General features: G+C 70.5%; 54 protein-coding genes, 4 tRNA genes and 1 pseudogene. 43 read left to right on the top strand and 16 right to left on the bottom strand.

Annotation, left to right across the window (positions count from 1 at the left end; all coding sequences use genetic code 11):
* The first annotated feature begins 937 nt into the window (after positions 1-937).
* Entirely contained in the window at positions 938-2,935 is a 1,998-nt protein-coding gene (locus tag ACLQ25_RS02445; protein ID WP_425728643.1) for a hypothetical protein, read from the top strand.
* A gap of 70 nt (positions 2,936-3,005) precedes the next feature.
* Positions 3,006-3,980 (top strand): alpha/beta fold hydrolase, encoded by a 975-nt coding sequence (locus tag ACLQ25_RS02440; protein ID WP_425728614.1) that lies wholly within the window; start codon positions 3,006-3,008, stop codon positions 3,978-3,980.
* 19 nt (positions 3,981-3,999) lie between these two features.
* Here the strand turns inward: ACLQ25_RS02440 and ACLQ25_RS02435 are convergent, their stop codons facing one another.
* Positions 4,000-4,188, bottom strand: a complete 189-nt coding sequence (locus tag ACLQ25_RS02435; RefSeq protein WP_425728612.1) for a hypothetical protein — start codon at positions 4,186-4,188, stop codon at positions 4,000-4,002.
* On the opposite strand from ACLQ25_RS02435, the pseudogene ACLQ25_RS02430 reads away from it, so the two are divergent.
* The 5 genes and pseudogenes from ACLQ25_RS02430 to ACLQ25_RS02410 all read left to right on the top strand — a co-directional run.
* Positions 4,142-4,459, top strand: a pseudogene (locus ACLQ25_RS02430) (DUF3152 domain-containing protein); the annotation flags it as partial. The gene ACLQ25_RS02435 and the pseudogene ACLQ25_RS02430 sit on opposite strands and share 47 nt — an antisense overlap.
* Before the next feature lie 55 nt (positions 4,460-4,514).
* On the top strand, positions 4,515-4,745 hold the full coding sequence (locus ACLQ25_RS02425) for a DUF3152 domain-containing protein (RefSeq protein ID WP_425728611.1): 231 nt from the start codon (positions 4,515-4,517) through the stop codon (positions 4,743-4,745).
* 147 nt (positions 4,746-4,892) lie between these two features.
* On the top strand, positions 4,893-5,726 hold the full coding sequence (locus ACLQ25_RS02420; protein ID WP_425728609.1) for a DUF3152 domain-containing protein: 834 nt from the start codon (positions 4,893-4,895) through the stop codon (positions 5,724-5,726).
* A 108-nt stretch (positions 5,727-5,834) separates the two neighbouring features.
* Positions 5,835-7,016, top strand: coding sequence for an adenylyltransferase/sulfurtransferase MoeZ (gene moeZ / locus ACLQ25_RS02415; RefSeq protein ID WP_425728607.1), 1,182 nt, complete (start codon positions 5,835-5,837; stop codon positions 7,014-7,016).
* A 106-nt stretch (positions 7,017-7,122) separates the two neighbouring features.
* Positions 7,123-8,013, top strand: a complete 891-nt coding sequence (locus ACLQ25_RS02410) for a prenyltransferase/squalene oxidase repeat-containing protein (RefSeq protein WP_425728641.1) — start codon at positions 7,123-7,125, stop codon at positions 8,011-8,013.
* Here ACLQ25_RS02410 and ACLQ25_RS02405 read toward each other — a convergent pair.
* Positions 8,001-9,242, bottom strand: a complete 1,242-nt coding sequence (locus ACLQ25_RS02405; RefSeq protein ID WP_425728639.1) for a glutamate-5-semialdehyde dehydrogenase — start codon at positions 9,240-9,242, stop codon at positions 8,001-8,003. The two genes, ACLQ25_RS02410 and ACLQ25_RS02405, sit on opposite strands and share 13 nt — an antisense overlap.
* A 34-nt stretch (positions 9,243-9,276) precedes the next feature.
* Positions 9,277-10,434: a glutamate 5-kinase gene (proB, locus tag ACLQ25_RS02400; protein ID WP_425728605.1), complete on the bottom strand. Its 1,158-nt coding sequence runs from the start codon at positions 10,432-10,434 to the stop codon at positions 9,277-9,279.
* 13 nt (positions 10,435-10,447) lie between these two features.
* Between proB and ACLQ25_RS02395 the strand changes: the two genes are divergently transcribed.
* The 3 genes from ACLQ25_RS02395 to ACLQ25_RS02385 are packed head-to-tail and all read left to right on the top strand — an operon-like array spanning position 10,448 to position 13,734.
* Positions 10,448-10,762, top strand: a complete 315-nt coding sequence (locus tag ACLQ25_RS02395) for an MGMT family protein (RefSeq protein WP_425728603.1) — start codon at positions 10,448-10,450, stop codon at positions 10,760-10,762.
* Between the two features lie 32 nt (positions 10,763-10,794).
* Positions 10,795-12,198 carry an MFS transporter gene (locus tag ACLQ25_RS02390; RefSeq protein WP_425728601.1) on the top strand — a complete coding sequence of 468 codons (1,404 nt, stop codon included), beginning with the start codon at positions 10,795-10,797 and terminating at the stop codon, positions 12,196-12,198.
* A gap of 27 nt (positions 12,199-12,225) precedes the next feature.
* Complete coding sequence (locus ACLQ25_RS02385; protein ID WP_425728599.1) at positions 12,226-13,734, top strand: pyridoxal phosphate-dependent decarboxylase family protein; 1,509 nt, start codon at positions 12,226-12,228, stop codon at positions 13,732-13,734.
* A 48-nt stretch (positions 13,735-13,782) separates the two neighbouring features.
* On the opposite strand, the gene ACLQ25_RS02380 is transcribed toward ACLQ25_RS02385, so the two are convergent.
* Together ACLQ25_RS02380 and ACLQ25_RS02375 are read right to left on the bottom strand one after the other, a co-directional pair.
* A complete protein-coding gene (locus ACLQ25_RS02380; protein WP_425728598.1) occupies positions 13,783-14,988 on the bottom strand; it encodes a hypothetical protein in 1,206 nt (401 codons plus the stop codon).
* The gene (locus ACLQ25_RS02375) at positions 14,981-15,544 is read right to left on the bottom strand and encodes a SigE family RNA polymerase sigma factor (RefSeq protein WP_425728596.1); all 564 of its coding nucleotides are present in this window, start codon (positions 15,542-15,544) and stop codon (positions 14,981-14,983) included. The genes ACLQ25_RS02380 and ACLQ25_RS02375 overlap by 8 nt, the downstream gene beginning before the upstream one ends.
* A gap of 253 nt (positions 15,545-15,797) precedes the next feature.
* On the opposite strand from ACLQ25_RS02375, the gene ACLQ25_RS02370 reads away from it, so the two are divergent.
* Positions 15,798-16,040, top strand: a complete 243-nt coding sequence (locus tag ACLQ25_RS02370; RefSeq protein ID WP_425728594.1) for a hypothetical protein — start codon at positions 15,798-15,800, stop codon at positions 16,038-16,040.
* A gap of 67 nt (positions 16,041-16,107) precedes the next feature.
* Here ACLQ25_RS02370 and ACLQ25_RS02365 read toward each other — a convergent pair whose 3' ends face one another.
* Together ACLQ25_RS02365 and ACLQ25_RS02360 are read right to left on the bottom strand one after the other, a co-directional pair.
* Positions 16,108-17,325 carry a hypothetical protein gene (locus tag ACLQ25_RS02365; RefSeq protein ID WP_425728592.1) on the bottom strand — a complete coding sequence of 406 codons (1,218 nt, stop codon included), beginning with the start codon at positions 17,323-17,325 and terminating at the stop codon, positions 16,108-16,110.
* Positions 17,318-17,878 carry an RNA polymerase sigma factor gene (locus ACLQ25_RS02360; RefSeq protein WP_425728590.1) on the bottom strand — a complete coding sequence of 187 codons (561 nt, stop codon included), beginning with the start codon at positions 17,876-17,878 and terminating at the stop codon, positions 17,318-17,320. The genes ACLQ25_RS02365 and ACLQ25_RS02360 overlap by 8 nt, the downstream gene beginning before the upstream one ends.
* Before the next feature lie 154 nt (positions 17,879-18,032).
* On the opposite strand from ACLQ25_RS02360, the gene ACLQ25_RS02355 reads away from it, so the two are divergent.
* On the top strand, positions 18,033-18,614 hold the full coding sequence (locus ACLQ25_RS02355; protein ID WP_393050990.1) for an NADH-quinone oxidoreductase subunit B: 582 nt from the start codon (positions 18,033-18,035) through the stop codon (positions 18,612-18,614).
* Positions 18,615-18,666: 52 nt separating this feature from the next.
* Here ACLQ25_RS02355 and ACLQ25_RS02350 read toward each other — a convergent pair whose 3' ends face one another.
* Entirely contained in the window at positions 18,667-19,599 is a 933-nt protein-coding gene (locus ACLQ25_RS02350; protein ID WP_425728588.1) for a hypothetical protein, read from the bottom strand.
* 188 nt (positions 19,600-19,787) lie between these two features.
* On the opposite strand from ACLQ25_RS02350, the gene ACLQ25_RS02345 reads away from it, so the two are divergent.
* On the top strand, positions 19,788-21,104 hold the full coding sequence (locus ACLQ25_RS02345) for a DUF2252 domain-containing protein (protein ID WP_425728586.1): 1,317 nt from the start codon (positions 19,788-19,790) through the stop codon (positions 21,102-21,104).
* Positions 21,105-21,109: 5 nt separating this feature from the next.
* On the opposite strand, the gene ACLQ25_RS02340 is transcribed toward ACLQ25_RS02345, so the two are convergent.
* Positions 21,110-22,156, bottom strand: a complete 1,047-nt coding sequence (locus ACLQ25_RS02340; protein WP_425728584.1) for a glucose 1-dehydrogenase — start codon at positions 22,154-22,156, stop codon at positions 21,110-21,112.
* A gap of 103 nt (positions 22,157-22,259) precedes the next feature.
* Here ACLQ25_RS02340 and ACLQ25_RS02335 point away from each other — a divergent pair, with 103 nt between their 5' ends.
* Together ACLQ25_RS02335 and ACLQ25_RS02330 are read left to right on the top strand one after the other, a co-directional pair.
* The gene (locus tag ACLQ25_RS02335) at positions 22,260-23,054 is read left to right on the top strand and encodes an NADH-quinone oxidoreductase subunit C (RefSeq protein ID WP_425728582.1); all 795 of its coding nucleotides are present in this window, start codon (positions 22,260-22,262) and stop codon (positions 23,052-23,054) included.
* Positions 23,054-24,016, top strand: coding sequence for a complex I subunit 1/NuoH family protein (locus tag ACLQ25_RS02330; RefSeq protein ID WP_425728580.1), 963 nt, complete (start codon positions 23,054-23,056; stop codon positions 24,014-24,016). The genes ACLQ25_RS02335 and ACLQ25_RS02330 overlap by 1 nt, the downstream gene beginning before the upstream one ends.
* Positions 24,017-24,347: 331 nt before the next feature.
* On the opposite strand, the gene ACLQ25_RS02325 is transcribed toward ACLQ25_RS02330, so the two are convergent.
* Positions 24,348-25,364 (bottom strand): glutathione S-transferase family protein, encoded by a 1,017-nt coding sequence (locus ACLQ25_RS02325; protein WP_425728578.1) that lies wholly within the window; start codon positions 25,362-25,364, stop codon positions 24,348-24,350.
* Between the two features lie 129 nt (positions 25,365-25,493).
* Here ACLQ25_RS02325 and ACLQ25_RS02320 point away from each other — a divergent pair, with 129 nt between their 5' ends.
* Positions 25,494-25,925, top strand: coding sequence for an ester cyclase (locus ACLQ25_RS02320; protein ID WP_425728576.1), 432 nt, complete (start codon positions 25,494-25,496; stop codon positions 25,923-25,925).
* On the opposite strand, the gene ACLQ25_RS02315 is transcribed toward ACLQ25_RS02320, so the two are convergent.
* Positions 25,906-26,481 (bottom strand): Uma2 family endonuclease, encoded by a 576-nt coding sequence (locus tag ACLQ25_RS02315; RefSeq protein WP_425728574.1) that lies wholly within the window; start codon positions 26,479-26,481, stop codon positions 25,906-25,908. The genes ACLQ25_RS02320 and ACLQ25_RS02315 overlap by 20 nt on opposite strands.
* 96 nt (positions 26,482-26,577) lie before the next feature.
* Between ACLQ25_RS02315 and ACLQ25_RS02310 the strand changes: the two genes are divergently transcribed.
* The 7 genes from ACLQ25_RS02310 to htpX all read left to right on the top strand — a co-directional run bounded on the left by ACLQ25_RS02310 (position 26,578) and on the right by htpX (position 34,035).
* A complete protein-coding gene (locus tag ACLQ25_RS02310) occupies positions 26,578-27,186 on the top strand; it encodes a NuoI/complex I 23 kDa subunit family protein (protein WP_425728572.1) in 609 nt (202 codons plus the stop codon).
* A 25-nt stretch (positions 27,187-27,211) separates the two neighbouring features.
* Positions 27,212-27,763: an NADH-quinone oxidoreductase subunit J family protein gene (locus tag ACLQ25_RS02305; protein ID WP_425728570.1), complete on the top strand. Its 552-nt coding sequence runs from the start codon at positions 27,212-27,214 to the stop codon at positions 27,761-27,763.
* Positions 27,760-28,104 (top strand): NADH-quinone oxidoreductase subunit NuoK, encoded by a 345-nt coding sequence (nuoK, locus tag ACLQ25_RS02300; RefSeq protein ID WP_425728568.1) that lies wholly within the window; start codon positions 27,760-27,762, stop codon positions 28,102-28,104. Before ACLQ25_RS02305 ends, nuoK begins: the two co-directional genes overlap by 4 nt.
* On the top strand, positions 28,101-30,035 hold the full coding sequence (locus ACLQ25_RS02295) for an NADH-quinone oxidoreductase subunit L (RefSeq protein WP_425728566.1): 1,935 nt from the start codon (positions 28,101-28,103) through the stop codon (positions 30,033-30,035). Before nuoK ends, ACLQ25_RS02295 begins: the two co-directional genes overlap by 4 nt.
* Positions 30,032-31,540 carry a complex I subunit 4 family protein gene (locus ACLQ25_RS02290; protein WP_425728564.1) on the top strand — a complete coding sequence of 503 codons (1,509 nt, stop codon included), beginning with the start codon at positions 30,032-30,034 and terminating at the stop codon, positions 31,538-31,540. The genes ACLQ25_RS02295 and ACLQ25_RS02290 overlap by 4 nt, the downstream gene beginning before the upstream one ends.
* A gap of 34 nt (positions 31,541-31,574) precedes the next feature.
* Positions 31,575-33,056, top strand: a complete 1,482-nt coding sequence (locus tag ACLQ25_RS02285) for an NADH-quinone oxidoreductase subunit N (RefSeq protein ID WP_425728562.1) — start codon at positions 31,575-31,577, stop codon at positions 33,054-33,056.
* Between the two features lie 103 nt (positions 33,057-33,159).
* Entirely contained in the window at positions 33,160-34,035 is an 876-nt protein-coding gene (htpX, locus tag ACLQ25_RS02280; RefSeq protein WP_396804591.1) for a zinc metalloprotease HtpX, read from the top strand.
* A 61-nt stretch (positions 34,036-34,096) separates the two neighbouring features.
* Here the strand turns inward: htpX and ACLQ25_RS02275 are convergent, their stop codons facing one another.
* Together ACLQ25_RS02275 and ACLQ25_RS02270 are read right to left on the bottom strand one after the other, a co-directional pair.
* Positions 34,097-35,290: an MFS transporter gene (locus ACLQ25_RS02275; protein ID WP_425728560.1), complete on the bottom strand. Its 1,194-nt coding sequence runs from the start codon at positions 35,288-35,290 to the stop codon at positions 34,097-34,099.
* Positions 35,290-36,132: a DUF6065 family protein gene (locus ACLQ25_RS02270; protein WP_425728558.1), complete on the bottom strand. Its 843-nt coding sequence runs from the start codon at positions 36,130-36,132 to the stop codon at positions 35,290-35,292. Before ACLQ25_RS02270 ends, ACLQ25_RS02275 begins: the two co-directional genes overlap by 1 nt.
* 191 nt (positions 36,133-36,323) lie before the next feature.
* On the opposite strand from ACLQ25_RS02270, the gene ACLQ25_RS02265 reads away from it, so the two are divergent.
* Positions 36,324-37,583 (top strand): MFS transporter, encoded by a 1,260-nt coding sequence (locus tag ACLQ25_RS02265; RefSeq protein ID WP_425728556.1) that lies wholly within the window; start codon positions 36,324-36,326, stop codon positions 37,581-37,583.
* Between the two features lie 67 nt (positions 37,584-37,650).
* The gene (locus tag ACLQ25_RS02260) at positions 37,651-38,178 is read left to right on the top strand and encodes a dihydrofolate reductase family protein (protein ID WP_425728554.1); all 528 of its coding nucleotides are present in this window, start codon (positions 37,651-37,653) and stop codon (positions 38,176-38,178) included.
* A gap of 63 nt (positions 38,179-38,241) precedes the next feature.
* On the opposite strand, the gene ACLQ25_RS02255 is transcribed toward ACLQ25_RS02260, so the two are convergent.
* On the bottom strand, positions 38,242-38,436 hold the full coding sequence (locus ACLQ25_RS02255) for a hypothetical protein (protein WP_425728552.1): 195 nt from the start codon (positions 38,434-38,436) through the stop codon (positions 38,242-38,244).
* 129 nt (positions 38,437-38,565) lie between these two features.
* On the bottom strand, positions 38,566-39,285 hold the full coding sequence (locus ACLQ25_RS02250; protein ID WP_425728550.1) for a VOC family protein: 720 nt from the start codon (positions 39,283-39,285) through the stop codon (positions 38,566-38,568).
* A 638-nt stretch (positions 39,286-39,923) separates the two neighbouring features.
* On the opposite strand from ACLQ25_RS02250, the gene ACLQ25_RS02245 reads away from it, so the two are divergent.
* On the top strand, positions 39,924-40,331 hold the full coding sequence (locus tag ACLQ25_RS02245; protein WP_425728548.1) for a hypothetical protein: 408 nt from the start codon (positions 39,924-39,926) through the stop codon (positions 40,329-40,331).
* Between the two features lie 157 nt (positions 40,332-40,488).
* Here the strand turns inward: ACLQ25_RS02245 and ACLQ25_RS02240 are convergent, their stop codons facing one another.
* Entirely contained in the window at positions 40,489-40,983 is a 495-nt protein-coding gene (locus tag ACLQ25_RS02240) for a YajQ family cyclic di-GMP-binding protein (RefSeq protein WP_355053333.1), read from the bottom strand.
* Positions 40,984-41,131: 148 nt separating this feature from the next.
* Between ACLQ25_RS02240 and ACLQ25_RS02235 the strand changes: the two genes are divergently transcribed.
* The 17 genes from ACLQ25_RS02235 to rplA all read left to right on the top strand — a co-directional run bounded on the left by ACLQ25_RS02235 (position 41,132) and on the right by rplA (position 55,614).
* A tRNA-Tyr gene (locus tag ACLQ25_RS02235) sits at positions 41,132-41,215 on the top strand.
* A 900-nt stretch (positions 41,216-42,115) separates the two neighbouring features.
* Entirely contained in the window at positions 42,116-42,646 is a 531-nt protein-coding gene (locus ACLQ25_RS02230) for a hypothetical protein (protein WP_425728546.1), read from the top strand.
* A 4-nt stretch (positions 42,647-42,650) separates the two neighbouring features.
* Complete coding sequence (locus ACLQ25_RS02225; RefSeq protein ID WP_425728544.1) at positions 42,651-45,053, top strand: hypothetical protein; 2,403 nt, start codon at positions 42,651-42,653, stop codon at positions 45,051-45,053.
* Between the two features lie 5 nt (positions 45,054-45,058).
* On the top strand, positions 45,059-45,772 hold the full coding sequence (locus ACLQ25_RS02220) for a hypothetical protein (RefSeq protein ID WP_425728542.1): 714 nt from the start codon (positions 45,059-45,061) through the stop codon (positions 45,770-45,772).
* A 65-nt stretch (positions 45,773-45,837) separates the two neighbouring features.
* Complete coding sequence (locus tag ACLQ25_RS02215; protein WP_425728540.1) at positions 45,838-46,242, top strand: S1 RNA-binding domain-containing protein; 405 nt, start codon at positions 45,838-45,840, stop codon at positions 46,240-46,242.
* 137 nt (positions 46,243-46,379) lie between these two features.
* On the top strand, positions 46,380-47,003 hold the full coding sequence (locus ACLQ25_RS02210; RefSeq protein WP_425728538.1) for a hypothetical protein: 624 nt from the start codon (positions 46,380-46,382) through the stop codon (positions 47,001-47,003).
* Positions 47,004-48,503: 1,500 nt separating this feature from the next.
* A complete protein-coding gene (locus tag ACLQ25_RS02205) occupies positions 48,504-51,032 on the top strand; it encodes a putative bifunctional diguanylate cyclase/phosphodiesterase (RefSeq protein WP_425728536.1) in 2,529 nt (842 codons plus the stop codon).
* A gap of 92 nt (positions 51,033-51,124) precedes the next feature.
* Positions 51,125-51,197 (top strand) — tRNA-Thr (locus tag ACLQ25_RS02200).
* 24 nt (positions 51,198-51,221) lie between these two features.
* Positions 51,222-51,294 (top strand) — tRNA-Met (locus ACLQ25_RS02195).
* A gap of 132 nt (positions 51,295-51,426) precedes the next feature.
* The gene (rpmG, locus tag ACLQ25_RS02190; RefSeq protein ID WP_007073056.1) at positions 51,427-51,594 is read left to right on the top strand and encodes a 50S ribosomal protein L33; all 168 of its coding nucleotides are present in this window, start codon (positions 51,427-51,429) and stop codon (positions 51,592-51,594) included.
* Positions 51,595-51,718: 124 nt separating this feature from the next.
* The gene (locus tag ACLQ25_RS02185) at positions 51,719-52,165 is read left to right on the top strand and encodes an FAS1-like dehydratase domain-containing protein (protein ID WP_357134045.1); all 447 of its coding nucleotides are present in this window, start codon (positions 51,719-51,721) and stop codon (positions 52,163-52,165) included.
* A gap of 1 nt (position 52,166) precedes the next feature.
* Positions 52,167-52,559: a MaoC family dehydratase gene (locus ACLQ25_RS02180; RefSeq protein ID WP_425728533.1), complete on the top strand. Its 393-nt coding sequence runs from the start codon at positions 52,167-52,169 to the stop codon at positions 52,557-52,559.
* Positions 52,560-52,757: 198 nt separating this feature from the next.
* Positions 52,758-52,830 (top strand) — tRNA-Trp (locus tag ACLQ25_RS02175).
* 212 nt (positions 52,831-53,042) lie between these two features.
* Positions 53,043-53,435 carry a preprotein translocase subunit SecE gene (gene secE / locus ACLQ25_RS02170; RefSeq protein WP_421473228.1) on the top strand — a complete coding sequence of 131 codons (393 nt, stop codon included), beginning with the start codon at positions 53,043-53,045 and terminating at the stop codon, positions 53,433-53,435.
* 39 nt (positions 53,436-53,474) lie between these two features.
* A complete protein-coding gene (gene nusG, locus ACLQ25_RS02165) occupies positions 53,475-54,197 on the top strand; it encodes a transcription termination/antitermination protein NusG (protein ID WP_355053308.1) in 723 nt (240 codons plus the stop codon).
* Positions 54,198-54,387: 190 nt separating this feature from the next.
* Positions 54,388-54,819, top strand: a complete 432-nt coding sequence (rplK, locus tag ACLQ25_RS02160; protein ID WP_355053307.1) for a 50S ribosomal protein L11 — start codon at positions 54,388-54,390, stop codon at positions 54,817-54,819.
* Between the two features lie 78 nt (positions 54,820-54,897).
* On the top strand, positions 54,898-55,614 hold the full coding sequence (rplA, locus tag ACLQ25_RS02155) for a 50S ribosomal protein L1 (RefSeq protein WP_425728530.1): 717 nt from the start codon (positions 54,898-54,900) through the stop codon (positions 55,612-55,614).
* Positions 55,615-55,705: the final 91 nt, after the last annotated feature.

Here is a 55,705-nt window from a genome sequence, read left to right as displayed (position 1 = left end):
ATCGGGGGAGGCCGGCAGCGGTAGTGCCCGGCACCTGACCGCCGACCCCACCACGCCGCGTGACGCCCGCTGGGCCGAACCCGGTGTTCCCGGCACCGCGCCCATCCAGGTGCCGCCCGTCGGCACGGCGGCCTCGGGCTTCGAGGTGCCACCCGGACTCCACGCGCCGACCGGCGACCGCTCGACCGTCGACGACCGGGAGGCCGGGTCGCGCGCCCGCCGGGAAGCGCTCGCGTCGGAGCCGTCGGCCGGGTCGGGACGCGGCGACGAGTCCGAGCCGGAACGCCCCGCCGCCGACACCCGGCGCGTGGGCGAGCCCTCCTCCGTCGAGCCGGACTGGTCCGGGCCCAGCTGGAACCGCCCGAGCTGGGGCAGCGGGTGGGCGCCACCCTGGTCCCGTCAGGACGGCGAACCGTCCGACCAACCGACGCGGGACGAGTCCGCGCCGGGTTGGGTCGCCGAGCCCAGCGTGCCGTACGAGCCGGTGCGGGCCGAGCCGACGCGTCCGTACGAGCCACTGGCCGCCGAGCCCCCCCGCGCCTACGACATCGCCACCGAGGCGGAGGCGGCCTCCGATCGCGGCCGGCCCTCGCGCCCGTCCTGGGCCGGCGAACGTCCGGCCACGACCCCAACCAGCGTGCCGCCGGAGGCCCCCCGCTCCGAGGCGACCGAGCGCCCGTCCTGGGCCGGCGGGCCGACGTCCGAGCCGGCCGGTACGCCCGCCGCGCCTCGTCCGTCCTGGGCCGCGCCGATATCGAGCAGCGTGCCGACCGACCCGCCATCCCGTGCGAATGCCTCGGACCTCACCCCGACCAGCGGGCCCGGTGCGCCTGCGCCCGCCGCGTCGGCGGCTGCCGAGCGTCCGTCGTGGGCCGGGGGTCCCGCGCCGACCAGCGGCCCGCCGGCTGCCGAGCGTCCGTCCTGGGGTGGCGGTCCCGTGCCGACCAGCGCCGCTCACGTGGAGCCGACCAGCGGCCCGCCGGCTACCGAGCGTCCGTCCTGGGGCGGCGGTCCGGTGCCGACCAGCGCCGCTCACGTGGAGCCGACCAGCGGCCCGCCGGCTACTGACCGTCCGTCCTGGGCCGGTCCGGCATCGGCCCTCCCGCCGCCGCGCCCCTCCTGGTCCGGCGAGTCGGACCCGGCCCCGACCAGCTTCGGGGCGTCCCGCCCGTCCTGGGCCGGTGCTCAGGCCTCCGACGGCACGCCCGCGCGCCCGACGTGGGCCGGCCCCGCGCCGGTGGACCCGTCGGCGCCGGTCGACCCGCCACCGGCGCCCGCCGGCCCACCGGCGACGGTGGTGGATGCGCCGTCGCAGAGCACGCCGCCACCGGCGACGCCCGTCCGTCCGGCGGCCGGGCGTCCGTCCTGGGCGGGAAACTCGCCGACACCCGTGGCGAACGCGGCCGCCGAACGACCGGACTGGTCCGAGGGACGCATCCCGGCGGCCTCGCCGGGCGATCGTCCGTCCTGGCCGGCCAGCCGGCCGGCGAGCACTGCTCGTGGGAGCGACGCGGGCGAGGCGCCCAAGCCGGTCCGACCGACCGGGCCGTTCCGGCTCCGGCCGGCGAGCCCCGAGCCACCCGACCCATCGACCGTCGGGCCGGTCCCCAGCGCCCCGACGGCAACCGGTCCGGCCTCGGCCACCGCCGGGTCGGGACGACACGACCGGCCATCCGCGTCCGCCCCTTCCTACGCGGCCCGCCGATCCGCCCCGGAACCGGCGTCGCCGGCCGACGCCGCGGCCAGCGGTCGACGGCCCGACACGCCGGCGGTACTGCCGCAGCGCGTCCCCGCGCAACCGGACGTGCCCGTTGTGCCGGAGCCGCCAGCCGTGGAACCACCCGCCGAAACCCCCGAACTCGCGCGCATCGCCACCCACCTGCGCCGTGACGACGAGCCCGCTCCGTTGCGGGAACGTCCCGAGGGATTCGATGTCAACGCCATCCTGGACGCCGTCCGGGAGGTGGCCGGTGTCCGGGACGCGGCGCTGCGTCGTACCCCGGCGGGTGCGCACAGCCTTCGGCTGGACCTGGCCGACGGCGCGGATCCGGCCGAGGTGAGCCGGCAGGTCGCCCGGCTGCTCCAGGAACGGATGGGCCTCGCCGCCGCACCGCAGAACGTGCCCGGCCTGCCCACGACGCCGTCCCCACCGGTACGCCGCCGGGCCACCGAGCCGCGATCTGCCGAGTCCCGGTCGGGTGGCGCGAAGCCCGCCAACGCGCGACCCGCCGAGGCCCGTCCCGCCGAACCACGCAACAACGGCGCGGAAGCGCGTATCGCCGAGGGCGGCGGTCCGGCGGCGGCCGCCTCGACGAGCCCCGAGCAGCGGACCGGCCCGGACAGCGCGCTCCGGCGGCGGACGGGCGCCCCGCACCGGGGCCGCGCCACGGTCGAGGAGCCCGGCTCGGTCTCGGGTGTGCCCGCCGGCGGAGCCACCGGCAGCCCGGCGACGCTCGGAACGTCGTACTCCGGTGGTCAGGTGACCACGACGGAGTCGGCGCCGTCGCGCCCGCTGGACACCGGCGGCGCGCCGGGGCCGCGCGTGGTCATCGACCACGTGCAGGTCAGCACCTTCGGCCTGGACGCCAACGTGGAGGTACGGCTGCTCGCCGGCGACGGCACCGCAGCCGGGTACGCGACCGGGCCGGCGGTGGACGGTTACGTGCTGCGGCTCTGCGCGGTGGCCGCCGCCGCGGCCGTCGACGAGCTGCTGCGCGGCACCGAGAATGCCGAGCGTGGCCGCTGCTTCGTCGAGCACGCGGCGGTGGTGCCGTTCGGCAACTGCGAGGTGGCGACCGTGGTGGTGCTGCTGGTCTGCGACGGCTGGGTCGAGCAGCTCGCCGGCTCGGCTCTGGTGGCCGGCGATCCGCGGCAGGCGGTGGTCCGAGCCACGCTGGCGGCGGTCAACCGCCGGCTGGAGGCACTGCTGTCCTAAGGGGCCTGTTCCAAAGAACTGGACCGTCCTTATGAAACAGGCCCTGGATGGTGCGAGGCAGACTGGAGGGATGAAGCGTGCCACCCTCTGGCCGGACCACCTCCTTCCCGACGCAGGTGTGCCGCCACCGTGGCCGGGCCGGGAGGTGCGCCTCGACGGTCAGGTCACGTACGTGCGGGACACCCCCGCGACGAGGGCGGACGCGGAGCCGGCGCTGTTCGTGCACGGGCTCGGCGGCTCGTCGCAGAATTGGACCGACCTGGCCGGGCTGCTCACCGACCGGTTGGACGGCCAGGCCATCGACCTGCCCGGGTTCGGCCGCAGCGAGCCGGGACGGCGCTACACGATCCCGGCCTTCGCCGACCTGGTCATCAGGTGGATCGAGCACTCCGGTCGGGGGCCGGTCCACCTGTTGGGCAACTCGCTGGGCGGCGCGGTCTCGGTCCAGGTGGCGGGGCTGCGGCCGGACCTGGTCCGCACCCTCACCCTGATCTCTCCGGCGCTGCCGTTCCTGGACTTCCGACGGTCGTTGCAGGGCCGGATGCTGCCGGTGCTGGCGATTCCGGGGGGTGAGCGGCTGGTCGCCCGGCGGTTGACCCAGCTCGCCCCGGAGGTCATGGCCGAGCAGGTGCTCGAGGCGTGTGTGGCCGACCTGAGCCGCATCTGTCTGCAGCGGCGGGAGGAGGCGCTGGAGGAGATCCGGGTGCGGTACGAGGCGGCGCACTACGCGGCCGCGTACGTCCGGACGTTCCGGGGCCTGGTCTCCAGCTTCCTGCGGGCGTACCTGCCGGGGTCGGGCTCGCTGTGGCGGCTCGCCGGGGCGGTCCGCGCGCCGACGCTCGTGGTGGCGGGCCGGCAGGACAGGTTGGTAGACGTCCGGGTCGCGCCGCAGACCGCCCGGGTCATCCCGGACAGCCGCCTGTTGATGCTCGACGGGGTCGGCCACGTGGCGCAGCTGGAGGTGCCCCGGCTCGTCGCCCGCGCGGTGGTGGGTCTGCTCACCGAAAAGGGGGAGACCGTCCGGCCGTCCGATCTGGCAGGCTGACCGGGATGTTCAGGTCCGCTCACCGCCACCGACGCTTCGCACTGATCGCCCAGTTGGTGGCGGTGGTGCTGGCGATCGGAGCGGCGGTGACCGTGGTCGCCGAGGAGCGGGGCGAGCCGTCCGACCGGCTGACCGCCGGTGAGGCCGCCGCGCCGCCACTAATGACAAAACCGCTGCCGGCGTCGGTGAGCCCGTCGCCGAGCGCCACGGTGGCGGCGTCGCCGAGCGCGTCGCCGGTGCTGCGGATGCCCGGAGCGGTCCCGAGCGCCGGGACCGGCCGCTTCGACCACGACGACCGCTCCGGCCCGGTCCTGGGCCGCGCGGGTGAGCTGCGTCGTTACCGGGTGGCGGTCGAGTCGGGCAGCGGCGAGGACGTGGCCGCGTTCGCGCAGGCCGTCCAGGTGGCGCTCACCGGCCCGGGTAGCTGGGTCGACAGCGGTCGGCTGCGGTTGCAGCAGGTGCCGGGGGACGCTCCCCGGGACTTCACCGTCTACCTGGCGACGGCCCGTACGGCGGGCCGGATGTGCGCCGCGGGTGGGGTGGACATCCGGAATCGACGGGCGGCCGTGCACCTCCTGCCGTGCGCCCGGTCAGGTGATCGTCGACCTGGACCGGTGGCGGTTGTCGGTGCCGCACTACGTCTCGGCGCGCGTGCCGCTGTCGGTCTACCGGACGTACGTGGTCAATCACGAGGTCGGTCACCAGCTCGGGCACCATCACGAGCGCTGCCCGGGTTCGGGGCGTCCGGCGCCGGTGATGATGTAGCAGACCCTCTTCCTCAACGGGTGCCGGGCCAATCCGTGGGCCGTACGTCGACGGTCGGCGCTACGCCGGGCCAGCACTCTGATACGTATTGCGGCAATAGCTGCCAAAAGCGGAGAATTGCCCGAATAATCTGGCAGGCTTGGCGTCATGACGCCGTCGTTCCCTTACGGCCCGCCCGACCCGCCCGACCCGTCGGCAGGGTCGGCGTACGAGGGCGCGCGTCCCAGTCTCGTGCGGATGCGCCGCCGCCGACGGCGCAGTCTGCTGCTCGGTGTGCTCGGCCTCGCCACCGCCACCGCCATCGGCGTGACCGTGGCGCGCGGCGGTGAACCACCGGTCGACACGCCGCCCATCCCGACACCGGGCGGCATGGGCGTGGGCGGCGGGGAGGCCCATCCGGCACCCAGCGACTACCCGTCGGTCGGCGCGGGACGGTTCAGCGCCGCAGACGGGGAAACCGCGGTGCGCGGCGGGGACGGACCGCTGCGCCGGTACCGCGTCGTGGTCGAGCGCGACAGCGGCCAGGACGCCGCCACGTTCGCGGCACGGGTCGACGAGGTGCTGGCCGACCCGCGCAGCTGGATCGCCTCCGGCGAGCTGCGCGTGCAGCGGGTGGCCGACGCCCGAGCCGCCGACTTCACCGTCTACCTCGCCACCCCGGTCACGTCGGAGCGGATGTGCGCCGAGGGCGGCCTGTCCACCGAGCGCTACACGTCCTGCCGGCTACCCGGCCGGGTCATCATCAACCTGGCCCGCTGGCAGGAGGCGGTGCCCGACTACGGCGCACCGCTGGAGACGTACCGCACCTACGTGATCAACCACGAGGTCGGCCACGAGCTCGGCGCCGAGCACGAGGCGTGCCCCGGTCCGGGCGAGCCCGCCCCGGTGATGCAGCAGCAGACGTACGGGCTGGAGGGCTGCGTGGCCAACGCCTGGCCCTACCTCGACGGCCGTCGCTACGCCGGCGACGCCGTCCCCTGAGTTATTCCCGCTCCCGCATCGCGGACCACGTGTCCTCCCTCATGGCCGAGCGGGGCCCCGGCGAGCAACAATGGCGCGGTTCACACCGCCGATCCCGGGGAGTCCACCGTGTCGTTGCCCCCGCTCGTCGAGCCCGCCGGCGAGCTGACCGTTGACGAGATCCGCCGCTACTCGCGCCACCTGATCATCCCGGACGTCGGGGTGGCCGGGCAGAAGCGGCTGAAGAACGCCCGGGTGCTCTGTGTCGGCGCCGGTGGCCTCGGCTCGCCGGCTTTGCTGTACCTGGCCGCAGCCGGGGTCGGCACGCTCGGCATCATCGACTTCGACACCGTCGACGAGTCCAACCTCCAGCGCCAGGTCATCCACGGCGTGTCCGATATCGGCCGCTCGAAGGCCGAGTCCGCCGCCGCGTCGATCCGCGAGATCAACCCGCTGGTCAACGTCGAGATCCACAACACCGCGTTGGACCGGGAGAACGTCCGGGAGATCTTCGCCCAGTACGACCTGATCGTCGACGGCACCGACAACTTCGCCACCCGCTATATGGTCAACGACGCCGCGGTGCTGCTCGGCAAGCCGTACGTCTGGGGTTCCATCTACCGGTTCGACGGGCAGGCGTCGGTGTTCTGGGCCGAGCACGGCCCCTGCTACCGCTGCCTCTACCCGGAGCCGCCGCCGCCCGGCATGGTCCCCTCCTGCGCCGAGGGTGGCGTGCTCGGCGTGCTCTGCGCGTCGATCGGGTCGATCCAGGTGAACGAGGCGATCAAGCTGCTCACCGGCATCGGCGAGCCGTTGGTGGGCCGGCTCATGGTCTACGACGCCCTGGAGATGGAGTACCGCAAGATCAAGGTTCGGAAGGACCCGAACTGCGTGCTCTGCGGCGAGAACCCGACCGTCACCGACCTGCTGGAAGACTACGAGGACTTCTGCGGCGCGGTCTCGGTCGAGGCGCAGGAGGCGACGCTCGACTCGACCATCACCGCGCTGGAGCTCAAGGAGTGGCAGGACGCCGGCAAGGACATCTTCCTCGTCGACGTGCGGGAGCCCGCCGAGTACGAGATCGTGCGGATTCCCGGCGCCACCCTGATCCCCAAGGGCGACATCATCTCCGGTGAGGCCCTCGCGAAGCTCCCGCAGGACAAGCAGATCGTGCTGCACTGCAAGTCCGGCGTCCGCTCCGCCGAGGCGCTCGCCGCGCTGAAGTCGGCCGGGTTCCGTGACGCCGTCCACGTGCAGGGCGGCGTGCTCTCCTGGATCAAGCAGATCGACCCGTCGCTGCCCGCGTACTGACCGGTGGAGCCGGGGCGGCCCTGTCGTCCCGGCTCCGACCCGTCGGGTCAATCGACGCAGATAGCTCCGACCAGACCCGCGCACCGAGCGACGCAGCCATTTCCGGCTGGCCGATTCCCCGAGGCGAGATCGCGTCTGCGCAGGTAGCGTGTCCGCCGTGGTCGACTTGGAAGCCGCGATCGGGTTCGTCGTGGCGCACGGGGACGCGGTGGAACGCGCCCGCCTCTCCTGGCTGCGCAACGGCACCCCGGTGCCGGCGGAGCTCTTGGAGGTGGCCGAGGCCGGCCAGTCGCCCGACGGTGGCTGGCCGGCGACGTGGGGCGGCGAGGTCGCCTCGGTCGACGCCACCTGTTTCCGGCTCAGTGAGCTGGACGACCTCGGCGCGCTGGGCCGTCCCGCCGCCCGGCGGGCGCTGGACTGGCTGGCGTCCCGGCAGCAGCCCGACGGTGGTTGGGACGAGGACCTCTCCCTGGCCGGCTCGGCGCCCGAGTGGGCCCGACCCGGTGACCCCGAGGCCAAACTCTTCCTCACCGCCAACGCCGGCTTCTGGCTCACCGTCGCCGGCCTGGACGCCCGCGCCTCGGGTCCGCTCGATCACCGGGTCGGTGGGGCGTACGCCGGTGTGGTGCAGGCCGCGGCCCAGTCGATCGTCGCGCGGCTGCGCCCGGACGGCACCTGGCCGTCTTTCCTCGCGGCCGGCTGGCTGAGCGCGGCAGTACTGCACCGCCAGGACATGTTCCAGGAGTCGGCGCGGATCCAGGTGGTGCTCGCCGAACGGATGGCCACGATGTCGGCGGGCGACGTGGCCTGGCTGGCGGCCACGCTGCGCCGCGTCGGCATCGACTCCCACGACTGGGTCATGGTGCGCGCCCTGCGGCGGCTCGCCGAGACCCAGCGCAGCGACGGTGGGTGGGAGAGCGACGACGGTCACCAGTTCGACGTGCACTCCACGCTGTCCGCCATCCGCGCCTGCCGGCCGGCCGATCAGCGCACGTGACCGTCGCCGGTGACGACGTACTTGGTGCTGGTCAGCTCGGGCAGGCCCATCGGGCCGCGGGCGTGCAGCTTCTGCGTCGAAATGCCGATCTCCGCGCCGAAGCCGAACTCGCCCCCGTCGGTGAACCGGGTCGACGCGTTCACCATCACCGCGGCGGCGTCCACCCGGGCGACGAACTCGCGGGCGGCGGTCGTCGAGTCGGTGATGATCGCCTCGGTGTGTCCAGTGCCGAAGCGGCGGATGTGCGCGACCGCCGCGTCCAGCGAGTCGACCACCGCCACCGAGATGTCGGCCGACAGGTACTCCGTGGCGTGGTCCTCCTCGGTGGCCGGGACGACGGCGGCCGAGTGGGCGGCCACCTCGGGGGAGCCGTGCACGGTCACGCCAGCCTCGGCGAACGCGGCCAGCACCAGCGGCAGGAACGCGTCGGCGACGTCCACGTGCACCAGCAGCGACTCGGCGGTGTTGCAGGTGGACAGGCGCTGCGTCTTGGCGTTCAACGTCACCGCGACGGCCTTCGCCAGGTCGGCGGCGGCGTCGACGTAGACGTGGCAGTTGCCCACGCCAGTCTCGATCACCGGCACTGTCGACTCCTCGACCACGGTGCGGATCAGCGACGCGCCACCGCGCGGGATGAGCACGTCGACCAGCCCGCGAGCCCGCATCAGCTCCTTGACTGAGTCGCGCGAACTGGCGTCGAGCAACTGCACCGCGTCGGCCGGCAGACCGGCCCCGGCGACCGCGTCACGCAGCACCGCGACCAGCGCGGCGTTCGAGTGCGCGGCCGACGACGACCCGCGCAGCAGCGCCGCGTTGCCGGACTTGAGGCAGATGCCGGCCGCGTCCACCGTCACGTTGGGCCGCGCCTCGTAGATGATGCCGACCACCCCGAACGGCACCCGGATCTGGCGCAGTTCCAGCCCGTTGGGCAGGGTCGACCCGCGGACCACCTCGCCGACCGGGTCGGGCAGCGCGGCCATCTCACGCAGCGCTCCGGCGATGCCGGCCACCCGGCCCTCGTCGAGGGCGAGCCGGTCCAGCACGGCCGCGCTCAGCCCGGCTTCGCGCCCGGCCGCCAGGTCCGCTTCGTTGGCGGCGAGGATCTCCGGGGTACGCGTCACCAGCGCGTCGGCCATCGCGACCAGCGCGGCGTCCTTGACGGTACGGGTGGCCACGGCCAGGTCGGCGGCGGCGTCCCGCGCCCGCTTCGCCTGCTCCACGACACTCATGCCAGCACTCAGACGCTCGCTCACTGTTGACTCCTCAGAGCAGCACGAGGTCGTCGCGGTGGACGACCTCCCGTTCGTACGCCGGGCCGAGCGCCGCGGCGAGTTCGGTGGTGGAACGGCCGAGTAGGCCGGGCAGCTCCACCGCGTCGTAGTTGACCAGGCCACGGGCTACCGGCGCACCGGCGTTGTCGACCAGGTCCACGGGGTCGCCAGCGGTGAAGGTGCCGTCCACGGCGGTGATGCCGGCCGGCAGCAGCGACTTGCGCCGCTCTACGACGGCGGCCACCGCGCCCGGGTCCAGGTGCAGGCGTCCCCGGGGCGAGGTGGCGTGGGCCAGCCAGAACAGCCGGGCCGTCGGCCGTTTCCGCTGCGGGTGGAACAGCGTGCCGACCGGCTCGCCGGCCAGCGCCGGCGCGGCCAGGTCGGCGGAGGTCAGCACGACGGGGATACCGAAGCCGGTGGCGATGCGGGCCGCCTCGACCTTTGTCACCATGCCGCCGGTGCCGACGCCGGACCGGCCGGCGCCGCCGATGGTGATCCCGGCGAGGTCCTCCTCGCCGCGTACCTCGGCGATCCGCACCGACTGTGGACGGGTCGGGTCGCCGGTCCAGAGCGCGTCCACGTCGGAGAGGAGCACCAGCAGGTCGGCGTGCACCAGGGCCGCCACCAGGGCGGCCAGCCGGTCGTTGTCGCCGAACCGGATCTCCTCGGTGGCGACCGTGTCGTTCTCGTTGACGATCGGCACGGCCCGCAGGTCGAGCAGTTTGCGCAGGGTTCGGTACGCGTTGCGGTAGTGCGCCCGCCGGGTCACATCGTCGACGGTGAGCAGTACCTGCCCGACGGTGCGGTCGTGCCGGGCGAAGCTGGCCGCGTATCTGCCGATCAGCAGGCCCTGGCCGACGCTGGCGGCGGCCTGCTGGGTGGCCAGGTCGCGCGGACGTCGGGTCAGGCCGAGCGGGGCGAGGCCGGCGGCGATCGCGCCGGAGGAGACCAGCACGACCTCGCGTCCCTCGGCGCCGAGCCGGCCCAGGGTGTCGACGAGCGCGTCGACCCGCTCGTCGGCGAGACCGCCGGTGGCGGTGGTCAACGAGGAGGACCCGATCTTGACGACGATCCGCCGAGCGGCCGTGACTGCGTCGCGCACCCGCCCATTCTGCGTGCTTAAGCCCGCGTGGCCCGGTGGCGTTCCCATATGGTGGCCGATTGTGACTCCTGACGAGTACGTCGAGGCCGTGCTGGACCTCGTGGAGCGGATTCCGGAGGGCCGGGTGATGTCGTACGGGGCGGTCGCCGACGCGCTGGCCGAGCGCTCGGGACGTTCCTCCGCGCGACTGGTCGGCGCCATCATGGCCCGGCACGGTGGCTCGGTGCCCTGGCACCGGGTGGTGACCGCGGGCGGCCGGTTGCCGCCGGGGCACGAGCGCGAGGCGCGGGCCCGGCTGCGGGCCGAAGGGACGCCGTTGCGCGGTGCGGGGGTGGACATCGGGGCGGCCGGTTGGTCGCCCGGGGAGGGGATGTGACCCCCGCCATAACGTGAGTAACATTCGGCCCCATGAACCAGCCGCCGGGTGCCGCCGGCCTGCCCGCCCCCGGACGGCTGCCCCGCCCGGTGCACGTCGGATACGCGCTCGGCTCGCTCGCCACCGGCGCGTTCGGCACCGTGCCCGGTCTGCTGCTGCTGCCGTACCTGACCGACACGCTCGGCGTCGCCGCCGGGCTGGCCGCCCTGCTGGTGCTGCTGCCCAAGGCGTGGGACGTGCTGGTCAACCCGGTCGCCGGGCGGATCTCCGACCGCACCCGGTCGCGCTGGGGCGCCCGCCGTCCGTACCTGCTCGTCGCCGGCCTCGGGCTTGCCGTGCTCTTCGCGGCCATCTTCGCCGCGCCGTTCGGCAACGGGCCGGGTGCCGCGGCGTACGTGGCGCTAGCCTTCCTCGCCACGGCCACCGCGTTCGCCTTCTTCCAGGTTCCGTACGTGGCGATGCCCGCCGAGATGACCGACGACTACGCCGAGCGCACCCGGCTGATGACCTGGCGGATCGCTGTGCTGGCGCTGACCATCCTGGTCGCCGGCGCGGTCGCCCCGCTGGTCGTGACGTCCGGCGGCGACGGCGTCCCCGGTCACCGCTGGATGGGCCTGTTCGTGGCGGCGCTCATCGCCATCGGTGCCGTCGGCGCGTTCCTCGGCACCCGGTCCGCCCCCGGTGGCGCGGTCGGCGCCAGCGAGCCGACACTGCGCGCCCAGCTCGCGGTGGCCGCCGCCAACCGGCCGTTCCGGGCACTGCTGGTCTGCTTCGTGGTGCAGTCCGCAGGGGTGGCGACCATCCTCGCCGGGGTCAACTACTTCGCCGGGCAGATCCTGCGCGACGAGCAGAGCGGGCCGACACTGCTCTTCGCCTGCTTCGTCGGGCCGGCGCTGCTGGTGATGCCGCTCTGGTCCCGCGTCGGCGCCCGGCTGGGCAAGCGGGCCGCCCTGGTCGCCGCCGGGCTGATCCTCGCCGTCGGGGCGCTCGCCCTGGCCGCCGCCCCGGCACTGCCCCCGGTCGTCGTCTACCTGGTGGTCGCGGTCCTCGGCGTCGGGTACGCCGGGCAGCAGGTGTTCGCGCTGGCGATGCTGCCCGACTGCATCGCGTACGAGACGGCGCGTACCGGCCGTCGGCAGGCGGGTGTCTTCACCGGCCTGTGGACCGCCGGGGAGACCCTCGGCCTGGCGCTCGGTCCCGGCATCTACGGCCTCGTGCTGCAGATCTCCGGCTACGTCTCCTCCGACACCGGAACCGCCGCCGCCCAGTCCGACACGGCGAGGCTCGGCGTCCTGCTCGGCTTCACCCTGATCCCAGCCCTCCTGATAGCGCCCCCCATCCTCCTGCTCCGCCACTACACCCTCCCCACCCTCCCCACCCCCACCCCCACCCTCGGGGTCGATCATGGAGTTGTGGTGGGGGACGAAAGCCGTTAACCGTTACGAGAAGGGCACCAGAACTCCATGATCGACGAGAACACGGTTGAGGCGGGCGCGCTGTCCCGCGAGGGGGTCAGCGCTGAAGAGGTGCTGGATGAAATCCGGCGGCTGCGGGCGGGCGACCGGCCCACCCACGGCGGGCGGCTGTTCGCCTATGTCTACGACCCGGCGGTGCCGGGGCTCGACGACCTTGCCGCCGCCGCGCACTCCGAGAGCGCCCACGTCAACGGGCTCGATCCGACCGCGTTCCCGTCCCTGCTGGCCATGGAGAACGCGCTCGTCGGCGCGGCCGGCCGGGTGCTCGGCGGCGGCCCGGGCACGACCGCGCCGGACGTGGTCGGCAGCGTCACCAGCGGCGGCACCGAATCGCTGATCCTCGCCGTCAAGGCGGCCCGGGACGCGCACCCGGAGATCGCCGCGCCCCGGATTGTCGTGCCGTCGACCGCGCATGCCGCGTTCGCGAAGGCAGCGCACTACCTGCGGGTGGCGCTGGACGTGGTGCCGGTGTCGCCGGAGACGCTGCGTCCCGAACCCACCGCGATGGCCGCCGCGATCGGGCCGGACACGGTCCTTGTCGCCTGCTCCGCGCCCTCGTACGCGCACGGGGTGGTGGACCCGGTCGCCGAGATCGCCGCCGTCGCCGCCGAGGCCGGAGTGCGCTGCCACGTCGACGCCTGCTTCGGCGGCTGGGTCCTGCCGTACCTGCGTCGCCTCGGCGAGCCGGTGCCGGCGTTCGACTTCACCGTTGCCGGCGTCACGTCCATCTCGGTCGACCTGCACAAGTACGCGTACGCGCCGAAGGGCGTGTCGGTGCTGCTGCACCGGGACGCCGCCGGGCGTGCGCCGCAGTACTTCGCGTACGCCGACTGGCCCGGGTACACGATGATCAACCCGGTGATCGCCTCGACCCGGTCGGGCGGGCCGATCGCCGCCGCGTACGCCACCCTGCGACACCTCGGCGACGCCGGCTACCTGCGGTTGGCCGCCACCACCCGGGACGCGGTCGCTGCCCTGGCCGACGCGGTCCGCGCCGTCGACGGGCTGCGGCTGATGGCCGAGCCGGAGTCCACGGTGGTCTGCTTCACCGCCACCGAGGGCGGCCCCGACCTGTTCGTCCTGGTCGACGAGTTGACCGCCCGTGGCTGGCACACCCAGCCCCAACTGTCGTACGCCGATCTGCCGGCCAGTGTGCACCTCACGGTGACCGCCTCGGTCGCGCCCCGGGTGGCCGAGTTCGGCCCGGACCTGGCCGCCGGGGTGGCGGCGACCCACGCGAGCGGCCCGGTGCGGCTGCCCGCCGAGGTGGCGTCCCTGGTCGGCGTCCTCACCCCCGAGGCGCTGACCCCGGAGGTGGTGGCCGGGCTGGCGGCCGGGCTGGGCCTCGGCGGTGGCGGCGACAGTGCCGGTCCGCTGCCGGATCGGATGGCGGTCGTGAACACGCTGCTCAACGCCGCCCCGTCGGCGCTGCGCGAGAGGTTGCTGGTCGAGTTCGTCGGCCTCCTGCAACGCCCCGACTGGGGTTCGGGCGCGTGAACCCCGGTGTGCCCCACCTGGGTCGAGGTGAGGCACCGAACGTCCGGCTCAGAGCACGCCGGGCAGTTGCACGTGGTTGTCCTTGTCGTTGAGGTCGCGCCAGTAGCGGTCCTTGGCGTCGATGTGCACGATGTAGAAGTCGCGCTTCGTCGCGGCGGCACCCGAGCGGTCGGGCACCAGGTCGACGAAGGTGTAGCGCCGTGACTCGCCGGCCGGCACCCCCGGCAGGACGCAGACCCGGTTGACCTCCTGACTCGCGCCCTCCGGGTCGCACCTGGGCCAGTCGCCGCCCGCCGGCTCACCGACGTCGAAGCCCCGGAACTCGAGCTGCGCCGCGTCGACCGACCCGGCGTTGGTCACCGTGAAGACGGTGGTCAGCTTGCGGCCGCCCGGGGCGTCGACGAGCGTGTGCGTCATGGTCACCCGCAGGTCGGTGAGCCGGGGATCCTTGCCGAACTTCGTGGGGCCATCGGTCTGGATGAACCGGCCACCCTGGAAGCGGTAGGTGCGCCGCTGCTCCTGCGGCCAGTACGCCGGGGTGTCGCAGCAGGGCTGTAGGTCGGCCACCCGTACCTGGACGGCACCGGCGGTGCTGACCGTGAACCCGAGGATGTCCTCGATCTCGTCGGTGGTGCGGACGACCCGGCCGAGCGTCACGATCCGTCCGTTGTCGTCCCGGTCGAAGGCAACGACCTGCTTTGCCAGCGCCTCGCCAAAGCGGCACGCGATCAGGGCGACCGTCTCCTGCGCACCGTCCCCGTCCAGGTCGGCGTGGCTCACGGGCCCATCCGGAAGCAGCGGAACCCAGGTCTCGATCGCCCTGGTCACCAGGCGTACGTCCGACGTGGTGCAGGTCGACGGCACGTACTGCGGCCAGTCCGGCAGGTCGAGCCGGGCGGCGAGCAGCTGGGTCCGGCTGATCCGGCCGTCCGGGGCGTCGGACTCGGCCGACGGCGTGGAGTCCGGCGACGGCGTGGCGGACGGCGTGGGCGGCGGTGCGCTGGTGGGCGGGGGTGTCGGGTCGGCGGACTCCGCCGGTACCGGTGGCGTCCGGTCGCCCTTCAGCGCGGCGTTGGCGACGACCGGCGCCAACACCAGCACGACCGCGGCCGCCGCGACCGCCACGATCCTCGTCCGCCGCCGGCGGTGCAGGGTACGCCGGGCCTGGTCGGGGCCGGGGCCGACGGCCCGGGCGGTGACGTCCGCGCGGTACGCGGTCAACCGTTCGCGCAGCCGCGGGTCGAGATCAGACATCGGGCACCCCCTCGGTGTTCTCGTCCAGCAGTCCGGCCAGGGCGGTCCGGCCTCGGTGCAGCCAGGACTTCACGGTGCCCTCGGCCACTCCTTCCTGCAGGGCGATCTGACTGACCGACAGGTCGGCCAGGTAGTGCAGGATGACGGCCCGTCGATGGTTGGGCGGCAGTTGCGTGAGCGCCGCGTCGATGGCCACCCGGTCCGGTGTCGGGCCGTCCACCTCGGCCTCGACGCGTCGCTGCCGCAGGAGGTGGTTGCGTGCCGTGCGGAGCCGGCGCCAACGGCTGCGGGCCAGGTTCCAGGCGACCCGGCGAACCCAGGCCACCGGATCGTCGTACCGGACCAGGCGGTCCCAGCGCGCCAGCGCCCGGCAGAACGCCTCCTGGGCGAGGTCCTGCGCGTGGCCCAGATCCCCGGTGTACGCGCACAGTTGGGCCGCGACGCTCCGGAAGTGCGCGTGGTAAAAGTCGTCGAAGGCGATCGCCGCCGCCTTCGACCCTCCGGACGTCAGCACCGCCGGCGGTTCGTTGGCGCGGGCTCCCATCGTTGCTGTCACTGCCCCTCCCCGTTTGCCCGCCGGGCGGGTGCCCCTGGGCGCCGGTAACACTCCCCGACGGCGGGCGTGGTTGCGCCCTCTTCTGCCGCGAACCTGACTGTCCCGGGACAACGCTGAAGCGTCCGGGAACGCCGCACACGATCCGTAACGAATCAACGGCCTTATGTATAGACAAGTATCACTAAACGGGGGTTTTGTGGTATTCGCCGCTTCCGTACGGTCAATTCATCAACCAACGACACGGGAGAAGGCAATGACGATGCGGAAGATCCTGATGACCGGACTGACTGCGGCGGCCGGACTGGCCCTCGGCGTGAGCGGAGTGGCGACGGCAGCCCCGGCGATCGGCCCTGGCCCGGGTGCGCCGGGTGAGATCGGCCCCGGCCCGGGCGTCGTTCTGGCGATCGGCCCCGGCCCGGGCGTCGTTCTGGCGATCGGCCCCGGCCCGGGTGCGCCGGGTGAGATCGGTCCCGGCCCGGGCGTCGTCCTGGCCTGACCCTTCGATGGGCGAGACGGTCTGTGTTGGGGGCGGCCGGTCGGTGACCGGCCGCCCCCGCGCGCCTTCAGCGATAGTCGAACGTCGACTCGTTGTCGCTGTCGTCGTTGTCCAGCCAGGGGTCCCAGTCCGGGTCCGCTGGCCAGATCCGCAACGCGACCTGTCCCGAGGAGAGGCTGGCCCCGCTGGCCACCTCCAGTTCCAGGGTCCGCCGCACCTCGCTGTGCCCCCGTACGGCGCTCAGGCGGCACGACACCCGCACGGTGCTCCCCGTCTCGATGTCGCAGCCCGTCCAGCCGTCCCCGACGGGTCGCAGGGCCTTCGGCAGTTCCATGGTCAGGGTCGCCTCGGGTGCCGTCCGATCCGCTTCGTTGCGGATCCGTACGGTGACCGCACCGGACCGGGAACCGTCCGCCGCAGTGGTCAACACCAGGTCGGTGGCGGTGACGGACAGGTCCGTCGAGCGCGGGTTGGGACCGAACGTGCTCGGGCCGGACACCTGCTTGAACGCGTCACCGGTCCAGCGGTAGCCGCGCCACTGTCGTTGGGAGTTCTTCTCCGGCCAGCCGCCGCCGGGCGCGATGTCGAGCACCTCGACCCGGACCTCGCCGTCGTCGCGTACGTCCAGGGCGGTCACCCAACCTGGAGTGGGGCGAGCGGTCCCGGTCACGCGGCCGAGGGTGACGATCCGCCCCGCCGCGTCCCGGTCGAACGCGACCACCTGGAACGGCCCACGGGTGCCGAACACGCAGCGGACCAGGGCGACCGTCTCGGTCGCGCCATCACCGTCCAGGTCGCCGTGGTCGAGTGTCACCAGCTCGTTGACGTCGTCCCGGGCTGGTTCGGCGCCCAGCCGCACCCGGCCGGTCGGGCAGTCCGCCGCTGTTGTCCAGGCGGGCAGCGACACGGTCGCGGCGAGCAGTTGGCCTCGGCTGATCCGGCCGTCCGGGGCCGCAACGGTCGGGCTGGCGGCGCCGCTCGAGGCCGTGGTCGACGGGCTGGCCGTCGCACTGGCGGTCGCGGTCGCCGACGGGTTGGCGGACGGCGTGGGCGTGGGATCCACGGGCCCCGGCTCGCGATCCGGGCCGTTCATCGTCGCGTACCCGACGGCGGCCCCGCCGAACAGCGCGAGCACCGTCGCGGTGGTGGTGGCGAACCGGCGACGGCCGCGGCCTCGCGCCGTCCGCCGCACGGCGGCCGGCCCGGGCACCTCGACCTCCTCCAGCACGGTACGGCGGTAGTGGGCGAACTCTTCGGCGAGGTCGAGGATCTCCTGCTCAGACATCTCGCACCTCCTCGGTGGTGTCGCGCAGGTGCGTCGCGAGGGCCGCCCGTCCCCGGTGCAGCCAGGACTTGACGGTCCCCTCGGCGACCCGTTCCTGGGCGGCGATCTCGGCGACCGTCAGGTCGGCGAGGTAATGCAGTACGACGGCCCGGCGCTGCTTCGGCGGCAACTTGGCCAACGCGGTGTCGAGGGCGACCCGGTCCGGGCTCGGCTCGGCGACGTGTGTCTCCCGTTGCCGCAGCAGCCAGGCCTGCGCGGTCCGCAGCCGCCGCCAGCGGTTGTGGCCGAGGTTCCAGGCGACCCGGCGTACCCAGGCCAGCGGGTCGTCGTACCGGGCGAGCCGACCCCAGTTCGCGTACGCCCGGCAGAACGCCTCCTGCACCAGGTCCTGCGCCTGCCCACGATCACCCGTGTATGCGGTGAGCTGCACCACCAGCGATCGGAAGTGGGCGTGGTAGAAGTCGTCGAAGACCAGTTCGGCGGTCGCGGCGAGAGAGCTTTCCGGCGGGTCGGGTGGCGGCCCACCCACCCGTACTTCTCCTGTCACAAGCACTCGTCCTCCCCGTGGTGGCCGCCGGCGGCGTGTTCGCCAGCACCGGTCACACACTCGGCCGTGCCCACCGGTTGCGGTCGGGACCGGTGGGGTTGCCTGTCCGGTCCGTGACAGCCGGCTGTGATTCACTGTGGGGTGAGGAGAGGGGACGTCCGTGCAGCTACCGGCAGTGCTCGGTGAGCCGATCCGGTTCGTGCTGAACTGGGGACGCCGCTACTCGCTCTGGGTGTTCAACTTCGGCCTGGCCTGCTGCGCGATCGAGTTCATCGCCACCAGCATGGGTCGGCACGACTTCATCCGGCTCGGCGTGATCCCGTTCGCGCACGGCCCCCGACAGGCCGACCTCATGGTGGTCTCCGGCACGGTGACCGACAAGATGGCCCCGGCCATCAAGCGGCTCTACGACCAGATGCCCGAGCCGAAGTACGTCATCTCGTTCGGTGCGTGCTCCAACTGCGGTGGCCCCTACTGGGACTCGTACTCGGTGACCAAGGGCGTCGACCAGCTCATCCCGGTCGACGTCTACGTGCCCGGCTGCCCGCCCCGCCCGGAGGCGCTGCTGCACGGCATCCTGCGTCTGCAGGAGAAGATCGCCGCCGAGCAGTCCGGCATCGGCGGAGTGCCGCAGCGGGACCTGCTCGCCGCGCCGCTGGACGCCCCGCCTCGCGAGGCCGCCGCGCCGCGTTCCGTCGACTCCCTCACCGCGCCGCCGGTGCGCCCGCCCGCCGCCGATTGACGGCAGTCGGGCCGCCGCCCGGACGAGTCCGAGCGGCGGCCGGGCCGATGGGTCAGCCGTTGGCGGCGAGGGCCAGCGTGGTCTGGGCGGTGTTGTCGCTCGGGTTCGCGTCCGGCGTCTCGTACCACTCGGCCGTGACTTCGAGGGTGATGACGTCCTGGAGGTCTGCTGGATCGGTCGGCTGACTGATCAGCAGACCGAAGCTGCGTACCTCGCCCGGCATCATCCGCAGCCCCGGCACCAGAGCCCGGTTTGAACCAACCGGACCGTCTGCCGGCACCGTGTAGTAGATCAGCGATCCGGCGGGTAGTGGGCTGGCCTTGATGTACAGGCTGTCGTGGGGGGCATCCCCTCGATAGCTGACAGTGACCGGCAGGAGGAGCATGCCGCTGCCCTCCGGATCGAGGGTCACCGGGCCTACGGACTCGATAGCGGCGTCCGGCTGCGTGTCCTGGACGTACGGCCGGGGACGGATCAGTGACCCGGTGGTGGACCGGAACAGCGCGCCGAACGACTTGCTCGCCACTGGCTCGTCCTGTTCGACCGAGTAGACCTCGACCCAACCTCCGCCCATGCTCATCGGGTAGTTTCGCGGGTCGGTCAGCACGTTGAAGTCCAACGTGACCCGGAAGCTCTCACCCGGGTCGAGCGTCATCCAGTCCGGCGAGGAGCAGTTGGCCACCCGGCGGTTCTGCTCCACCCTCTGGTCGAACGCGTCGCAGTCGCTGCCCCAGAACTGGAAGGCGCCCGGCACCGGTTCGCGCATCTTGTAGTAGAAGTAGTCGTTCTCACTGCCGGTGTTGGTGACGGTCAGCTCGGCGCTGCCCTGATAACCACGCTCGGTCGGGTTGAGGATCAGCTTGCTGAGCGAGAGCTCGGCGCCGACGGTGCGCTCGGGTGCGGCGGCGGCCGGTCCGGCCCCACCGATCGTGGCGGTCAGGCCGAGCAGTGCGGCGGTGAGCAGGGTCCCCGTTTTTCTGAACACGTGTATCTGGTCCTCCGTGGTCGACGCCCGGCGGGGGACCTGCTGCCGCCCATGGCAGCCGCGATCGGCCGATGTGACCGTGGTGTCCGGGCCCCCGCGCGTGACGCAGACAGCATCGTCGATGGGTCGTCGTTCCGCCACCCCGTTCTGCCAGCCCGTGGTGGACCCGGCCGGCTAGCCTGCGGACTATGAGCAGCTCAGGGGACCAGCGCTCGGACCACATCATCGATGTGCTCAGCGCGGAGTTCGGCGCGTCGATGGCGGTCGACCCGGCGGCCTTCCGTCGCAAGTTCCGCAAGATGGCCGCGTCGCCGTTCGCCTTCTACCGGGGCAGCGCCGCGCTGTTCTACGCCGACCAGCGGGGTGACTTCGCCGACGACCGTTTCCTCGACGAGCGGACCGGCCGGGTATGGATCCACGGCGACCTGCACGCGGAGAACTTCGGCACGTACATGAACGCGTCCGGGCAACTGGTGTTCAACGTCAACGACTTCGACGAGGCGTACGTCGGCCCGTTCACCTGGGACCTGCGGCGGTTCGTGGCCAGCGTGGCGCTGCTCGGCTACAGCAAGGCCCTCTCCGACGCGGTGATCGACGAGCTGGTGACCGGCTTCGCCCGCGCCTACCTGACCGAGTTGCGGGCGATCGCCGCCGGCGGGGACGACGCCATCGGCTCGATCACCCTGGACAACGCCGACGGGGTGCTGCGTCGGGTGCTCCAGCAGGCCCGCCTCAACACGAGGGTCGACCTGCTCGCCGCGCAGACCACCGTCGACAACTACGAGCGGCGGTTCTCCGTCACCGACGGCGTCTTCGAGGTCGACGACGCGACCCGGGACCGGGTGCTCGCCGCCTTCGAGGAGTACCTGGAGACCCTGCCCGCCGCCACCGCCCGGCTGCGTCCGGGGGCCGCCCGGATCAAGGACGTGGTGCTGCGCAAGGGCGTGGGCATCGGCTCGGCCGGGCTGCCGTCGTACAACCTGCTGCTGGAGGGGCACACGCAGGCGCTGGAGAACGACGTGCTGATCTACATGAAGCAGGCGCAGGTCCCGGCGGTGGCCCGCTACAGCACCGACGAGTCGGTGGCCGGCTACTTCCGGCACCAGGGTCACCGGACCGCCGAGTCGCAGCGCGCGTTGCAGGCGCACGCCGACCCGTGGCTGGGCTACACCGAGCTGGACGGGGCGGGTCAACTGGTCGCCGAGGTCTCCCCGTACGCCGGCGATCTGGACTGGGCCGACGTGAACGAGCCGGACGAGCTGACCGGAGTGCTGGCCGACCTCGGCCGGGCGGTGGCCCGGATGCACTCGGTCGCCGACGACGAGTCCAGCCACGACCTCGTGGACTACTCCACCGAGGAGGCAATCGTCGCTGCCGTGGACGCCGACGAGTCGGGGTTCGTCACCCATCTCGTGGACTTCGCGCACGCGTACGGGGTGCGCGCCCGGCAGGACCACCAGCTCTTCGTGGACCTGTTCCGCAACGGCCGGCTACCGGGGATCTGACCCGTTCACGAGGCGAACTCGAGCACGACCTTGATGTCGTCCGGCCCGGCCGTGTACGCGTCGGCGTACCTGTTCACCGGGACCCGCCGGGTGATCAGGGAGGAGAGCCAGACCTGGTCGGCGCGCGAGAGGGCCTGGGCTGCCATGTTCCAGTGCCGCCGGTTGGCGTTCACCGAGCCGAACACCACGTTGTTCTCCAGCACCAGCGCCCGGTTGAGCGCCCCGGCGTCGAAGTCGATGCTCCGGCCGCCGCTGGACACCCCGGCCAGGCAGACGATCCCGTTCGGCGCGGCCTTGCACATGACGTCCAGGACCACCGTGGGCGCGCCGGTGCACTCGATCACCACGTCCGGCTCGAAGGGCAGGTCGTTGACCGGCACCGCGTGGTAGGTCGCGCCCAGCCCGGCGACCAGCTCCGGCTTCGGTCCGTCGGTGGCCCGGTCCAGCACGTGGACGGTGAGCCCGCGCTGGGCGCCGAGCAGCGCCGCCAGCAGCCCGATCGGCCCGGCCCCGGTGACCAGGACGGTCTGCGGCTGCCACTCGGCCCGGTGCCCGATCCGTTCGATGTGGTCCCACGCCTTCGCCACCACGCTGGTCGGCTCCAACAGCACGCCGACCTGGGCCAGCGCCGGGTCGAGCTTGATCGCGAACTCCGGTTCGATCCGCCAACGGTCCCGGGCGAAACCGGGCAGCGCCTTGATGCCGTGCTCGGTGTACCGCCCGTTGCGGCACATGTCCCACTCGCCCACCGCGCAGTTGGGGCAGGGCACCGGGTCGGGATGCCGGACGATGCCGGCCACCAGGTCGCCGGGTTGCAGGGTGCCGGTCGGGTCGTCGAGCACCCGGCCCAGCGACTCGTGCCCGATGACGAGCCGATCGGCGCCGGGCGGCGCTTCGCCGTAGTCGCCCGAGATGATCTCGTGGTCGGTGCCGCAGATGCCCACGGCCAGGGCCTCGACCAGGACAGCGCCCTCCTCGGACGCCGGCTCCGGCTGATCCTCGACGAGGCTCAGCGAGTTGGCTTCCCCGGGTTTCACCGTCACAGCGCGCACGCCCTCATCTTTCCCCGTGGGCGGGACAACCGCCGGTAAAGCCGCCAGATCACCGGAGGCCGGTCGCGGACCGCGGGCCGGGTCGGCACCTAGGATCAGCGGCATGACGTCAGAAGAGGTCGGCGCTCGGCTGGTCGCGCTGCTCGCGCCGGTCGAGGCGACCGCGTCGGTCTCCGGCGGGCAGCGGTTCGCCCGGGCCACCGTCGACGTACCGCCGGCGAGCTGGTCGGCTGCCATCCGCGCGGCCCGCGACGACACCGAGCTGGCCTGCGACTTCTTCGACTGGCTGTCGGCCGTCGACGAGTTGGCCGAGGGCTTCGACGTGGTCGCGCACCTCTGGTCGACGCGACTGCGGCACGGCGTGCTGCTGCGCACCCGGCTGCCCCGCGACGCGCCCTCGGTGGCCTCGGTGGTGGACATCTACCCCGGCGCCGCCTGGCACGAGCGGGAGACCCACGAGATGTTCGGCATCGACTTCGCCGGGCACGGTGAGCTGCGACCGCTGCTGTTGCCCCCGGAGTTCGAGGGCAATCCGCTGCGCAAGGAGTTCGTGCTCGCCTCCCGGGTGGCGAAGCCCTGGCCCGGCGCGAAGGAACCGGGTGAGTCGGAGGCCGGCGGTGGCCGTCGGCCGATCCGCCCGCCGGGCGTGCCCGCTCCGGGCGAGTGGGGGACGACGCCCACCCCGGCCGGCGCGGGTGGCGTGGGAGAGGGGCCGCGCGGCGGCACCCCGGCCCGACCGGCCGGTGACCGTCCGGCGCGGCCCGCGCCGGGGGCCCGTCCGGCGCGTACTCCCCGGGTTGCCGGCGCCGCCGACGGCCCGGCGGCGTCCGCGCGGCGCGAGCCGGTCGCGGACCCGGCGGCGCGAGACGACAGCGACGACGACGGGGGTACGCGTTGATGCCGCTCTGGGTGGAGCTGGTGCTCCGGATCGGCGGCGTGGTGGTCGCGTTCCTCACCCTGCCGCTGCTGGTCGGTCAGGCCGAGCACAAGGTGATGGCGCACATGCAGGGCCGGCTCGGCCCGATGTACGCGGGCGGCTTCCACGGCTGGGCGCAGCTCGTGGCGGACGGTGTGAAGTTCGTGCAGAAGGAGGACATCACCCCGCGCGAGGCGGACCGGGCGGTGTTCCGGCTGGCCCCCGCTGTGGCGCTGGTGCCCTACCTGCTGGTGCTGCTGGTCATTCCGCTCGGCCCGAACGACCTGGTCGGGCAACCGTTGGACATCGGCCTGTTCTTCGTGCTGGCCGTCGTCGGCATCGGTGTGGTGGCGGTGCTGATGTCGGCGTGGGCGTCGGCCAACAAGTACAGCCTGCTCGGCGGGCTGCGCGGGGCCGCCCAACTCCTCGGCTACGAGCTGCCGCTGGTGTTGGCCGCCGCATCGGTGGCGATGGCGGCGGGCACGCTCAGCCTGTCCGGCATCGTCGAGGCGTGGCAGCCCTGGTGGCTGCTCTGGCAGGCGCCCGCGATGATCATCTTCTTCATCGCCGGGCTGGCCGAGATCCGCCGTCCGCCGTTCGACATGCCGGTGGCCGACTCGGAGCTGGTGTTCGGTTACATGACCGAGTACACGGGTCTGCGGTTCGCGTTCTTCCTGCTCGCCGAGTACGTCGGCATCGTGGTGATCGCCGCGCTGACCACGGTGCTGTTCCTGGGCGGCTGGCAGGGACCGTTCGCCGACGACCAGCTCGGCTGGCTCTGGACACTGCTCAAGATCGCCGCTGTGGCCTTCGTGATCATCTGGCTTCGGGTCTCCTACCCCCGCCTGCGCGAGGACCAACTCCAACGCCTCTGCTGGCTGGTCCTGGTCCCCGCCTCCCTGGCCCAACTGGTCCTGACCGCAGCAGTCCGAGTAGCCCTCTAACCCCGCCCCGCCGCCTGGCCCGCCCCGCCCCGGCCCGCCCCGGCCCGCCCCGGCCCGCCCCGCCCCGCCCCGCCCCGCCCCGCCCCGCCCCGCCCGTCGATCATGGAGTTGTGGTGGGTGACAAAGCGCCCGTCAATCCCCAAACCCGGCACCACAAGTCCATGATCGACGAGGTCGGGGCGGTGGTCACCCGCGATCTTGCACTTTCTGCGGCGGCATAAGGGGCATCTCGCTCATGTCGACGACAGAAAGTGCAAGATCGGCGGGGCAGGGGCGGGGCACGGGGCAGGGCGGGGGCGGGGCACGGGCGCGGGTGGGGTGGGTCGGGCGGTTAGCGGAGCGGGGTGTGGGTGGGGTCTACGGGTTCGGCCGGGGGTGGGGGTGGGGTGCCGTCGCCGAAGGGGCGGCCGCCCAGGGCGTCCCGGCCGTGCGGGGTGAGCCAGTTCGACAGGTCGGGGCCGAGCGGAACGATCCCCGTCGGGTTGATGTCGCGGTGCACCTGGTAGTAGTGCCGCTTGATGTGGTCGAAGTCGATGGTGTCGCCGAACCCGGGGGTCTGGAACAGATCCCGGGCGTACGCCCACAGCACCGGCATCTCGCTCAGCTTCTGCCGGTTGCACTTGAAGTGCCCGTGGTAGACGGGGTCGAAGCGGACCAGAGTGGTGAACAGCCGCACGTCGGCCTCGGTGATGGTGTCGCCGACCAGGTACCGCTGGTTGGTCAGCCGCTCGGTCAACCAGTCCAGCCGGTCGAACAGCCGGTGGTACGCCTTGTCGTACGCCTCCTGGCTGCCGGCGAACCCGCACCGGTACACGCCGTTGTTGACGTCGCGGAACACCACGTCGTTGACCTCGTCGATCTGCTGGCGCAGGTGTTCGGGGTAGAGCTGCGGGGCGCCCTCGCGGTGGTACGGCGTCCACTCGGTGGACAGGTCCAGGCTCATCTGCGCGTAGTCGTTGGTCACCACCTGCCCGGTGGGTACGTCCACCATCGCCGGCACGGTGATGCCCCGCTCGTAGTCGGGGAAGCGCGCGAAGAACGCCTCCTGGAGGCGCTCGATGCCGAGCACCGGGTCGCGCCCACCCGGGTCGAGGTCGAAGGTCCAGCTCCGGGCGTCGTGCGTCGGGCCGGCGATCGCCATCGAGATGGCGTCCTCCAGGCCGAGCAGCCGCCGCACGATGACGAGGCGGTTGGCCCACGGACAGGCTCGGCTGACCGCCAGCCGGTACCGGCCGGGCTCCACCGGGTAACCGTCCCGCCCGTCCGCGGTGATCCGCGTGGCGATGTACCGCTGATCCCGGGTGAACTCGCCACCCGGCTCGACGTACTTCCCGCCTGTCTGCGCCACGTCGTCCACCCTCCGGCTCCGGTTGCCCTCACTGCCCATCCTCGCCGAAATCCGGGCCCTCGGCGCGGCTCGGGCCAACCTCGGCTGCTCCCGGCGCTGGCCCGCATCTTTTCTGGCTACCCTGCCGTCATGACGGATGTGGAGACGGCCGCCCGACGCCTCATCGCCGACGTGTGGAACGCGCGTCGGGAGGAGTCGGCGTACGAGCTGATCGCCGAGCAGTGTCCGGGGCTGGGCGGGACGGGGCCGGATGCGACGCTGGCCTGGCACCGCGAGCGCCGGGAGGCCTTCCCGGACCTCCGCTACAAGATCGTCGACGTGGTCGCCACGGGTGGGCGGGTGGCCGTGCACTGGCGGGCGGCCGGCACCCACGCCGGGCAGTTCGGGCCGGTGCCGCCGACCGGGCAGGTGGTCAGCTACTCGGGGGCGACGTTCCTGCGCTTCGACACCGCCGGCCGGATCATCGACGTGTGGAGCTGCAACGAGCTGCTCCAGCTCCTTCAGCAGCTCGGCGTGGAGATGGTGCCGCCGGCCGGCGGCCTCAGCGGCTCCGCGGCGTGATTCTCTCCAGCGGAATGTCCATCTCCCATGGCTCCGGCACGAGAATCCCGTCGGTGAGCCGGTCCTGCTCGATGTAGACCTGCTTCACGGCGTCGAGTTTGTAGCTGTGCACGACGATGCCCGCCTCGGTTTCTATTCGCCAGAAGTAGGGGATGTCCGCCTCGGCATAGAGGGCCGGTTTGAGCACCCGATCGATGCTGCGGGATCCCTCTGAAACGATCTCAACCACCAGAAGGACCTGATCCGGCAGATAATGCGACGGATTCCGCTGCGCGGCGTCGAGGTAGGTGACCAGCAAATCGGGGATGAAGGAGCGCTTCCGCGAAATGCGTACCTCGACACCCTGCGTCACGTCGAGGTCGCTCGGGCAACTCTCCAGCATGGCCGAGCCCAGCAGGAGCGCGATGGACTGGTGGAGTCGCTTGGGGGAGGGCGACATGAGCAGGTTTCCGTCCAGGAGTTCGGGGCGTGGGCGGCCGTCGTCGGGTAGGGCGTCCAAGGCGTCGGTCGTCCACTCGCCCGGCGGCGGAACGTCGTCGTGCAGCGCGGCGGTCATCGACGGGTCCTTTCCGGTGCAGTCGTTCTCCCCGCGACCACGGTACCGCCGCGGACCTGTGGGTGGTGGTCGCGCGCGCCGGGGCCACAGGGCAGGATGGTCCACATGACCGATTCCAGCGAGCGCGGCGATCCGGCCGGCGGCGCCAGCGAGCGCGGCCTGCCCGGCGCCGGTCTGGTGAAGGGGCTGGCGGTCACCCTCAAGACGATGACCACCCGGTCGACCACGCAGCAGTACCCGGACGTCGCTCCCGAGCTGCCGCCGCGCTCGCGTGGCGTGATCGCGCTGTCCGAGGAGAACTGCACGGTCTGCATGCTCTGCGCCCGCGAGTGCCCGGACTGGTGCATCTACATCGACTCGCACAAGGAGGAGGTGGCGGTGCCCGGCGCCGCCCGTCCCCGCCAGCGCAACGTGCTCGACCGGTTCGACATCGACTTCTCGCTCTGCATGTACTGCGGCATCTGCATCGAGGTCTGCCCGTTCGACGCGCTCTACTGGTCGCCGGAGTTCGAGTACGCCGAGTACGACATCAAGGACCTGCTGCACGACAAGGACCACCTCGGCCAGTGGATGGCGACGGTGCCGCCGCCGCCCGCGCACGACCCCAACGGCGAGCCGGCCAAGGAGGAGACCGCCGCCGCGCGCAAGGCCGCGCGGTCGATCGCACCGGCGGTACGCCCCGGCGACGAGGGCCCGACGTCGTGACCGCCCGAGCCGTGGGGACGGCCCGGTGACCGGCGCGGACCTGCTGCTGCTCGCGCTGGGCGCGGTGGCGGTCGGCTCCGGCGTGCTGGTGGTGACCACCAAGCATCTGGTCCGGGCGGGGCTCTATCTGGTGGTCTGCCTGGGCGCGCTGGCCGGCGACTATCTGGTGCTCGGCGCGGAGCTGGTCGCCTGGGTCCAGGTGCTGATCTACGTGGGCGCGGTGGTGGTGCTGCTGCTGTTCGCGGTGATGCTGACGCGGGCCCCGATCGGGGCGTCCGACGATCTGGACCGGCCCGGCTGGCCCGCCGCGCTGATCGGTGGCGGGGCCGGGCTGGGGCTGAGTGTGTTGCTGGTCGACGCGTACCGGTGGAGCGCCATCGCGCTGCCCGGCGCGGGGACCGCGGAGCGGCTGGGGGAGCAGATCTTCTCCTCCTGGGTGCTGCCGTTCGAGGTGCTCTCCGTTCTGTTGCTGTCCGCCCTGGTCGGCGCGGTGGTGCTGTCCCGCCCCGACATCGGTCGCCGTACCGAGGACGCGCCCGCGCCGGCAGAGGAACTGGCCTCCGGGGGGCGTCGGTGAGGCCGGTCATCCCGTACGTCACCGCCGCGCTGCTGTTCGGCCTCGGCGTGTACGGCGTGCTGCGTCGACGCAATGCCGTGCTGGTGCTCATGTCGGTCGAGTTGATGCTCAACGCGGTGAACCTGATCCTGGTCACCGCGGACACCACGGTCCGCGCGGTCCTGCCGCACTCCGGGCAGGTGTTCGCGTTGTTCGTCATCGTGCTCGCCGCCGCCGAGATCGGGGTGGGGTTGGCGATCGTGCTTCAGCTCTACCGCCTGCGGTCCACGGTGGCGGTGGACGACGTGGCGTTGACCGAACCGGCCGGGTCCGTCGAGCAGGACGCGGAGGCGATCCGGTGACCGGGCTGCTCGGGGCGGCGCTGCCCGCCGTACCGCTGCTTGCCGGTCTGGCCGGTCTGCTGCTGCCGCCGGCCCCGCGGCATCCTGGGGGCGCGGTCGGCGGTGACCGGGCCCGAACGGCGGCCGTGACGATCGGCGTGGCCGGTGCCGCCGGCGCGCTGGCGCTGGCCGTGGCCCTGCTGGTGACTGTCGACGGTCCGACGGAGACGTCGACGACCTGGGTCGACTTCGGCGGGTTGGCGGTGACCCTGGGGGTACGCCTGGACGGCGCCACCGCGCTGGTCGCCGTGGCGGTCGCCGCGGTGGCCCTGGCCGTGCAGGTCTACTCGATCGGCTACCTGCGGCGCGGCCCCCACGACGACGTCGACGTCGACCACCGCTATCCGCCGTACGCCGCCCAGATCAGTCTCTTCACGGGGGCGATGCTGCTGGTGGTGGTCGCCGGTGACCTGATCATGCTGCTGGTGGGCTGGGAGGTGATGGGCCTCTGCTCGTACCTGCTCATCGCCCACGACCGCCGGCTCGCGGGCGCGCCGGCCGCCGCCATGAAGGCGTTCCTGGTGACGCGGGTCGGTGACGTCGGCTTCCTGCTCGGGATCGCGTTGCTCGGGGTGTCGACGGGCAGCTTCCGGATCGCAGACGTGCTCGCGCACGATCATTCCGGCGCGACCCTGACCGCCGCCGGTCTGCTGCTGCTCGCCGGTGTGGCCGGTAAGAGCGCACAGTTCCCGCTGCACACCTGGCTGCCGGACGCCATGGCCGGTCCGACGCCGATCTCCGCGCTGATCCACGCCGCGACGATGGTCGCCGCCGGGGTGTACGCGGTGACCCGGCTCTACCCGCTGTTCACGGCCGCTCCGGTGACGTTGACGGTGCTCGGGGTGCTCGCCGCGATCACCCTGCTGCTCGGGGCGCTCGCCGCCACCGCACAGGACGACATCAAGCGGGTCCTGGCCTGGTCGACCGTCAGCCAACTGGGTTACATGACCGGCGCGCTGGCCGTCGGCTCGCCGTCGGCGGCGCTGTTCCACCTGCTCACCCACGCCGCGTTCAAGGCGCTGTTGTTCCTCGCCGCCGGTGCGGTGATCCACGCGGTGGGCACCACGCTGATGTCGGAGATGGGTGGGCTGCGCCGGGCCATGCCGGTGACCTTCTGGTGCACGGTGATCGGCCTCGGCGCGCTGGCCGGGGTGCCTCCGCTGGCCGGCTTCTGGAGCAAGGACGGCGTGCTGACGGTCGCCGAGTCGGCCGCGCTGGAGGGTACCGGCCCCGCGCCGTCGTGGGTGGGCTGGCTGGTCTGGCTGGCCGGGCTGCTCGGTGTGGCGATCACCGCCTGGTACGCGGGTCGACTGCTGCTGCGGACCTTCTTCGGCGAGCCCCGGCTGCCGCTGGTGCACCCGCACGACCCGCCGGCGGTGTTGCGCTGGCCGGTGCTGCTGCTGGCCGTGCCGGCCGCGCTGCTGGGCCTGGCCGGGTTCGTCGGCGCGTTCGCCGACCGGCTGCGGTTCGCCACCGTGCCGGTCGCGGGCGCGGAGGACGGCCTGGTCCACGTCGGGCCGGGGCTGCTGCTGCCGCTCGCGCTGCTGGTGGTCGGCGCGGGGCTGGTGTGGGCGCGCTGGCGTCGGGACACGGCCGCCGATCCGGCGACCGCGCTGGGTCCGCTGCGGCCGGTCTTCGCCCGCGCGTTCCGGCTCGACGACGTTCAGCACACCCTTGTCGTACGCCCCGTCCGGGCGCTGGCCCGCCTCGCGCGTACCGGCGACGAGGTGGTGGTGGACGGGGTCGTGGAGGGCAGCGGCAAAGCCGCGACGGGTCTGGGGGCCGGGCTGGCCGCGTTGCACCGGGCGGCGCTGCCCCGGGCCGCCGCCGGTGTGCTGGCCGGCGCGCTGCTGATCGGCCTGGCGGCGGCCGCGCTGGGGGCGGTGTCATGACGTTCGGACAGGTGCTGCTCGTCGCCGTGTTGGTGGTGCCGGCGCTCGGCGCGGTCGGGGTGGCGGCGACGCCCCGGGATCGGGCGGCGCGGATCGTCGGTACGGTCGCGGCGGCGCTGACCCTGCTGGCCGCCGTGGCTCTGGTGTCCGGTGGGCGGGGCTGGTTCGCCTGGTCGGCCGGCACGCCGGCGGTGCGCCCCTGGCACCAGGTGGACCTGCCCTGGGCGTCCGGCCTGGATCTGCGTTTCCACCTCGGCGTCGACGGCATCTCCTGGCCGCTGGTGGTGCTGACGGCGCTGCTCACGCTGCTCTGCTGCGCGTACTCGCTGTGGCGGGTGCCGGACGGCGGCAGCGGCCGGGCGTTGGTGGCGCTGTTGCTGGTCGTCGAGGTGGGCATCCTCGGCACGTTCCTCGCGCTGGATCTGGTGCTGTTCTTCCTGTTCTTCGAGGTCGTCCTGCTGCCGATGTACGCGATCATCGCCGGCTGGGGCGGTGCCGACCGTCGTCGGGCGGCCCGCAAGTTCGTGCTGTACACCCTCGTCGGCTCGGTGCTGCTGCTGGTCGGCGTGTACGTCGTGGTCGCCGCCGCGGGCACCGCCGACATCGTGGCCCTGACCGGCGGGGCCGGGCTGTCCCGGAGCACCCAGTTGGCCGCGTTCACGCTGTTCGCGCTCGCGTTCGCGGTGAAGAGTCCACTCTGGCCGCTGCACTCCTGGCTGCCCGACGCGCATACCCAGGCCCCGACGGTGGGCAGCGTGGTGTTGGCGGGGGTGCTGCTCAAGATGGGCACGTACGGGCTGATCCGGGTCGCCGTGGGGGTGGCCCCGGAGGGCGCCCGCTGGGCCGCCCCGGTGCTCGGCGTGCTGGCGGTCGCCGCGATCCTGGTCGGCTCGCTGGTTTGCCTGGCCCAGGTCGAGGTGAAGCGGCTCATCGCGTACTCCAGCGTGGGGCACATGGGCTTCGTCCTGCTGGGCGTCGCCACGCTGACCGCCACCGGTATCCAGGCGGCGCTGATCGGCAACGTCGCCCACGGGGTGATCACCGGCCTGCTGTTCTTCCTGGCTGGGGCCGTGAAGGACCGCACCGGCACGGGCGCTCTCGCCGAGTTGTCCGGGCTTCGGGAGACTGCGCCCCGCCTCGCCGGTCTGCTGGCGTTCGCGGCCGTCGCGTCGCTGGGCCTACCCGGGCTGGCCGGCTTCTGGGGGGAGGCGTTCGCGGTGGTCGCGGCGATTCAGGTGGGCGGCCCGCTGTGGCTGACCCTCGGGGTGCTCGCGGCGGTCGGTGGCGCGCTCACGGCCGCGTACTTCCTGCGGTTGCTGCGCCAGGTGACCCACGGCCGGCCGAGCCCCGCGGTGAGCGGCGTCGGCGCGGGTCTGGCCGGCGCGGAGCTGACCGCGTGGGCGCCGCTGGTGCTGCTCGCGTTGGCGATCGGTCTGGTTCCGGCGCTGGTCCTCGGCGTCGCCGAGGCGCCCGTCGACGCCCTCATCGAGGTGATCCACAGGTGAGCACGAGAAGCGCCCCGCGACCGGAGGCGGCCCGATGAGCGTCGTGCAGAGCGTGGACAGCGTCGCGCTGCTCCCGGCGTACCTGGCCGCCGGCACCGCCGTACTCGTGTTGGTGGCCGACCTCGTGTTGGCGCGGCCGCGCGTCACGGTCGCGGTGGCCGCGCTCGGGGCGCTCGGTACGGCCGTCTTCTCGGCGCTGGTGGGCGCGGGCGGCGAGCGGCGGACGCTCTGTGTCGGCGCGGACTGCTCGTGGGTCTTCGGTGGGCGGGCGGCCCTGGTCGGCGCAGTGGTGGCGCTGCTCACCCTGGGCGTGCTCGGGCTGTCCGTGCCGGCGCTGCGGGCCGGTCGGTCGCCGGTGGGGGAGTACGCCTTCCTGCTCGCCTGTTCGATGACCGGCGGCGTGGTGCTCGGCGCGGCCGGCGACCTGATCACCCTGATCGTGGCGTTGGAGACGCTGACCCTGCCGCTGTACGTGCTGGTGGGCCTGCGCCGCGGCAGCCTGGCCAGCGCCGAGGCGGCGGTGACGTTCTTCGTGGTCAGCGTGGTCGCCACCACGCTGACGCTGCTCGGCGCGGCGCTGCTGTACGCGGTGACCGGCGGGCTGCACCTCGATCGGGTGGGCGCGCTGCTGGCCGAGCGGCCGGAGTTGCGCGACCTGCCGCTGACCACCGCCGCCGTGACGCTGCTGCTGCTCGGGCTGGCCTTCAAGGTGGCGGCGGTGCCGTTCCACGCCTGGGCGCCGGCCACCTACGACGGCGCTCCGCTGCCGGTGGCCGCGTACCTGTCGACGGCGTCGAAGCTGGGCGGCCTGGTGGCGGTGCTGGCCGTCGTGCAGCGGGCGCTGCCGGCGGACCGGACCGGCCCGGTGCTCGCCCTGTTGGCGGTGCTCACGATGACCGTCGGCAATCTGGTGGCGCTGCGTCAGCGACGTACCGTCCGGTTGTTGGCCTGGTCGTCGGTCGCGCAGGCCGGATACATCTTCGCCCCGCTGGGCGCGCTGGCGTTGGCCGCCGGCCGCACGGGCGAGGCGCGGTCGGCCGCGTACGCCGCCGCGGTGGCGTACGCCGTGTTCTTCGTGGTGCTGGAGCTGGCGGCGTTCGCCGGGGTGACCGCGCTGCGCCCGGTGGGGGCGGACGGCGGCACGCTCGACGACCTGCGCGGGGCCGCGCGCCGGCACCCGTGGCGCGGCGCCGCCCTCGGCCTCGCGCTGGTGGGTCTGGCGGGACTCCCACCGGGCCTGGCCGGGTTGTTCGCGAAGGTGACGGTGGTCCGTTCGCTGCTGGACGGTGGCGCGGCCTGGTTGGCGCTGGTGGTGGCGCTGAACGCGGTCCTCGGGCTCGCCTACTACCTGCGGGTGACGGCCGGCCTGTGGACGCCGCGGCCCTCGTCGGGCGGAGACGGCGTGGTGGCCGTACCCCTGGTGGGTGTGGTGGCGGTGGTGCTGGCGGTGGCCACGGTGGCCGCCGTGGTGCTCGGTGTCGCCCCGCAGCTCGTGCTGGATCTCGCCGCCCGCTGAGCGGGTCTCAGTCAACTCTCAGCGTTCCGACGGATGGTTGACGGGTATCGGGTTGTTGTACCGGTCAGCGGATCGAGGCGATCCGCGCACCGAAGGAGAGATCGTGCACCACAACCGTCTGAAGACCGCCGCACTGCTCGGTCTGCTCACCGCGCTGATCCTCGCGGTGGGCTACGGGTTCGGCGGCAGTGGCGGCCTGGTCATCGCCGTCCTCATCTCACTGGTCATCAACGGCATTTCCTACTTCTACTCGGACAAGCTCGCGCTGCGCTCGATGCGGGCGCAACCGGTCAGCGAGGCACAGTTCCCCGAGCTGTACCGAATGGTGCGCGAACTGGCGACCGAGGCCCAACAGCCGATGCCCCGCCTGTACGTGAGCCCGACCGCCCAGCCCAACGCGTTCGCGACGGGGCGTAACCCGCAGCACGCGGCGGTCTGCGTGACCCAGGGCATCACCGAGATCCTGGACTACCGGGAGCTGCGCGGTGTGATCGGGCACGAGCTGTCCCACGTCTACAACCGGGACATCCTGATCTCCAGCGTCGCGGCCGGCCTGGCCGGCATCATCACGTTCCTGGCGAACATCGCCTGGTTCATCCCGCTCGGTGGCGGGGACGACGAGGACTCGCCGAACCCGGCCGTCCTGCTGCTGACCCTGATCCTCGGCCCGATCGCGGCCACCGTGATCCAGTTGGCGATCAGCCGCAGCCGCGAGTTCCAGGCGGACCAGTCCGGCGCCGAGCTGAGCCGGGACCCGCTGGCCCTGGCCAGCGCCCTGCGCAAGATCGATGCCGTGGCCCGGCGACGCCCGCTGCCGGCTCAGGGCACGCTCACCAGCAGCGCTCACCTGATGATCGCCAACCCGTTCGCCGGTGGCGCGGTGGCCGCGCTCTTCTCCACCCACCCGAAGATGGAGGACCGGGTCGCCCGCCTGGAGCGGATGGCCGCCAATTCGGGCCCGGTGCAGTTCCAGCGCTGACCCGCCGAACCCCGTACTCCGCCCGCGTCCGCTCACGGACGCAGGCGGAGTCGTTTCCGCGTCACTCCGGTGCGGGCGGCCGAATCAGACGGGTCAGCAGCACGACGGCGAGCAGGACGACGCCCGCCGTCAGGTACGACGCGGCGGGCGAGAGCACGGCAGCCACGCCACCCAGCAGGAAGATGCCGATCCCCGAGGTGACAATGTTCGCCGCGACGATCGTCGCCTCGACCTGCCCCATCCGTTCCGGTGGGGCCAACCGGGCGAACGTGGCCTGCGCCCCGATCAACCAACCGCCGCCCGCGCCGATCAACGCGTTGCCGACCGTCAGCGCCCCCAGCGGCGCGTCGACGGCGACCAGGACACCGGTGAGCAACAGCGCGCCGGCCAGCGCCGCGGCGACGGCCACCTGACCGGCCAACCGGCCCAACCACCGGGACCGGCCCACCACCAGCACGAAGACCGCACCGCCCAGCGCCGACGCCGCCAGCACGGCGGGACGCCAGGCCCCGCCGGCCAGATCCGGGGCGAGGGTCTCCGGGAGAGCGCCGGACAGCACCGTGGCCAGGGTGAGCAGGGCGACCCCCCGCAGCACCGGATGGCGGGCGATGATGCGCACGCCCGCGGTCGCCGGTGGACGCGGCCCGCGTACCTGGTGGGGGCGCTTCGGCAGTCCGGCCAGGACGACTGCGGCGATCAGGAACGATCCGAGGTCGATCAGGAGCGCCACCCGGGAGCCGAGGGCCACCGTCAGGCTGGCCCCCGCGAGCAGGCCGACCACCTGGCCCGCCTGGTTGGCGAAGGCGCTGAGGCCGAACAGCGGCAGCCGCAGCGGAGCGTCCACCGCCTCGGCGGCGACGGCCACATTGACGCTCGCGTAGGCGGCCCGTACCGCGCCCAGCAGGCCCGCCGCCACGATCGCCGGCAGCGGCTCGGGGACCGCCGCCGGTACGGCGATCAGCGCGGCGCCGGCCACCGACAGCCAGACCAGCAGGGTACGGCGGGCCGGCACGTCCAGCCAGCCGCTGAAGACGGTGGCGACCAGCAGTGCCGGCAGGGTACGCGCGGCGTAGACCGCGGCCGGGCCGAGGACGGAGTTCGTCTGGTCGTACGCGAGCAGCAGCAGAGCGGCCAGGCCCACGAAATCACCCAGCTCCGAGATGCCCCGGGCGATGACCAGCCGGGAAGCGACCGGATGCCGGAACAGCGCTCGGTAACCGGGCGACGGCGTGAGCTGTGCGTCGGTGTCGGGCATCAGGTCGGCTGGTCCGCTTCCGCTACCCCGATCGGCTGGTAGGCGGCGTTCTCCCGGACCCGGCGGGCCTGTTCCCGGCGGTAGCTGCTGCGGATCTCCGGATCCTGGCGGCGGCGGCGCAGCGCCACGAAGTCCGACCAGACGTCCTCCGGCCACGCCGGCAGCCCTTCCCCGGTGACCAGTTCGGCCTGCCGGAAGGCCTCCAGTGTGGACCGGTGCACCGGTTGCAGGCACATGAGAGGGATGTTCCGGTAGAAGCGCACCACCTGCCCCACCTCGGTGAGCCGCAGGATGGTGGGCAGCAACGAGGTGTACCAGTCGGTCTCGACCACGCCCTCGTAGAGCTGCACACCGCGCTGAGCGGGCCAGTTCGGCACGCCCCGGGCCATCAGGCACCATCCCGGGGACGTACGCGCCACCACGCCGGTGACCAGCTCGATCGTGTTGGCGGCGCGGGGGTCGGCGTCGAGGAACGGGATGCTCGCGCCGTACCTGTCGAAGATGTCCAGGTCACCGTGGAACTGCTCGGGCGCCGCCTGCAACTGGCCGGCCGCGTCCGGCAGCTTGCCGTCGTAGCCACCGGCGAGCGAACGCCACTGGGCCGGCTCGTTCTCCGCCAGCAGCGTCCACTCGGTGTCCTGGCCGTCCCAGCGCAGCGCGAAGTCGGTTGGCGGGTAGACGTACCAGCCGAATCCCGAGGCGATGGCGACCGGCGGGCACTGTTGGACGGCCCGGGCGGGCAGGGAGCCGCGCAGGCTGGGCGAGGCGGCCTCACTGGGCTTCGCGTCGCCGTACAGCGAATAGATCTCGACTCGCAGAGGTGCGGTGGTAGTCCCGGACATCGGACCTCCTGCCTCATCGTGCGGTGCCGGCGTATGGACCCAATTCGATCAGCAACCTACCCCCTTTGTGACCGCTCGGTCAGTCCCGGCCTCCGCGCTGCTGTGAGCGGATCGACCATCCACGGCCTGACCTCGGACGTTAGGGTCGACAGGGCTTCTACCCGTTACCTGTCCCAGCGGAGGTACACCTCGTGGCCGCACTGCGCCAGTACCTGGGTGTCTGGCGGATCCCCGGTGCGCCGATCCTGCTGGTCACCGGCATCATCGGCCGGCTCGGCATCGGCATGACGCCGCTGGCGCTGCTGCTGGTGGTCGAGCAGGTGACCGGGCGATACTCCCTGGCCGCCATCGCGGGCGGCATCTACGCCGTCGCCGGCGCCGCGCTCAGCCCGGTGGCCGGACGCATCGCCGACCGGGTCGGTCCGAGCCCGGTGCTGCTGGTCACCGCCGTGGCCCACCCCTTGGCGCTCACCGGGCTGCTGCTGGCCAGCCGCTCCGGCGACGACGCCCTCGCCGCCATCTACCTGACGGCCGGCGTCGCCGGCGCGACGTACCCGCCGCTGACCGCCGCCATTCGCGGCGCCTGGAACGAACTGACCAGCCCCGCCTCCGGCCGGTACGCCCTGCGCAACACCGCCCTCGCGGCGGAGACCTCGCTGTTCGAGATCGTGTTCGTACTCGGCCCGCTGCTCGTGGCAGGGTTCGTACTGGTCGCCGACGCGGCGGCCGCGCTGATCGGGGCGGCGGTCGTCACCCTGGTCGGCACCACCGCCGTCGCCCTCGGCCGGGTGATGCGCGACTGGCGGCCCCACCCGCGCGAACACCACGCCCGGGGGCTCGGTCCACTGCGGGTCGCCGGCTTCCCGGCACTGCTGCTCTGCGTCGCCGGACTGGGCATCGCGTTCGGCGCCGCCGGTGTGACCGTCCCCGCCTACGCCGGCAAGGCCACCACCGACGACCCGGAGAGCCTCGCCGGGCTGCTGCTGGCGGTCTGGGGGGTCGGCAGCGCCATCGGCGGCTTCTGGTTCGGCGTACGCCGACCCTCGCCGAACATGACCCGCCAGTTCGCCCTGCTGCTCGCCGCGCTGGCCGGCACGTTCGTGGTGTTCGCGCTCATGCCCACGCCGCTCGCGCTGGGCGTCGCCCTGGTCGTCGGTGGGGCCACCATCGCTCCGGCGCTGACCCTGGAGAACACCCTGGTCGGCCGGATCGCCCCGGCGGGCATGCTGAACGAGGCGTACACCTGGGTGGTCACGGTGGCCGTGGCGGCGAGCGCCGCCGGCGGCGCGGTGGCCGGCCTGATCGTGGACCACGCCGGCGGCGTGCCGTGGGCCTTCGTCTTCGCGGGCGCGGCGGTGGCCGTCGGGGCCGCGGTCGCCGCGCTGCCCGCCGGGCCCATCGCCCGAGCGGAAAACCAGGCGGTACGCCCCGACGACCCCGTCCCGATCTGACCTCCTCCGACGGTTTCCGGCGATGTCGGTGGGGTGCGCCAGACTGGTCGTCGACGAGAGGGGAACCATGGCCAAGCTGCTCTACTCGGCGACCGCGTCACTCGACGGCTACATCGCCGGCCCCGGCGGTGACATGTCCTGGCTCACCGAACACCTCAGCGGCGACAACCCGACCGCCGACCGTCTACTGGCCGACATCGGTGCGATCCTCGCCGGCAACCGCACCTTCGGCGGCGACGACCCGAACCGTGGCACCGACAGCGAAGGCGCCTTCGGCGGCCGGTATCACGGGCCGGTGATCGTCCTGACCCACCGTCCGCCCACCGAGCCGCCCGAAGGCGTCACCTTCGCCGACGACCTGCACGTTGCCGTCGCGCATGCCAAGGAGGCCGCTGGAGACAGGTACGTCAACGTGCTCGGCGCGGACGTCGCCAGGCAGTGCCTGCGGGCCGGTCTGCTCGACGAGATACTGATCTTCTTCGCGCCGGTGCTGCTCGGCGACGGCGTACGCATCCTCGACGACCCGGGTGGCGACCGCGTCCGGCTGACGCCGATCCCCGGGGAGACCGCCCACTGGTACCGCGTCGACCGCTGATCGATCGGCGTGGGTACGGGCGTTGCGGGCTCGCCACCGACCTCCGGTCAGCCAGGGCGAGGGCTATGGCCTCCGGTCAGTGATCGCCGCCTCGATCCGTAGGCCGATACCGGTCAGCATGAGAAGGAACGCGACGAAGTGCGGCGCCATGCCGTCGTAGCCCGCTGACAGGGTGAGTAGCGAGGTCAGAAAGCCAACGATGAGCGACAGCGTGCCGAGTATCCGTCCGGTGTCCGCCCGTCGAGATCGAGGATCCACGATGCGACCGTAGCCGATTCGCTGTACGTCAGCGGGGCGCCGCCCGCTACCAGCCAGAACGCAGCCATGATCGCTGTGACACCGCTCTCCCCGACGTCGAGCACGTATGCCGGGCGTTCGTATGGTTAGTCACCGCAGTGCTGCTGCCAGTTCCGTGGCGTTGTCGAACGCGGGTGCCGCCCTTTCGGATTCCTGGTCCGTGAGCGTGACGGACTGGGCGCGGGCCAGCATCTCGGCCGCAGTCTTCGGATCGTGCAGCACCATCGCGAGTTCGGCGCGGTAGACCAGGACCTCTACCTGCTCGACCGGGTCGTCGTCGGCTTGCGGGCGAGCCAACGCGCTGTCGAGGATCCGAACCGCCTGTTCGACAACTCCCCTGGAGTCGGCCTGCACGACAGCATTCGCCAGGGCCTTGGCCAGCCGCCCGGCAGGCGCGGCGGCCGGCGTGGGCGCGGTGGCGGCGTCCCGAAAGACGCGGATCCAGTTGCCGCCCGGGTCGATGACGCTGAACCCGCCCAACCCGTCGGCGTTCTTCCGCGCCCTGGGCCGGGTCATCCGCGGCGTCCCGGACACCAGCACCTTGCCGTACGCCGCCCGCATGCCGGCTGCGAATGCCCGGTGTAGTCCCTCAATGTCCGTGGTGAGTACGAGACAGGAGCCATAGGACTGCTCCGGGTCGAATCCGGCGATCTCGAAGAACTGCAGGTGCAGGTCTTCCCGCTGAACCCCCACACACGCGTTGGGCTTGCGTTGCTTGTACGTGGTGCGGAAACCGAGAACTCCGTAGAAGGCTTCGATGTCGTCAATGGATGCGCACGGCAGCAGGGGGACGGTCCGCTCGTTGGTCATGCCTCCTTCCTAGGCGTCGCAGGGTGTCCGTCGCACATGGAAATAGCCGATCATCGCCTCTGGTTATCCGATCGGCTGATGACCCAGCACTCAAAGCGGCCCGGTCGAACAATCGGCGGCACCTCCCTGCCCGCCATATGTCTCGCCAGGACCAGGCGCCGGGACTGCCGTGACCAGCGTCCGCAGGTGTCGAAGATCAGTTGGCGGACGAGCGTCGCGCATCAGTCGACGAAGGACACCGCCGGCTGCCGGGGATGTCGGGTCTCAGGACGTTCGCGACAGATCAGTCTCGGGACGTGGGTGACACTTCCGGCCAGACGATCGTCGGTCTCGACGACAGTTCGTCGGCGTTCGTCGTGGGTGCGGCTCCTCCGCGCGGTGGGGTTGGTCATGGGTCGATGCGGTAGCGCCGAGGATCCAAAAGCTGACTGCTCCGCCCGCGGCTTGCGCGGACTGAGCAAGGACGCCCGCTCGCCAGACTTCGAGCGTGCGCGGGGGTCCGAGGCGGTCGCGCCGCGCGAACGCAACTGCCCTCCTGAGCCGTGTGTGGCAGCGGCCGACCTCGGACATCCGCCCGAGGTCGCAGACGGGAACGGAGCGCCCAGAACTTACAAGCGAGGGGTCAGGCGGCGGACGACGTGCTGGAAGCGGAGCAGGCGCGGCGCATCTATGGTGTCGCGGTGGACGATCGCGACGTCGAGGCTCACGAGCACTCGGACCAACATGAGGTGTTCCGGTCCTTGCCCTTTCCCTTCAGCGACGGCCGATTCCCCGACAACCTCGGGGCGGTCGTCCAACGAACCGTGCTGGACGGTGCGGAGCCAGCACGTGAGGTCATCCATACCGGCGACAATTCCTGGATCGTCGGCGACGCCGTGAACGACCCGAACCAGCCCGGCGCTGTGGTCGTGACGTGCATCAACCACGTCATTGCGCGGAACTTGTCCGTGGCGCAGCTGGCAAGCCTTCCGATCGGCCAGGTGGCCTACCGCGAGAACCCCGACCAGCCGTGGTTGATCGAGCCCCACTCATGGCTCGAGGAGTAACGGGGTCGCCAGAGAGGACCACTGCCAGGCCGACCCCGCAGGGCGGATCAGGCGGCTAGCCAGGCCGTCGGCGGTCAGGCAGTAGTTGACGAACGACGACCATTGGCAACGACGTCTGCCCCAGATCGCAAGGGGTGACCGACCCGCTGGCCGGGGCTTACCGGTAGTTCGTGAACTGGAGGGCGACGCCGAAGTCCTCACCCTTGAGCAGTGAGATGACCGCCTGGAGGTCGTCCCGCTTCTTGCCGGTGACGCGCAGCTGGTCGCCCTGGATCTGCGCCTGAACGCCCTTCGGGCCCTCGTCGCGGATCTTCTTGCTGATCGCCTTGGCCTTGTCCGTCTCGATGCCCTGGATCACCTTGCAGTCGATCTTGAAGACTTTGCCGGACGGGCGCGCCTCACCCGCGTCCAACGACTTCAACGAGATGTTGCGCTTGACCAACTTCTCCTTGAAGACGTCCAGCGCGGCGCGGACCCGCTCCTCGGTCTCCGCCTGGAGACCGATCGCCTCCTCACCCGACCAGGAAATCTCCGCGCCCGTGCCGCGGAAGTCGAACCGCGTCGCGAGCTCCTTCTCCGCCTGCCGGAGGGCGTTGTCGACCTCCTGGCGGTCGACCTTGCTCACGATGTCGAAAGACGGGTTCGCTGGCATGCTTCTGCTCCTGCTGTCCGGCGGTCTGGGACGTGCAGTCGGCCGCCGACCAGCGGCACGACCCCCTGACCGTACCCGGTTGCACCGGTCCCGGGGTGAGCCGCTATCCTTGCTTCCGCCGCCGCGTTGCGACGCGGTGGGGTGCCCTGGCGGGTTGCCCGAGCGGCCAATGGGAGCGGACTGTAAATCCGTCGCGAAAGCTACAGAGGTTCGAATCCTCTACCCGCCACCAGGTGCAGACACGGCCCCTGACCAGCAGAGATGCTGGTCGGGGGCCGCTGTCGTTGATCTAGCCGAGTCCGGCTGAGTCCAGCCGTTGACGACTGGTTGTGGGCAGATGGTGGGCAGGTCGATCTTGCCCGCTGAGGGCTCCTCTGAGGCGTGAATGCTGGTGTTCCGGGGATGGCCGACCTGGCGTGTGCTGCGCCTGGAGCGACGTGCTGAGGGCTGACTGCGGGGCTAGTTGGCGGGGGGGTAGTAGGCCGAGGGCAAGCCAGCCCTGGGGTTGGACTGGCGCGGAAGTCGGAAGCCCAGGCCCTCGATCAGGTCGACCCGCCGGCTTCCGTGCCGCCTGTCGTAGTCGCGTTGCGTCTGGAGCATTGGGTTGGGGGCAGCGGTCCGGCGACAGTCGGTGGCTCTCCGCCCCGGCGCCGGAGGCGGCCGGGGCGGCTTGCCGCCGGCCGGCTCACCGCCCGCGCCGTGCGGAGCGCGGCGCCTTGATTCCAGAAAGACCAATTCGGCAATTGATCGACTCGCTGATGCTCCAAGCAGGAGCTCTGGCCTGCTGCAGCGGTGTGGCTTTGTCCATGGACGGTGAGCAGCCAACGCTGAGTCTTGTGGTTGTGTGGACCAAAAGATGACAAATCACATCGCCCTGCTGCTGCCGCGAAGCCCCGAGCGCGACTGTCAGCAATTCGACAAATCAATGAAGCGCGCCCTATCGAGGGCCAGTCTGACCAGGTCAGATGCTTGATAAGTTAGATCGCTATAGATCCGCGGCAAGGGGAGGAAACGAAAGTTGCCGTATTGTCGTGTACTGAGCAGCTTGCACCGGGATGAGCCGCGCAGTTGGGGAGCTTGGTGCGAGCGGAGCCAGATGGTTGCCCCATATATTTTCACGGGAGGAGGCCCAGTGGAAGAGATTGCCTTCCCGGTCCTGGTAGGCGCTGCGTTGGTTGAGGGAGTCAAGTTTACCTACAGTCAACTCGGCCTCTTTCTTGAACGTCGGCGTTTGAGTCGACAAGGTGAACAACCGCCGACGCCGGAGGATCTGGAAACTCCATCATCCATCGAGGTCAGCGGGCCACTGCAACTCAGGGATGATGTCGTCGAGCAACATGAGTCCGAAATCCAAATCCTGCATGCGTTGCTACGGGTTCCGCAGAATCACGAGAACCTTGACGGGAGCGAACCCCAACTTCGCATAGTTCTAGGCAAAGCGAAGTCTATCCTTGATGCTGTTTATGGGCAGGAATTCAAGTTCGGTAAGGGCGATGATGCAACCTTCAAGGTGCATAACCGCTTGGAAGATGTGCACGGAAAGGCTATCGGTGCCGATATGGGCGTGATCAATCACGGGGGGCATGCAGAAGTAGACAATCAAGTCCTCCGTGTCCACGAGTCGGGCGAGTTTACCGGAGCCCGAATCGATCGGATCGGCTGATCAAGTGATGCTCGAACAGGCGCTCCACGAATTTGGCGGTCTAGCGAAGCATTTGACCATTAATGTAGATGTCGGTACACAAAGTGGGGGCACCGCAATTGGGGCCCAGGTAGTTCTTGGATTTATCCAAAAAGACCATGCCGCCGAGACCATAACGCCGAGCCAGCTTCAATCGGTAGGGTCCGTCTTCGCGCGATCGGCGAGTTACTACGAACTTCTATTTGACTTCTTGGCTCCCGGTGCCATTGTCGTAATAACCGGTAAACCGGGCGTTGGCAAATCGATTACGGCCCTTGCATTGCTGTCTGACGCAAGCGGGATCGTGCCAGGACAGAGACGATTCCGAAGGCTCGGCTACGGCGCGGAACGGCTCATCGATGTAGATCGAATAAGAGACTCCGGCGGCGTCTGTACAATCCTCGAGCTGCCGCCAGACGACGATGAGTTTATGGTCTCGAGTCGGTTCGGGGACCATCTGAATTCGATGGCTGCCGTCATTTCCGAAAGCGGCGGTCGGCTAGTAGTCGTTGTTGATGAAAGTCAGTGGGACAGGATCGGCGTTGATTCGCCTGTTAAGGCGCACCATGTTGCTCCAGCCCCCGGCAGGGAAATCATGCGAGGCTGGCTCGAGCGATACGGTAACAGGGACGTTGATCGCTGGCTCAGTAACGATGAGATTGTGCGCCTCTTAAGGGACGAAACACCCAGAGGCGTGATGAGCGTGATGCACCTGATTATGCGAGCCGACCGAGCTCCTGTTGAGCAGCTTCCTGCTGTCTTGCAAGATCCCCGATTTTCAGGGCCGGAAGTCGGCGACGAAACATTCCAACGACGCGTTCTTAGCGTCGTCGCAGCTCGGCGTAGTTGGCACAAAGAACTCCTAGCTTGGCATTCGCAACCTGGAAGGAGCAGTTTCGAACGCAACTTTATGCTTATCGCGGCCGCGTATGGTGATGCTCCTGTTGGCGACGTTTACGACGCCGCTCAACGTTTGGGCCAACATTTCGGGGAGCCTTCTGCAGGATTCTCGACGAACGGTCAAGAGGGAGTTGGCGTTCTTCAAGTAGTCGACCGGGTGGGGGCGGACCTTGCAGAGGATATAGTCTCTTTTACCCGTCCAGGCTGGGAGGATGCTGTTGTCAAATACTTTTGGGCGGACCGCCCGCGCTGCCGCGAAGAATTCCTTAGTTGGCTCGTAAGCGACGTGGTTCGCCCGGTCGGTGGCGAGACAGAAAGCAAGGAATCCAGAGCCAAGAGGGTAACAGAGTTCTCATTAGCATTCATGGTCCGCTTTGACAAGCTGGATCTTCTCGACACAATCGTCAAGTCTTGGCATGGTGACGAAACCCTCTACGAAGAATCCGTTCGGTTGTTGTCGCTCGCGTGCTTCGATCAATCGATTGATCGGAAGGTGCACCATAAGCTGCGGCTGTGGGCTTCGGGAGGGGACGCCAGATTGAAAGAAACGAGCGCGCGCGTGTGCGCCGGCGCATTCGGACTCGCTTACCCCGGAAAGGCTTTGGTTCGACTTCGGCATGCGGCGAGGTCGAGTGACCCAACTGTTCTTGAAGCTGTGAAAGAAGCTGTCGAGGCTCTGTGGAATGAAACAACAACTCGGCCTACCCTTCTAAAGCAGGTCGAAGCCTGGTGTAGCGACAACGACTCGGCTGGCCCGCATATATTCGGCGCGCTAGCGGCAATCGTTGATGATGTGCACCACAAGCCGTCTGTCCTTATGGCTGCCCGAGATAACAGCTCAATCGCCAACTTGGCGGCTATTTCGAGATGCTGGCAGACGTTCCTGGCTGGGCCCGTTGATGAGAATGAGTTGGACGAAAGCATTTGGGGTTGGTTCGAGGCATGTCTGGCCCCCGTCGACGAACGTAGTTTCGTCCTGCAGCTCTTCAGAGATGTCGTCAATGGATCTGCCGCACCAACTCTGCTTCGTCATCGACTGGACGATTCGTTGCAGCGCTGGTCTCTGGCATTGGATGTCGGTCCGGAGCGTAAAGACCTTCGTCGAGAGCTAGACGAGCTGCTCTATGCGGACCGTTATGCGGCAGGACAACGTGCTGCCTCTGTATACGCCACCCCCCCTGGGCAGTCTGCGGATTACTCCACGGATGACGCGGTGAGTCACTCCAACGCCGATGCAGCAACATCGTGGTTTGAAGAGGATTCATCCGGATACGATGCCCCGCCGTCGGAGCAGCCGGAAATATTGACGGTAGGCAGACAGCTATCTATTGCTGGACCAGACCTATCGCAAGGTATCGCGCCGGCAGATTCGGGTGCAGTACTGCCACCACCGGCAGTCGACTTAATTCCGACGAGGCGTGCTTCACCACTTTCTGGGGAGGATGAGCGCGGCACTGCTGGGATTCCCGACCCAAGTCGCACACCGTGAACCTGATGGCCCTTCTTGGAATTGGGGTTCGTCCTCGATTCGGTGACACTTGGACTTTTGATTTCACGGATCAGGCAGACAGTAACCGAAAAGGTTTTCCTTTCGAAATCCATGTGACGCTGTCTTGTCGTTCGGCCGCTGGGATGAGTCGTCAGCAAGCTGTTGCTCTGGCGGCCCGTCGTGCACGGCAGATGGTCGAGCCAGTTGCGGAGCGCTTCCACGTGCTGCGCTCGCCAGTGACAGAGCAAGAGATTAACCATGTGCTGGGTCGCGATTTTCCTGGGGCCACCGAAGAAATGATATTCAATTCTGCTCATGTCGCCGTGTCCGTGGTTGACGCTGTCTCTAGGGCTGCTGAGCTTTATGAGGAGTCGGTACGCGAGATGTCTCGGGAAAGGCTCGATAGGGACCGAGTTAGAGCGGAGCTGACCTTTCTTCGGGATGACGTTTTCTGTGATCCTGCAACAGCGCGGCTGTATTGGATCACAAAGCATGGCAATCTTCCGGTGCCGAGCGACTTCCACGAAATCATGCGGTCGGTAAGTCAGTGGGCCCCAGGTAGTGAATGGGTAGTCATTGCGCAATGCATCCAAAAATTTCTCGAGCAGTTTCCGAGGCAGAATGCGCGCGATCTAGTTCGCATGCTGGAACGACTCTTTCGTGAGAACGACAGGACAGACTTGGCCCAAGAGTTGGTGAGAGTATTGGAACAAGCTTAGCTGGCGCGGCGACGACGCCATGAATGACAAGATCGGCGATGCACTCGGGTGGAGGGTCAAAGCTTGTGGGGCAGAGGGATGATGAGACTGCGCGGCTGAGACTGGAAACGCTTGAGCGCGGCCAGGTTGCCACAGGCGTAATCGTCGATATCAAGAACTTCGGGGTCTTCGTAGACATCGGCGGCGTGATCGGCATGATCAACTGTGCGGAGCTGACCTGGAAGCACTTCGATCACCCCACCGATGTTGTGGGCCTGGGGGATCGGCTCGCCGTGATGGTGCTGGACGTCGATCTCGACCGCGAGCGGGTGTCGCTGTCGCTCAAGGCGTTGCAGCCCGACCCGATGGCGGAGTTCGCGCGGGCGAATCTCGGAGCCGTCCTGCGCGGCGAGGTGCCCGCATCGTGCCGTTCGGTGTCTTCGTCACTGTGGGGGATGACATTCAGGGGCTGGTTCACGAGTCCGCCTTGACGGCGTCCCTGAACCAGGTGACACGCTGTGGGTGGAGGTCGTCGACATCAACCTTGTCCACCGGCGGGTCCGGCTCATACCGACCGACGGTGAGCTTCGATGACCTACCGAGGCATGGGTGCCAAGGCGGAGGTTGCATGAACACTCGGCTTGCCCGAACGGCGATGGCCGGAGCCTTCGCTGGGGTCCTCGCCGTCGCCGGCTGTGATACACCGTTCCTGACCTCTGATCATCCAGGCGACGATGTGTTTGCCCAGCGGAGCAGCTACGGCTGGGCAGGCTCCTACGACATCGGCTATCGGCTCACCGACGGTGTCACAACCGTCCGGATCGGCAAGGGACCGGTAACGATCAAGAGCATCGAACCGGTCATGCACGGCGACTCGGCTCGTCTGCTTGGCGCCCAGGTACGAGTGCTCACCGCGACCCGAGGATCGGTGATGGACTCCGAAGGCTGGCCACCGACCCATCCCGGCCTCAATGGTGCACAGGATCCGGCCGGACTTGTTCTTCCCGATCCGGGCACCGCTGATCCGAGCGAGCATCCGGATGGCGCGGTACAAATCGAGATCCTGCTCGGCTACGAGCTCGTGGGCGAAGGCCGGACGGTTCGGCGCGGGGTGAACGTCACGTACGAGATCGGCGGCAGGCAGCAGAAAGTCTTCCTGGGAAGCTACATGGCGCTCTGCGTGCCTGCGGCAGTGCAGTGCCAGCACGAGGACGAGAACGGGCCGGTTCCACTCGACACTTCATCGCCCTGACGTGGTGGTGGGGACGTGGGCAGATGGTGGGCGAAAGCCAGCACGGCGTCTGCGTAGCGAGCAGAACGGCAGGTGGCAGCCCTGAGGCTGTCAAGATCGCGGGTGCCCTCCCTGTAAATCCGTCGCAGAACGCGGCGGCGTCGCCCTGGCTGAATGCCGGTGTCCCGCCGACCGCGGTCGCCCGGCGCCTGGGGCACGGCGTCGCCGTTCTGCCCTGCGTCTATGCCACTGCATCGACGGGGGAGATGACATGATCCACGGTGCCCGTCGTGGCGCTCGACTGGTCAGAATGTTCGGGTGATGACAGGGCTGGTCGGCCTCGTGCTGCTGTTGGCGCTGGGCTCCGCTGCGCTCCTCGCTCTGCTTCACGTGGCTGCGGCGCTGTGGCGGTCGTTGAAGCGTGGGGTCACCTCTCTGCCGCGTGCGTTGAAGTCCTTGACGGTCGAGCCACCTCCGGGACGGGCCTTGAACGACTCCCGGGATGTGTGGCCGATGCCGAAGGACGACTGATCGGAGACGGTGCCAAGCGTGGCGTTGTCTTTCGAGATACCGGCTCGTCGAGCGGAGGTGCCCGGTGGTCCGCCGACTGAGTTCGTCCGGCGGTGGTGCTGCGCGAGCGGCAGGTGGGAAGCGGCTTGAACATCGGGGTGTCCCTGTCCCGGCGAGTGGCCGGCGGGCCATGACCCACCGGGGCGCGAGCAGCGTTCTGCGGAGCCCGCGACTTCCCACGCCCTTTCTCGCGGACGTACGGGATCCCTGGTTGTCGCTTCCTAGCGGGGTTGAGCTGCGGAAATGTGTTGCTTGAGACACGCGGACGGGCCCTGGGTCACCAGGATGGAATCCGGCTCGGGGACTGGTCTATTGGCGAAGACCCGGTATGGTGGTCGATGGCTGGACGCCGAACGCACGACGCGAACGCATCTCCTGGAGGCGTCACTCACAGTGACCAAGATGTCGGATCTGGTGCTCTGCCGCGACAGCGCCGAATTTGTGGTGAAGGTCGTATTCAACGCTGTGTGAAGCGCTGACCTGCCCTGCACGGCCGTGATCTGCTCCGGTGCGGTGGGGGCGGTGGGCCGAACGGCGGGAAGTTACAGACGGTGGGGCCCATCGGGCTGCCCACCACTTCTCTGGCTGCCCGCACTGTGGCACGATCGTGGAACCTCCACCACCCCCACGACATTTTCCGACAGGAGCAATCATGTCTGGTCTTAGGTTGGGCCGGCTGCTTGGCTCACTTTTCACCCTCGCCGCACTTGTGAGCGGCATCGCCAGTGTTGATCTCGGCAGCAGCTCAGGGGGCGGCGCTCGGGCTGGCGACATCGTTTGGCAGACCGTGTCTACCGCCGACAAGCCCGTGCCGACGGCGCAGGCAGCCGACATCGTCTGGCAGTGAGGCGGTTGCCTCGGGGTGGTCATCCTGTTTGGCCGTTCGGGTGGAAGGCACCATCGACGTAGTGACGGTATCGTGACCGCTCGGCGTCAATCCGAAGGAGCGCCATGAGCGGTCATGGTCAACCCCGGCGAAGGTCATCCGAGGACGCGTGGATCATCACCGCGCCCCTCGCGCTGATCGCGGTCGTCTGTGCGACCGCCACCGGGTTGATCGCGAAGGAGCCCTTCGGCGACTGGCCCGAGGCAATGCTTCTTCTCGTCATCATGATCGTGGCGGGGCTGCCGCTGCTCAGTCTGGTGGTGCGGCGGCAGACGATCGGTGTCACGCTCACCGAGCTGCCGATGGTTCTCGCGCTCTACTTTCTGCCGCCGCTGACGGTGGTGGTCATCTACACGTTGAGCTCCCTGATCACCCACACCAGACAGCGGTTCTCGGCGCCGAAGGTGTGGTTCAACGTGGCGCGCGCCGCCGCGGGAACGTCGCTGGCTGTCCTGGTCCTCCAGGCATTCCCTCCGATGGAGGGCGTCGGTCCGAGCACCTGGGGCAGCATCTTCGCCGCCGTGAGCATGGTGATTCTGATCAGCTACTCCAGCGTGGCGGCGGTACACACGTTGCTGCACGGCTGGCAGACCGGGCGCGGGACGTTGCGTACCGCCACGCCGGCGGTGCTCACCGCGGCGATCAACGTGTCGGTCGGCCTGATCGTGCTGATTCTGGTCCGTAGCACGTGGTGGTCGCTGCTCCTGCTGGCAGCCCTCGGTGCCGGCCTGGCCCTGGTCTACCGGGCCTACGCGCAGTTCTTCCGCCAGCACCGCACCCTCACCGACCTGTACGACCTGACCCGCGCCGTGGTCGGCAGCGGGCACAGCGGCACACTCGCCGACGCGCTGCTCGGCCGGGTCCGAGCGCTGATGCAGGTGGAGTACGCGACGCTGTGGCTGCCCGCCCAGGGAAGGCACCCCGAGACCCTGTTGACCGCGCGGGTGGACGACCCGGGCCTGCTCGACCTGGCGCTCACCCCGGCGATGATCCGCGAACGGGTCCAGGAGACCGGACGTACCGTTGCGGTGGGCCGTGGGGTGACGACCGACGGAGAGTTCCGCGCCGAGCTGGCCGAGCGGCGGATCAAGGACGCGGTGGTGGTGCCACTGCGGTCGGGTGAGGTCGTCATCGGGACCCTTGAGGTTGCCAACCGGCTCGGCGACGGCAACAACTTCAGCTCAGCGGATATCGCGGTCTTCGAGACGGTGGCCGCGCATGCCGCGGTGGCGCTCGAGAATTCGCGTCTTGTCGACCGCCTGCGGCACGACGCGTACCACGACACCCTGACACGGCTTCCCAACCGACGGCGCATCACCGCCGCCCTGGACGAGTCGGTCAAGATCGGCGCGCCCGACGAGGTGGTGGCGTTGCTGCTGTTCGACGTCGACGGGTTGCAGCAGGTCAACGAGTCCCTTGGCCATGCTGCCGGCGACAAGGTGCTCGTCGAGGTCGCCAACCGACTGCGGGCGAGCGCTCCGTCGTCGGCTCTGGTCGGTCGTGCGGGCGGCGACGAGTTCCTGGTGACCCTTCGCCTGGAGAGCGCCGATGCGGCACTCGAACTGGCCGAACAGCTGCGCGACCAGATCCGGGACGAGATGGTCTTCGACGCGCTCACTCTCGACGTGAACACCGCCGTGGGTGTGGCCGTACACCCGGAACATGGCAGCGATGCCGCGACCCTGCTGCTCCGGGTCGACCTGGCGGCGAACGCCGCCAAGTCGGTGCCGGGCAGCGTGCAGTTGTTCAACCCGGGCCTGGAGTCCCGGTCGTTGCGCCGGCTGGGTCTCGCCGGTGACCTGCGCCAGGCGTTGGACCAGGGCGAGCTGGAGGTCTACTTCCAGCCGAAGGTGACCTTGCGGGACCGGCGTCTGGTCGGTGTCGAGTGTCTGGCCCGCTGGGAGCATCCGACGCACGGCACCGTCGCTCCCGAGGACTTCGTGGCGGTGGCCGCGCACACCGGCCAGTTGAGTCGGCTCACCGAGGTGGTGCTCCGCGAAGGGCTGCGGCGCAGCCGGGACTGGGCCGAGGCCGACCAGCCGCTGCCCATCGCCGTGAACCTCGCCGCCCGCACGCTCACCGACCAGCACTTCCCGGACCGGGTGCAGGAGCTGCTGACCGAGTACCGGGTGCCGGCGCAACGCCTCACCCTGGAGATCACCGAGTCGGGTGTTCTGGACGGCACGGACCGGCCCATCCCGACGCTGCGTCGGCTCCGCGACCTCGGCGTCCGGCTGTCGGTGGACGACTTCGGCACCGGTGACTCGTCGCTGGCCCACCTGCGCCGGTTGCCGGTGCACGAGGTGAAGGTGGACCGCTCCTTCGTGCAGGGCATGGCCACCGACCCGGGGGACCTGGCGATCGTCAACGCGGTGGTGACGCTCTCCCAGCAGTTCGGCCTGGCCGTGGTCGCCGAGGGTGTGGAGAGCGAACTGACCCTGGAGCTTCTTCAGGACATCGGGTGCGAGATCGGTCAGGGCTTCCTGTTCAGTCGGCCGCTGCCGTACGAGCGACTGGCCGCCTGGTTCGGCGCTCAGGTGGACCCGGAAACGATCTCCGCCGGAGAGCTTCCACGCCTGCGTGTAGTGCCCTGAGCTGCGCATATACGGCCGCCGGGGATCCGATTTCACCTGCCGACCCGTGCCGTGTATTCTACTTCTGCGCGCCCCACGGGGAGATCGCGCAGGCCCCCTTAGCTCAGTCGGCAGAGCGTCTCCATGGTAAGGAGAAGGTCTACGGTTCGATTCCGTAAGGGGGCTCGAGGGTTCAGCTGGACCCACCGCGGCGGTGTAGCTCAGATGGTAGAGCAAGCGGCTCATAATCGCTGTGTCGCCGGTTCAAGTCCGGCCACCGCTACTCTCGTCTTCCGGGCTCGTTCTCGGTGGTCGTTGAGATGGGCGCCACTGGCGCCCACTTTGCATGTCCGCGCAGTCAGCGTCTAGGCTGGCGCGTCGTAGTTGTTTCCGTTAGCGAGGAAGGCACTCCGCCGTGGCGAAGGCTACCGATGTCCGGCCGAAGATCACTTTGGCGTGTGTGGAGTGCAAGGAGCGCAACTACATCACGCGCAAGAACCGCCGGAACGACCCCGACCGCATCGAGCTGAAGAAGTTCTGCCCGCGCGACGGCCGGCACACGGTTCACCGCGAGACCCGCTGACCGCCGGCCGGCACAGCCGGCCGTCGTCGAAGCCTTTCCAACCGCCGATCTGACCGGTCGGGCGCGGCGTCGCCGCAGCCTGCCGACCAGATCGGCGGTTGTGCTTTCCGTGTAGGTTCGCGGCATGTCCCTGGACCCTTCCTTCGTCGGCCGCACGTACCCGCCGACCGCCCCTTACCAGGTGGGCCGAGAAAAGATCCGTGAGTTCGCCACGGCCATCGGCGCCACGGACGCGGCTCACCACGACCCGGCCGCGGCGCAGGCCCTGGGCCACCCGGACGTGGTCGCCCCGCCGACCTTCCCGGTGATCGTCACCATGGCCGCGACCCGTCAGATCATCGAGGACCCGGACCTGGGCGTCGACTACAGCCGGCTGGTCCACGGCGACCAGCGGTTCGCGTACAACCGGCCGGTGGTCGCGGGCGACGAGCTGGTCTGCGTCAACACCATCGAAGAGGTCAGCAACCGGGGCGGGCACGGCCTCCTCACCACCCGCACGGACGTGAGCACCGTCGCTGGGGAGCAGGTGGTCGCCGTCTGGGCCCGGTACGTCATCCGTGGAGAGGCCTGAGATGGAACTGCCAACCAAGACGTTCCGGGTGACCCGGGCGGACCTGATCCGCTACGCCGGCGCCTCGGGCGACTTCAACCCGATCCACTGGAGCGACCGGGTCGCCACGAAGGTGGGACTGCCCGGGGTCATCGCGCACGGCATGTTCACGATGGCGCTGGTCGGCCGTGCGGTCACCGAGTGGGCCGGCGCGCCCGACGCGGTGGTCGAGTACGGCGTCCGGTTCACCCGGCCGGTGGTGGTTCCCGACGACGACCAGGGGACCGAGATCGAGGTGACCGCGCGGGTCCGCGAGGTGACCGAGGACGGCCTCACCCGGCTGGACGTGACCGCGACCTGCCTGGGCGACAAGGTGCTGTCGCAGGCGCGCGCGGTCATCCGCGCAGCGCGCTGAACCGAGGCCGGACGCAAGGCGAAATCAAGGCGGCCCGACACGCTGAACCGGTGCCTCGCGGCGCGCTGGATCGGCTTCGCCACGCGTGGCGGGGAGACCGGTTGGGAAAGTCGGGCGCCTACCCGTACACTGGTCCGCCGTGGGGCAAGTGACCCCTGCTCGGTCCTCTGTGACCGCGTGGGGCGAGTGTTGCCGCACAGGGGTGTAGCTCAATTGGCAGAGCAGCGGTCTCCAAAACCGCAGGCTGCAGGTTCAAGTCCTGTCACCCCTGCGCCTCAGGCCTGACCGTTCCCGTGGGTCGCGCCGCCGACAAGGCGGCGTCCGGCCCGTGGTGGTGGCACCGGCGGGGTGGTTCCGAGGCAATCGGAGCTCCCGGCGGACCACCGGCCGCGGCCCGTCGCGGGACGGTTGGGTCCGGCCGGCGTGACCAGCGCCGCGTACGCCGCCCGGCGTGCGACCCGAGATTCCGCGACGGAGGGCGAAGTGGCCGACAACAAGCGGCGCGGCGAGGACGCCGGCGACGATCGTCTCGACGACGAGATCGTTGACGACGTAGCCGACGACGACGCCACCGGCGCGGACGAGCCGGTCTCCCGGGGCGGCACCGCGACGCGGGCCCGCGCCCGGGCGGAATCGGCCGACAGCCGGCCGACCACGAGGTCGGAAACCGGTCGGGTGGGCGTGTTCGGCCGCATCGCCCGGTTTTTCCGCGAGGTCGTTGCCGAACTGCGTAAGGTCATCTGGCCGACCCGCAAGGAGTTGCTGACGTACACCGCCGTGGTGGTCACGTTCGTCGCGGTGATGCTGACGATCGTGGGTCTGCTGGACTACGGCTTCGCCAAGGCCGTGTTGTTCGTCTTCGGCAACTCGGACTGACCGGCTGTCTCCAGCCGATAGTGACGGAAGTGAGCGAGCGTGCCTGAGTACGACGAGACCGCCGGAGAAGTGGACGAGCAGTCCACGGTCGCGACGGCGGCTGGTGACGAGTCGGTTGAGGCCGCCAGCGAGCCGGAGTTCCCCACCACCGAGCCTGCGCCGGACGAGGACTACGACCCGGTCGCCGAGCTGCGGCAGAAGCTGCGTTACGCGCCGGGCGACTGGTACGTAGTGCACTCGTACGCCGGTTACGAGAACAAGGTGAAGACCAACCTCGAGACCCGGATCACGAGCCTCGACATGGAGGACTTCATCTACCAGGTCGAGGTGCCGACCCGGGAAGAGGTCGAGGTCAAGAACGGTAAGCGTTCGCAGGTCCAGGCCAAGGTCTTCCCCGGTTACATCCTGGTCCGGATGGAGCTGACCGCCGAGTCCTACTCGTGTGTCCGCAACACGCCGGGTGTGACCGGCTTCGTCGGTGCGACCGACCGGGCCGACCGGCCCGCGCCGCTGTCGCTCGACGAGGTGCTGAAGTGGCTGGCGCCGGCCGTCGAGACCGAGCAGAAGAAGGCGAAGCCGGAGATCAAGGTCCTCGACTTCGAGGTCGGCGACTCCGTCACCGTCACCGACGGCGCGTTCGCCTCGCTGCCGGCCACGATCAGTGAGATCAACGCCGACCAGCAGAAGCTCAAGGTGCTGGTGTCGATCTTCGGCCGGGAGACCCCGGTGGAGCTCAACTTCAACCAGGTCGCCAAGATCTGATGGTCGTCGGCGGCGGGCCCAGCCCGCCGCCGACGTCGGCGTACGCCCTCCCGCTCGACCTCGGCGGACGAGCGGGCTGCGGCGTGCGCTACTCTTGAACGTCGCCGCTGTCGCACCGCGCGCTGACCGTGCGCGCCCCGCCGCGGCGGCGACGGCCGCATTTTCCCAGCTCCAAGCCCCAGGAAGTGACATGCCTCCGAAGAAGAAGCTCGTCAAGACGTTCACGCTTCAGCTGCCGGCGGGCCAGGCCACGCCGGCGCCGCCGGTCGGCCCCGCGCTCGGTCAGCACGGCGTGAACATCATGGAGTTCTGCAAGTCCTACAACGCGCAGACCGAGTCCCAGCGGGGCGACATCGTCCCCGCCGAGATCAGCGTGTACGAGGACCGGTCCTTCACCTTCGTGCTGAAGACCCCGCCCGCCGCCCGGCTGCTGATCAAGGCCGCCGGTGTGCAGAAGGGCTCGGGCGTCCCGCAGGCGACGAAGGTCGGCTCGGTCAGCCGCGCCCAGCTGCGTGAGATCGCCGAGAAGAAGATGGCCGACCTCAACGCCAACGACCTGGACCAGGCCGAGAAGATCATCGCCGGCACCGCCCGGTCGATGGGCATCACCGTCAACGACTGACGTCGGCTTTCGCCGTCGACCCGATCGTGGGAGGGCTCGCGCCGAGCGGCCCGCCAGAGACCACAGGAGTAATCAGCAATGCAGCGCAGCAAGAGCTACCGCAAGGCCGCCGACGTCATCGACCGGTCGAAGCTCTACACCCCCGCCGAGGCCGTGAAGCTGGCCAAGGAGACCACCAACGTCAAGTTCGACGCCACGGTCGAGGTCGCCATGCGCCTCGGCGTCGACCCCCGCAAGGCGGACCAGATGGTCCGCGGTGTGGTCAACCTGCCGCACGGCACCGGTAAGACCGCCCGCGTGATCGTCTTCGCCAGCGGCGCGAAGGCCGAGGAGGCCGCCGCGGCGGGTGCGGACGAGGTGGGCACCGACGAGCTGGTCGCCCGCATCCAGGGTGGTTGGCTCGACTTCGACGCGGCGATCGCCACGCCGGACCAGATGGCCAAGATCGGCCGGATCGCGCGGATCCTGGGCCCGCGCGGTCTCATGCCGAACCCGAAGACCGGCACGGTGACCATGGACGTCACCAAGGCGGTGCAGGACATCAAGGGCGGCAAGATCACCTTCCGGGTGGACAAGCACTCGAACCTGCACCTGATCATCGGCAAGGCCTCCTTCTCGGAGAGCCAGCTGGTGGACAACTACGCCGCGGTGCTCGACGAGGTGCTGCGGGCCAAGCCCTCCGCGGCCAAGGGCAAGTACCTCCGCAAGGTCATCCTCACCACCACGATGGGCCCGGGCGTTCCGGTCGACCCGAACCTGGTGAAGAACCTGACCGAGGACTCGGCCAACGCCTGAGCCGACAGTTCGCTCCGCCGGGGCGCCGCCCCCCACCGGGCGGGGGCCCCCCCCCGGGCCGCGGGGGGCCCCGCGCCCCCCCGCCGGGGGG

Origin of the sequence: Micromonospora sp. DT44 (assembly GCF_049841635.1) — a bacterium.
Classification (GTDB): domain Bacteria; phylum Actinomycetota; class Actinomycetes; order Mycobacteriales; family Micromonosporaceae; genus Micromonospora.
Note: the sequence above shows the minus strand (reverse complement) of the source record. Positions and strands in the feature narration are given on the sequence as shown.

Bases quoted from the DNA above. Each gene is read 5' to 3' on its own strand.
- ACLQ25_RS02260 (WP_425728554.1), top strand. From the start codon at position 37,651: ATGGCCAAGCTGCTCTACTCGGCGACCGCGTCACTCGACGGCTACATC.
- rplA (WP_425728530.1), top strand. From the start codon at position 54,898: ATGCAGCGCAGCAAGAGCTACCGCAAGGCCGCCGACGTCATCGACCGG.
- ACLQ25_RS02220 (WP_425728542.1), top strand. From the start codon at position 45,059: ATGGCCCTTCTTGGAATTGGGGTTCGTCCTCGATTCGGTGACACTTGG.
- ACLQ25_RS02240 (WP_355053333.1), bottom strand. From the start codon at position 40,983: ATGCCAGCGAACCCGTCTTTCGACATCGTGAGCAAGGTCGACCGCCAG.
- rplK (WP_355053307.1), top strand. From the start codon at position 54,388: ATGCCTCCGAAGAAGAAGCTCGTCAAGACGTTCACGCTTCAGCTGCCG.
- ACLQ25_RS02205 (WP_425728536.1), top strand. From the start codon at position 48,504: ATGAGCGGTCATGGTCAACCCCGGCGAAGGTCATCCGAGGACGCGTGG.
- ACLQ25_RS02270 (WP_425728558.1), bottom strand. From the start codon at position 36,132: ATGTCCGGGACTACCACCGCACCTCTGCGAGTCGAGATCTATTCGCTG.
- ACLQ25_RS02365 (WP_425728592.1), bottom strand. From the start codon at position 17,325: ATGTCTGAGCAGGAGATCCTCGACCTCGCCGAAGAGTTCGCCCACTAC.
- ACLQ25_RS02310 (WP_425728572.1), top strand. From the start codon at position 26,578: ATGGTCCACATGACCGATTCCAGCGAGCGCGGCGATCCGGCCGGCGGC.
- ACLQ25_RS02390 (WP_425728601.1), top strand. From the start codon at position 10,795: ATGAACCAGCCGCCGGGTGCCGCCGGCCTGCCCGCCCCCGGACGGCTG.
- ACLQ25_RS02180 (WP_425728533.1), top strand. From the start codon at position 52,167: ATGGAACTGCCAACCAAGACGTTCCGGGTGACCCGGGCGGACCTGATC.
- ACLQ25_RS02335 (WP_425728582.1), top strand. From the start codon at position 22,260: ATGACGTCAGAAGAGGTCGGCGCTCGGCTGGTCGCGCTGCTCGCGCCG.
- ACLQ25_RS02330 (WP_425728580.1), top strand. From the start codon at position 23,054: ATGCCGCTCTGGGTGGAGCTGGTGCTCCGGATCGGCGGCGTGGTGGTC.
- ACLQ25_RS02320 (WP_425728576.1), top strand. From the start codon at position 25,494: ATGACGGATGTGGAGACGGCCGCCCGACGCCTCATCGCCGACGTGTGG.
- proB (WP_425728605.1), bottom strand. From the start codon at position 10,434: ATGGGAACGCCACCGGGCCACGCGGGCTTAAGCACGCAGAATGGGCGG.
- ACLQ25_RS02210 (WP_425728538.1), top strand. From the start codon at position 46,380: ATGAACACTCGGCTTGCCCGAACGGCGATGGCCGGAGCCTTCGCTGGG.
- ACLQ25_RS02275 (WP_425728560.1), bottom strand. From the start codon at position 35,290: ATGCCCGACACCGACGCACAGCTCACGCCGTCGCCCGGTTACCGAGCG.
- ACLQ25_RS02250 (WP_425728550.1), bottom strand. From the start codon at position 39,285: ATGACCAACGAGCGGACCGTCCCCCTGCTGCCGTGCGCATCCATTGAC.
- ACLQ25_RS02345 (WP_425728586.1), top strand. From the start codon at position 19,788: ATGAGCAGCTCAGGGGACCAGCGCTCGGACCACATCATCGATGTGCTC.
- ACLQ25_RS02440 (WP_425728614.1), top strand. From the start codon at position 3,006: ATGAAGCGTGCCACCCTCTGGCCGGACCACCTCCTTCCCGACGCAGGT.
- ACLQ25_RS02315 (WP_425728574.1), bottom strand. From the start codon at position 26,481: ATGACCGCCGCGCTGCACGACGACGTTCCGCCGCCGGGCGAGTGGACG.
- ACLQ25_RS02185 (WP_357134045.1), top strand. From the start codon at position 51,719: ATGTCCCTGGACCCTTCCTTCGTCGGCCGCACGTACCCGCCGACCGCC.
- ACLQ25_RS02285 (WP_425728562.1), top strand. From the start codon at position 31,575: ATGAGCGTCGTGCAGAGCGTGGACAGCGTCGCGCTGCTCCCGGCGTAC.
- ACLQ25_RS02290 (WP_425728564.1), top strand. From the start codon at position 30,032: ATGACGTTCGGACAGGTGCTGCTCGTCGCCGTGTTGGTGGTGCCGGCG.
- ACLQ25_RS02420 (WP_425728609.1), top strand. From the start codon at position 4,893: ATGACGCCGTCGTTCCCTTACGGCCCGCCCGACCCGCCCGACCCGTCG.
- ACLQ25_RS02380 (WP_425728598.1), bottom strand. From the start codon at position 14,988: ATGTCTGATCTCGACCCGCGGCTGCGCGAACGGTTGACCGCGTACCGC.
- ACLQ25_RS02405 (WP_425728639.1), bottom strand. From the start codon at position 9,242: ATGAGTGTCGTGGAGCAGGCGAAGCGGGCGCGGGACGCCGCCGCCGAC.
- ACLQ25_RS02385 (WP_425728599.1), top strand. From the start codon at position 12,226: ATGATCGACGAGAACACGGTTGAGGCGGGCGCGCTGTCCCGCGAGGGG.
- ACLQ25_RS02370 (WP_425728594.1), top strand. From the start codon at position 15,798: ATGACGATGCGGAAGATCCTGATGACCGGACTGACTGCGGCGGCCGGA.